At 71.4% G+C, this 54,841-nt stretch carries 61 protein-coding genes, 1 pseudogene and 1 riboswitch (1 of these 63 cut by a window edge); of the genes and pseudogenes, 35 read left to right on the top strand and 27 right to left on the bottom strand.

Going from position 1 to position 54,841, the window contains the following annotated elements; all coding sequences use genetic code 11:
- Positions 1-517, top strand: partial view of a CPBP family intramembrane glutamic endopeptidase gene (locus tag HW130_RS29945; RefSeq protein WP_177152895.1) — the 3' portion only. Its footprint begins 281 nt before the window's first position; only the last 517 of its 798 coding nucleotides appear in the window; its start codon lies off the left edge, out of view; the stop codon is at positions 515-517.
- Between the two features lie 39 nt (positions 518-556).
- Here HW130_RS29945 and HW130_RS29940 read toward each other — a convergent pair whose 3' ends face one another.
- Entirely contained in the window at positions 557-1,378 is an 822-nt protein-coding gene (locus tag HW130_RS29940) for a PhzF family phenazine biosynthesis protein (RefSeq protein ID WP_177152894.1), read from the bottom strand.
- Between the two features lie 138 nt (positions 1,379-1,516).
- Between HW130_RS29940 and HW130_RS29935 the strand changes: the two genes are divergently transcribed.
- Complete coding sequence (locus tag HW130_RS29935) at positions 1,517-2,131, top strand: PadR family transcriptional regulator (protein ID WP_177152893.1); 615 nt, start codon at positions 1,517-1,519, stop codon at positions 2,129-2,131.
- A 48-nt stretch (positions 2,132-2,179) separates the two neighbouring features.
- Here HW130_RS29935 and HW130_RS29930 read toward each other — a convergent pair whose 3' ends face one another.
- Positions 2,180-2,608 (bottom strand): SRPBCC family protein, encoded by a 429-nt coding sequence (locus HW130_RS29930; RefSeq protein ID WP_177152892.1) that lies wholly within the window; start codon positions 2,606-2,608, stop codon positions 2,180-2,182.
- A 249-nt stretch (positions 2,609-2,857) separates the two neighbouring features.
- Between HW130_RS29930 and HW130_RS29925 the strand changes: the two genes are divergently transcribed.
- From HW130_RS29925 to HW130_RS29915, 3 genes are all read left to right on the top strand, one after another.
- The gene (locus HW130_RS29925; RefSeq protein ID WP_177152891.1) at positions 2,858-3,397 is read left to right on the top strand and encodes a Clp protease N-terminal domain-containing protein; all 540 of its coding nucleotides are present in this window, start codon (positions 2,858-2,860) and stop codon (positions 3,395-3,397) included.
- Between the two features lie 31 nt (positions 3,398-3,428).
- Positions 3,429-4,427, top strand: a complete 999-nt coding sequence (locus HW130_RS29920) for a DMT family transporter (RefSeq protein ID WP_177152890.1) — start codon at positions 3,429-3,431, stop codon at positions 4,425-4,427.
- Between the two features lie 164 nt (positions 4,428-4,591).
- Positions 4,592-5,572, top strand: coding sequence for a DMT family transporter (locus tag HW130_RS29915; protein ID WP_177152889.1), 981 nt, complete (start codon positions 4,592-4,594; stop codon positions 5,570-5,572).
- Between the two features lie 53 nt (positions 5,573-5,625).
- Here the strand turns inward: HW130_RS29915 and HW130_RS29910 are convergent, their stop codons facing one another.
- Entirely contained in the window at positions 5,626-6,309 is a 684-nt protein-coding gene (locus tag HW130_RS29910; RefSeq protein ID WP_177152888.1) for a pyridoxamine 5'-phosphate oxidase family protein, read from the bottom strand.
- A gap of 36 nt (positions 6,310-6,345) precedes the next feature.
- Between HW130_RS29910 and HW130_RS29905 the strand changes: the two genes are divergently transcribed.
- Positions 6,346-7,677 carry an aminotransferase class I/II-fold pyridoxal phosphate-dependent enzyme gene (locus tag HW130_RS29905; RefSeq protein ID WP_177152887.1) on the top strand — a complete coding sequence of 444 codons (1,332 nt, stop codon included), beginning with the start codon at positions 6,346-6,348 and terminating at the stop codon, positions 7,675-7,677.
- Here the strand turns inward: HW130_RS29905 and HW130_RS29900 are convergent.
- Positions 7,668-8,738 carry a DMT family transporter gene (locus HW130_RS29900; protein ID WP_177152886.1) on the bottom strand — a complete coding sequence of 357 codons (1,071 nt, stop codon included), beginning with the start codon at positions 8,736-8,738 and terminating at the stop codon, positions 7,668-7,670. The genes HW130_RS29905 and HW130_RS29900 overlap by 10 nt on opposite strands.
- 74 nt (positions 8,739-8,812) lie before the next feature.
- Here HW130_RS29900 and HW130_RS29895 point away from each other — a divergent pair, with 74 nt between their 5' ends.
- Positions 8,813-9,715, top strand: a complete 903-nt coding sequence (locus HW130_RS29895; protein ID WP_177152885.1) for a LysR family transcriptional regulator — start codon at positions 8,813-8,815, stop codon at positions 9,713-9,715.
- Here the strand turns inward: HW130_RS29895 and HW130_RS29890 are convergent.
- Positions 9,704-10,171: a pyridoxamine 5'-phosphate oxidase family protein gene (locus tag HW130_RS29890; RefSeq protein ID WP_177152884.1), complete on the bottom strand. Its 468-nt coding sequence runs from the start codon at positions 10,169-10,171 to the stop codon at positions 9,704-9,706. The two genes, HW130_RS29895 and HW130_RS29890, sit on opposite strands and share 12 nt — an antisense overlap.
- Before the next feature lie 113 nt (positions 10,172-10,284).
- Between HW130_RS29890 and HW130_RS29885 the strand changes: the two genes are divergently transcribed.
- The gene (locus HW130_RS29885; RefSeq protein WP_177152883.1) at positions 10,285-10,935 is read left to right on the top strand and encodes a cysteine hydrolase family protein; all 651 of its coding nucleotides are present in this window, start codon (positions 10,285-10,287) and stop codon (positions 10,933-10,935) included.
- A gap of 95 nt (positions 10,936-11,030) precedes the next feature.
- Here the strand turns inward: HW130_RS29885 and HW130_RS29880 are convergent, their stop codons facing one another.
- Positions 11,031-11,498 (bottom strand): Rieske (2Fe-2S) protein, encoded by a 468-nt coding sequence (locus HW130_RS29880; RefSeq protein WP_177152882.1) that lies wholly within the window; start codon positions 11,496-11,498, stop codon positions 11,031-11,033.
- 92 nt (positions 11,499-11,590) lie between these two features.
- Between HW130_RS29880 and HW130_RS29875 the strand changes: the two genes are divergently transcribed.
- On the top strand, positions 11,591-11,785 hold the full coding sequence (locus HW130_RS29875) for a hypothetical protein (protein ID WP_177152881.1): 195 nt from the start codon (positions 11,591-11,593) through the stop codon (positions 11,783-11,785).
- Positions 11,786-11,879: 94 nt separating this feature from the next.
- On the opposite strand, the gene HW130_RS29870 is transcribed toward HW130_RS29875, so the two are convergent.
- The 5 genes from HW130_RS29870 to HW130_RS29850 all read right to left on the bottom strand — a co-directional run bounded on the left by HW130_RS29870 (position 11,880) and on the right by HW130_RS29850 (position 16,619).
- On the bottom strand, positions 11,880-13,064 hold the full coding sequence (locus HW130_RS29870) for a NosD domain-containing protein (protein ID WP_177152880.1): 1,185 nt from the start codon (positions 13,062-13,064) through the stop codon (positions 11,880-11,882).
- 50 nt (positions 13,065-13,114) lie between these two features.
- Positions 13,115-13,294, bottom strand: coding sequence for a hypothetical protein (locus tag HW130_RS29865; RefSeq protein ID WP_177152879.1), 180 nt, complete (start codon positions 13,292-13,294; stop codon positions 13,115-13,117).
- 124 nt (positions 13,295-13,418) lie between these two features.
- Complete coding sequence (locus HW130_RS29860) at positions 13,419-14,345, bottom strand: carbohydrate ABC transporter permease (RefSeq protein WP_309140625.1); 927 nt, start codon at positions 14,343-14,345, stop codon at positions 13,419-13,421.
- Positions 14,342-15,214 (bottom strand): carbohydrate ABC transporter permease, encoded by an 873-nt coding sequence (locus HW130_RS29855; RefSeq protein ID WP_177152878.1) that lies wholly within the window; start codon positions 15,212-15,214, stop codon positions 14,342-14,344. Before HW130_RS29855 ends, HW130_RS29860 begins: the two co-directional genes overlap by 4 nt.
- 82 nt (positions 15,215-15,296) lie before the next feature.
- Positions 15,297-16,619 carry an ABC transporter substrate-binding protein gene (locus HW130_RS29850; protein WP_177152877.1) on the bottom strand — a complete coding sequence of 441 codons (1,323 nt, stop codon included), beginning with the start codon at positions 16,617-16,619 and terminating at the stop codon, positions 15,297-15,299.
- 347 nt (positions 16,620-16,966) lie between these two features.
- On the opposite strand from HW130_RS29850, the gene HW130_RS29845 reads away from it, so the two are divergent.
- From HW130_RS29845 to HW130_RS29815, 7 genes and pseudogenes are all read left to right on the top strand, one after another.
- A complete protein-coding gene (locus HW130_RS29845; protein ID WP_177152876.1) occupies positions 16,967-17,968 on the top strand; it encodes a LacI family DNA-binding transcriptional regulator in 1,002 nt (333 codons plus the stop codon).
- Between the two features lie 263 nt (positions 17,969-18,231).
- Positions 18,232-19,566 (top strand): ABC transporter ATP-binding protein, encoded by a 1,335-nt coding sequence (locus HW130_RS29840; RefSeq protein WP_177152875.1) that lies wholly within the window; start codon positions 18,232-18,234, stop codon positions 19,564-19,566.
- A 632-nt stretch (positions 19,567-20,198) separates the two neighbouring features.
- Positions 20,199-21,209 carry a LacI family DNA-binding transcriptional regulator gene (locus HW130_RS29835; protein WP_177152874.1) on the top strand — a complete coding sequence of 337 codons (1,011 nt, stop codon included), beginning with the start codon at positions 20,199-20,201 and terminating at the stop codon, positions 21,207-21,209.
- Between the two features lie 84 nt (positions 21,210-21,293).
- Positions 21,294-22,670, top strand: coding sequence for a glycoside hydrolase family 172 protein (locus HW130_RS29830; RefSeq protein WP_177152873.1), 1,377 nt, complete (start codon positions 21,294-21,296; stop codon positions 22,668-22,670).
- Positions 22,663-24,198: a glycoside hydrolase family 32 protein gene (locus tag HW130_RS29825; RefSeq protein WP_309140624.1), complete on the top strand. Its 1,536-nt coding sequence runs from the start codon at positions 22,663-22,665 to the stop codon at positions 24,196-24,198. The genes HW130_RS29830 and HW130_RS29825 overlap by 8 nt, the downstream gene beginning before the upstream one ends.
- Positions 24,195-25,127, top strand: coding sequence for a PfkB family carbohydrate kinase (locus HW130_RS29820; protein WP_177152872.1), 933 nt, complete (start codon positions 24,195-24,197; stop codon positions 25,125-25,127). Before HW130_RS29825 ends, HW130_RS29820 begins: the two co-directional genes overlap by 4 nt.
- A 390-nt stretch (positions 25,128-25,517) precedes the next feature.
- Positions 25,518-26,051, top strand: a pseudogene (locus HW130_RS29815) (DUF2961 domain-containing protein); the annotation flags it as partial.
- On the opposite strand, the gene HW130_RS29810 reads toward HW130_RS29815, so the two are convergent.
- From HW130_RS29810 to HW130_RS29800, 3 genes are all read right to left on the bottom strand, one after another.
- Positions 25,967-26,260, bottom strand: coding sequence for a putative quinol monooxygenase (locus HW130_RS29810; RefSeq protein ID WP_177152871.1), 294 nt, complete (start codon positions 26,258-26,260; stop codon positions 25,967-25,969). The pseudogene HW130_RS29815 and the gene HW130_RS29810 sit on opposite strands and share 85 nt — an antisense overlap.
- A gap of 257 nt (positions 26,261-26,517) precedes the next feature.
- Positions 26,518-27,285, bottom strand: coding sequence for a CbtA family protein (locus HW130_RS29805; protein WP_177152870.1), 768 nt, complete (start codon positions 27,283-27,285; stop codon positions 26,518-26,520).
- Positions 27,286-27,313: 28 nt separating this feature from the next.
- The gene (locus tag HW130_RS29800; protein ID WP_177152869.1) at positions 27,314-27,538 is read right to left on the bottom strand and encodes a CbtB-domain containing protein; all 225 of its coding nucleotides are present in this window, start codon (positions 27,536-27,538) and stop codon (positions 27,314-27,316) included.
- A 59-nt stretch (positions 27,539-27,597) separates the two neighbouring features.
- Positions 27,598-27,678: riboswitch (cobalamin riboswitch) on the bottom strand.
- A gap of 91 nt (positions 27,679-27,769) precedes the next feature.
- On the opposite strand from HW130_RS29800, the gene HW130_RS29795 reads away from it, so the two are divergent.
- The 10 genes from HW130_RS29795 (at position 27,770) to HW130_RS29750 (ending at position 35,986) form a co-directional block, all read left to right on the top strand.
- The gene (locus HW130_RS29795) at positions 27,770-28,387 is read left to right on the top strand and encodes a histidine phosphatase family protein (RefSeq protein WP_177152868.1); all 618 of its coding nucleotides are present in this window, start codon (positions 27,770-27,772) and stop codon (positions 28,385-28,387) included.
- A gap of 211 nt (positions 28,388-28,598) precedes the next feature.
- Positions 28,599-29,027, top strand: coding sequence for a DUF6153 family protein (locus HW130_RS29790; RefSeq protein ID WP_177152867.1), 429 nt, complete (start codon positions 28,599-28,601; stop codon positions 29,025-29,027).
- A gap of 86 nt (positions 29,028-29,113) precedes the next feature.
- Positions 29,114-29,746: a DUF305 domain-containing protein gene (locus HW130_RS29785; protein ID WP_177152866.1), complete on the top strand. Its 633-nt coding sequence runs from the start codon at positions 29,114-29,116 to the stop codon at positions 29,744-29,746.
- Positions 29,747-29,933: 187 nt separating this feature from the next.
- On the top strand, positions 29,934-30,785 hold the full coding sequence (locus tag HW130_RS29780; RefSeq protein ID WP_177152865.1) for a HipA family kinase: 852 nt from the start codon (positions 29,934-29,936) through the stop codon (positions 30,783-30,785).
- On the top strand, positions 30,782-31,165 hold the full coding sequence (locus tag HW130_RS29775; protein WP_177152864.1) for a DUF3037 domain-containing protein: 384 nt from the start codon (positions 30,782-30,784) through the stop codon (positions 31,163-31,165). The genes HW130_RS29780 and HW130_RS29775 overlap by 4 nt, the downstream gene beginning before the upstream one ends.
- Positions 31,166-31,347: 182 nt before the next feature.
- A complete protein-coding gene (gene fabG, locus HW130_RS29770) occupies positions 31,348-32,109 on the top strand; it encodes a 3-oxoacyl-ACP reductase FabG (protein ID WP_177152863.1) in 762 nt (253 codons plus the stop codon).
- 17 nt (positions 32,110-32,126) lie between these two features.
- Positions 32,127-32,909, top strand: coding sequence for an SDR family oxidoreductase (locus tag HW130_RS29765; protein ID WP_177152862.1), 783 nt, complete (start codon positions 32,127-32,129; stop codon positions 32,907-32,909).
- A gap of 127 nt (positions 32,910-33,036) precedes the next feature.
- The gene (locus tag HW130_RS29760) at positions 33,037-34,617 is read left to right on the top strand and encodes an ABC transporter substrate-binding protein (RefSeq protein ID WP_177152861.1); all 1,581 of its coding nucleotides are present in this window, start codon (positions 33,037-33,039) and stop codon (positions 34,615-34,617) included.
- Between the two features lie 85 nt (positions 34,618-34,702).
- Entirely contained in the window at positions 34,703-35,386 is a 684-nt protein-coding gene (locus HW130_RS29755) for a uracil-DNA glycosylase (RefSeq protein WP_177152860.1), read from the top strand.
- A gap of 126 nt (positions 35,387-35,512) precedes the next feature.
- Positions 35,513-35,986, top strand: coding sequence for a hypothetical protein (locus tag HW130_RS29750; RefSeq protein ID WP_177152859.1), 474 nt, complete (start codon positions 35,513-35,515; stop codon positions 35,984-35,986).
- A gap of 3 nt (positions 35,987-35,989) precedes the next feature.
- Here HW130_RS29750 and HW130_RS29745 read toward each other — a convergent pair whose 3' ends face one another.
- From HW130_RS29745 to HW130_RS29735, 3 genes are all read right to left on the bottom strand, one after another.
- Positions 35,990-36,436, bottom strand: a complete 447-nt coding sequence (locus HW130_RS29745) for a hypothetical protein (protein ID WP_177152858.1) — start codon at positions 36,434-36,436, stop codon at positions 35,990-35,992.
- Positions 36,437-36,536: 100 nt separating this feature from the next.
- A complete protein-coding gene (locus tag HW130_RS29740; RefSeq protein WP_177152857.1) occupies positions 36,537-37,049 on the bottom strand; it encodes a DinB family protein in 513 nt (170 codons plus the stop codon).
- Positions 37,050-37,090: 41 nt separating this feature from the next.
- Positions 37,091-37,783, bottom strand: coding sequence for a TetR/AcrR family transcriptional regulator (locus HW130_RS29735; protein ID WP_177152856.1), 693 nt, complete (start codon positions 37,781-37,783; stop codon positions 37,091-37,093).
- Positions 37,784-37,866: 83 nt separating this feature from the next.
- Between HW130_RS29735 and HW130_RS29730 the strand changes: the two genes are divergently transcribed.
- Both HW130_RS29730 and HW130_RS29725 read left to right on the top strand, forming a co-directional pair.
- A complete protein-coding gene (locus HW130_RS29730) occupies positions 37,867-39,099 on the top strand; it encodes an NAD(P)/FAD-dependent oxidoreductase (protein WP_177152855.1) in 1,233 nt (410 codons plus the stop codon).
- Between the two features lie 28 nt (positions 39,100-39,127).
- A complete protein-coding gene (locus HW130_RS29725; protein WP_177152854.1) occupies positions 39,128-40,036 on the top strand; it encodes a Gfo/Idh/MocA family protein in 909 nt (302 codons plus the stop codon).
- On the opposite strand, the gene lnt is transcribed toward HW130_RS29725, so the two are convergent.
- The 7 genes from lnt to HW130_RS29690 form a co-directional block, all read right to left on the bottom strand.
- Positions 39,957-41,576: an apolipoprotein N-acyltransferase gene (gene lnt, locus HW130_RS29720; protein WP_177152853.1), complete on the bottom strand. Its 1,620-nt coding sequence runs from the start codon at positions 41,574-41,576 to the stop codon at positions 39,957-39,959. The genes HW130_RS29725 and lnt overlap by 80 nt on opposite strands.
- Before the next feature lie 472 nt (positions 41,577-42,048).
- Positions 42,049-42,507, bottom strand: a complete 459-nt coding sequence (locus HW130_RS29715) for a nuclear transport factor 2 family protein (RefSeq protein ID WP_177152852.1) — start codon at positions 42,505-42,507, stop codon at positions 42,049-42,051.
- Positions 42,508-42,613: 106 nt separating this feature from the next.
- Positions 42,614-43,774, bottom strand: a complete 1,161-nt coding sequence (locus HW130_RS29710; protein ID WP_177152851.1) for a methyltransferase — start codon at positions 43,772-43,774, stop codon at positions 42,614-42,616.
- A 40-nt stretch (positions 43,775-43,814) separates the two neighbouring features.
- On the bottom strand, positions 43,815-44,030 hold the full coding sequence (locus HW130_RS29705; protein WP_177152850.1) for a hypothetical protein: 216 nt from the start codon (positions 44,028-44,030) through the stop codon (positions 43,815-43,817).
- A 42-nt stretch (positions 44,031-44,072) separates the two neighbouring features.
- Positions 44,073-44,246 carry a hypothetical protein gene (locus HW130_RS29700; RefSeq protein WP_177152849.1) on the bottom strand — a complete coding sequence of 58 codons (174 nt, stop codon included), beginning with the start codon at positions 44,244-44,246 and terminating at the stop codon, positions 44,073-44,075.
- Between the two features lie 53 nt (positions 44,247-44,299).
- A complete protein-coding gene (locus HW130_RS29695; protein ID WP_177152848.1) occupies positions 44,300-45,172 on the bottom strand; it encodes an undecaprenyl-diphosphate phosphatase in 873 nt (290 codons plus the stop codon).
- 328 nt (positions 45,173-45,500) lie between these two features.
- Positions 45,501-46,205: a TVP38/TMEM64 family protein gene (locus HW130_RS29690; RefSeq protein ID WP_177152847.1), complete on the bottom strand. Its 705-nt coding sequence runs from the start codon at positions 46,203-46,205 to the stop codon at positions 45,501-45,503.
- Positions 46,206-46,635: 430 nt separating this feature from the next.
- On the opposite strand from HW130_RS29690, the gene tuf reads away from it, so the two are divergent.
- Positions 46,636-47,826 (top strand): elongation factor Tu, encoded by a 1,191-nt coding sequence (tuf, locus tag HW130_RS29685; protein WP_177152846.1) that lies wholly within the window; start codon positions 46,636-46,638, stop codon positions 47,824-47,826.
- A 61-nt stretch (positions 47,827-47,887) separates the two neighbouring features.
- Positions 47,888-48,733, top strand: coding sequence for a spermidine synthase (locus tag HW130_RS29680; protein ID WP_177152845.1), 846 nt, complete (start codon positions 47,888-47,890; stop codon positions 48,731-48,733).
- A 69-nt stretch (positions 48,734-48,802) separates the two neighbouring features.
- Here the strand turns inward: HW130_RS29680 and HW130_RS29675 are convergent, their stop codons facing one another.
- The gene (locus HW130_RS29675; RefSeq protein ID WP_177152844.1) at positions 48,803-49,819 is read right to left on the bottom strand and encodes a hypothetical protein; all 1,017 of its coding nucleotides are present in this window, start codon (positions 49,817-49,819) and stop codon (positions 48,803-48,805) included.
- 106 nt (positions 49,820-49,925) lie between these two features.
- Between HW130_RS29675 and HW130_RS29670 the strand changes: the two genes are divergently transcribed.
- Both HW130_RS29670 and HW130_RS29665 read left to right on the top strand, forming a co-directional pair.
- The gene (locus HW130_RS29670; RefSeq protein ID WP_177152843.1) at positions 49,926-50,378 is read left to right on the top strand and encodes a DUF4442 domain-containing protein; all 453 of its coding nucleotides are present in this window, start codon (positions 49,926-49,928) and stop codon (positions 50,376-50,378) included.
- Between the two features lie 86 nt (positions 50,379-50,464).
- Positions 50,465-51,118: a DedA family protein gene (locus HW130_RS29665; RefSeq protein ID WP_177152842.1), complete on the top strand. Its 654-nt coding sequence runs from the start codon at positions 50,465-50,467 to the stop codon at positions 51,116-51,118.
- A 118-nt stretch (positions 51,119-51,236) separates the two neighbouring features.
- On the opposite strand, the gene HW130_RS29660 is transcribed toward HW130_RS29665, so the two are convergent.
- Positions 51,237-51,767: a gamma carbonic anhydrase family protein gene (locus HW130_RS29660; protein ID WP_177152841.1), complete on the bottom strand. Its 531-nt coding sequence runs from the start codon at positions 51,765-51,767 to the stop codon at positions 51,237-51,239.
- A 151-nt stretch (positions 51,768-51,918) separates the two neighbouring features.
- On the opposite strand from HW130_RS29660, the gene HW130_RS29655 reads away from it, so the two are divergent.
- Positions 51,919-52,656, top strand: a complete 738-nt coding sequence (locus HW130_RS29655; RefSeq protein ID WP_177152840.1) for an acyltransferase — start codon at positions 51,919-51,921, stop codon at positions 52,654-52,656.
- Positions 52,657-52,691: 35 nt separating this feature from the next.
- Here HW130_RS29655 and HW130_RS29650 read toward each other — a convergent pair whose 3' ends face one another.
- Positions 52,692-53,558: a DMT family transporter gene (locus HW130_RS29650; RefSeq protein WP_177152839.1), complete on the bottom strand. Its 867-nt coding sequence runs from the start codon at positions 53,556-53,558 to the stop codon at positions 52,692-52,694.
- A 92-nt stretch (positions 53,559-53,650) separates the two neighbouring features.
- Between HW130_RS29650 and HW130_RS29645 the strand changes: the two genes are divergently transcribed.
- Both HW130_RS29645 and HW130_RS29640 read left to right on the top strand, forming a co-directional pair.
- Positions 53,651-54,223, top strand: coding sequence for a helix-turn-helix domain-containing protein (locus HW130_RS29645; protein WP_177152838.1), 573 nt, complete (start codon positions 53,651-53,653; stop codon positions 54,221-54,223).
- 44 nt (positions 54,224-54,267) lie between these two features.
- Entirely contained in the window at positions 54,268-54,822 is a 555-nt protein-coding gene (locus HW130_RS29640) for a YbaK/EbsC family protein (protein ID WP_177152837.1), read from the top strand.
- Positions 54,823-54,841: the final 19 nt, after the last annotated feature.

The following is a 54,841-nucleotide window of genomic DNA, read 5'->3' as shown; positions in this document are numbered from 1 at the left end:
CGGGCTCGGGGCGATCGGCTTCGACCGGAGCCGCCCGTGGTCGGACCTGGGCAGGGGCGCACTCGTGGCGGCGGGCATCGGAAGCGCCGGGCTGGCCTTCTACCTCATCGCGCGCGCCGCCGGCTTCAATCTCACCGTCGTGCCGGAAGCCCTGCCGGACGTGTGGTGGAAGTACCCGGTGCTGATCCTCTCGGCGATCCAGAACTCCGTGCTGGAGGAAGTGATCGTCGTCGGCTATCTGCTGCGCAGGCTGGGGCAGTTGGGGTGGTCGCCCACGGCCGCGCTGGCCGCGAGTTCGCTGCTGCGCGGCTCCTACCACCTCTACCAGGGGGTCGGCGGATTCGTCGGCAACATGGTGATGGGCGTGGTCTTCGTGCTCCTCTACCGCCGCTGGGGCCGAGTCGGTCCCTTGGTGGCGGCCCACGCGCTCCTCGACATCGTGGCCTTCGTCGGCTACGGGCTGCTGGCCGGTCATGTGTGCTGGCTGCCCACGCCGACGGGGCGCGAGAGCTGCTGACCCGGGGCGTACGGCACCGGCCGTACGCCCCGCGCCGTGTCAGGGCGCCGTCAGCAGCTCCCCGTCGATGACGGTCACGGCGCGGCCGGTGAGCAGTGTGCGCCGGCCGCGCAGCGCGGTGCGGACCAGGCCGGAGCGGGCGGACGCCTGGAGTCCGGTCAGCTCGTCGCGGCCCTGGCGTGCGGACCAGAACGGTGCGAGCGCGGTGTGCGCGCTGCCCGTGACCGGGTCCTCGTCGATGCCGAGGCGGGGGAAGAAGCCGCGTGACACGAAGTCGTACCCCGCCGACGGGTCGGCGGCCGCCGCGGTCGCGATGACGCCCCGCCCGGAGTGCGCCACCAGGGCCGCGAAGTCCGGGGTCAGGGAGCGGACCGTCGCCTCGTCGGTCAGCTCCACCAGCAGGTCGCCGACGTGCTCGCCGGTGTCGTGGGCGGAGAGGACCTCGGCGCCGAGTGCCTTGGCGATGCCGTCGGGAACGGGGACGGGGGTGAGCGGCGCGGTGGGGAAGTCGAGCGTGACGGCCGCGTCGTCGTGGGCGGTCGCGGTCAGGACGCCGCAGCGTGCGCTGAAGCGCACGGTGCCGCTCGCGGCGCCGGTGCTGTGCAGGACGTGGGCGGTGGCGAGGGTGGCGTGCCCGCACATGTCGACCTCGGCGACCGGCGTGAACCAGCGCAGCGCCCAGTCCGCCTCGCCCCCGCCGGGCAGCGGGTGGGCGAAGGCGGTCTCGGAGAGATTCACCTCCTTGGCCACGTTCTGGAGCCATGCGTCGTCGGGGAACGCGCCGGAGTCGAGCAGCAGGACTCCGGCGGGGTTGCCGGCGAAGGGGCGGTCGGTGAAGGCGTCGACGATTCGAATCCGCATGCCGTGACCGTAGGGCCCGCGTAAAGCCGCAGGCCAAGGCCAATCCGGGAGAGCTGGACCTGCCGGGCATTGTCATGCGACAGATTCCGATATATCGTTGACGCATCGCGACAGATCAACGATGGAAGGAGCGTAGCGATGCGTTCACATGGAAACGGTCAGGAAGGCGAACACGACCGAGGTCGTGGGCACTGCGGGCCCGGCCATCAGGGTCGGGGTGAACGGGAGGGCCGGCGCGCGGCGTTCGGGCCCTGGGGGCCTCCGTTCGGCGGGCCCTTCGGCGGCGGACGCGGGCGCGGCGGGGGCCGGGGGAGGGCGCGGCGCGGTGATGTGCGCGCCTCGATCCTGGCCCTGCTCAAGGACAGGCCGATGCACGGCTACGAGATGATCCAGGAGATCGGCGAGCGCAGCGGCGGGGCCTGGAAGCCCAGCCCCGGCTCGGTCTACCCGACGCTCCAGCTGCTCGAGGACGAGGGGCTGATCGTCTCCGAGAGCGAGGGCGGCAAGAAGCTGTTCACGCTCACGGACTCCGGTCGCGCCGAGGCCGAGACGGGGCCCGAGGCTCCGTGGGAGGAGGCCGGGCGCGGCGTCGACTGGGACACGGTCAACGAGATCCGCCAGGCCGGCTTCGGACTGATGGAGGCATTCGGCCAGGTCTGGAAGACGGGCAGCACCGAGCAGCGGCAGAAGGCCGTGGCCGTGATCAACGAGGCCCGCAAGAAGCTCTACCTGATCCTCGCCGACGAGCACTGAACCGCCCGCCGACGCCGTGGGGCCCCGCGCGAGGCCCCACGCGCGTGGTCAGGTGACCAGTCCGCCCAGCTTGCGCAGCGACTCGTTGAGCGCCGCCGTGGCCGAGTCCTTGAGCTTGCCGGCCATGAGGGAGACCGCCGCGCCCGTGAACTCGCCGTCGATGCGCACCGTCGTCGCCGAGCCGTCCGGGACGAGTTCGTAGCGCGTGCCGACGTCGACGGACATCGGCCCCTTGCCCCTGATGGCGAGCACCCGTTCCGTCTCCAACTCCTCGACGGTCCAGGTCACCTCGGCGGGGAAGCCCATCAGCTTCATGTTCTCCGCGAACGTGGCCCCCCTCTCCAGCGGCTCGGGGCCGCCCCTGGGGAAACTGGTGTGCGTGGCGTTCCAGCGGCCGTACGAGGCGAAGTCCGTCAGCTGGGCCCAGACCTTCGCCGCCGGCGCCTCGATGCGTGCCTCCGCGCTGACCTCGGCCATGCGGCCACCCCTTCCAGTCGGGTTACGGTGCCGCGGAACGTAGCTCCGGCTGCGCGAACATTCAATACTGACGACTCGTCAGATACGGCTGCCGGACCGGGACAAAGCGGCGCGCCGCCCGGAGGGGGAGTTGTCGCGATCTCATCCGTGAGGAGGAGAAACCGGCCAGGTGTGCCCAACCTCCGTGGGATGCGCAAATGCTCCCCGGCGGGGACGCTGCGGCCGTCGGCGCCTGATGAGGTGGGACCCGTGCAGAACCCCATGCCGCGGATTCCCCGGCAGCCCGCCCCCGTCCGTGCCGGGATCGAGGACTCGCTCACCGTCGAGCTGGCCTCGGTGGTCGCAGGTGCGCGCCGCAGGGCGCTGCGTGACGGTGACCGGCAGATCGACACGGCCCATCTGCTGCACTCGCTCCTGGAGTCGGACGCGCAGGTGCGGGCGGTGGTCGGCGACGCGGCACAGGTCGCCCGCGTCCTGGGCTACCTCGTGCAGCGCAGCATCGGATACGGACTGCGCTGGCAGAAATCGGTCGAGGGCTCCGGGGTGCTCCCGCTGGTGCGGGCGGCCGCCGTGCCCGGCTGGTCTCCGCCGGCCGCCGCCGCGATGACGGGCGCTCTGGACCGGGCGCAGATGCGCGGCGATCTGCGGGCGCGGGGCATCGACGTGCTCGCCTGCATCGTCATCGATCCCGAGTGCCGTGCCGCCGACGTCCTGCGCCGTGCGGGTGTCGACACGGCGCTGGTCGCCCAGCGGACCGCGGCAGCGTCTCGACATGTGTCACAGGGATGACGGTGCTGACGCACGCTGACATGATGGCCCGATGCGCACGTCTTCGGGAAGAAGCGCCGGCCTGGGAATCGCCCTCGGGTCGGCCTTCGCTTTCGGTGGGTCAGGAGTCGCGGCCAAGCCGCTGATCGAGGCGGGGCTCGACCCGCTCCATGTGGTGTGGCTGCGGGTGGCGGGCTCCGCCCTCGTCATGCTGCCGCTGGCCTGGCGTCATCGCGCCCTCGTACTGCGCAGGCCCGCGCTGCTCGCCGGCTTCGGCCTGCTGGCCGTCGCGGGCGTGCAGGCCTGTTACTTCGCGGCGATCTCCCGCATCCCCGTCGGTGTCGCGCTCCTCATCGAGTACCTGGCGCCGGCCCTCGTGCTCGGCTGGGTCCGCTTCGTGCAGCGGCGTCCGGTGACCCGCGCCGCGGTCGTGGGCGTCGTCCTCGCGGCCGCGGGACTCGCCTGTGTCGTCGAGGTGTGGGCCGGGCTGAGCTTCGACGTCCTCGGCCTGCTCCTCGCGCTCGGCGCCGCGTGCTGCCAGGTCGGCTACTTCGTGCTGTCCGACCAGGGGGGCGACAGCGACGACGCGCCCGACCCGCTCGGCGTCATCGCGTACGGCCTCCTCATCGGCGCGGCCGTGCTCACCCTCGTGGCCAGGCCCTGGGGCATGGACTGGTCACTGCTGGCGGACAGCGCCGGTATGAGCGGCACCCAGGTGCCCGCGGCACTGCTGCTCGGCTGGATCGTGCTGATCGCGACCGTGCTCGCGTACGTCACCGGCGTCGTCTCGGTGCGCATGCTCTCCCCGCAGGTGGCCGGTGTCGTGGCCTGCCTCGAGGCGGTCATCGCGACCGTGCTCGCCTGGGTGCTGCTCGGCCAGCACCTGTCCGCCCCGCAGATCGCCGGCGGCGCCGTGGTGCTGATCGGCGCGTTCATCGCCCAGTCGCAGGCGCCCAAGGCGCCGTCGGGACCGGTCGCCGAGGGGGGACGGGAAGCCGCCCGCGGCGCGGGGAGAGCCGGGGAGTTGTCCGCCGGACAGCCCGCGCCGTAGTGTGGCGATCATGCATTCGACCGTACTTCCGCCGCCTGCCGCCTAGCGCGGGCGGCCGTTTCCCGACGAGGACCGGGCTCGGGGTGTTCCCGAGCGGTTCGCCGCTGCCCGCGTGACGGAGCCGAGCGACCTTTCATCCCCTGTCCTCCACACGGAGAAGTCACGTGTCGAATTCCTCTGCAGCTCCTGTCGGCGTCCCCGTCGGACGGAGCCTCGTCTATCTCGTCTTCGCCGGCGTCGCCTGGGGCACCGCCGGTGCGGCGGCCTCCCTCGTCTTCGCGGTGAGCGACCTCGGTCCCCTCTCGCTGTCCTTCTGGCGCTGTGCGGGCGGACTCCTCCTGCTGCTCGGCGTCCTGGCCGTACGCGCCCGCAGGCGTGCGGCGGCTCCCGCCCCCTGCGCCGTCGCCGAGTCCCGCGGGCGCACATATCTGCGCATCGTCGGCACCGGCGTCGGGCTGACCCTCTTCCAGAGCGCGTACTTCGCGGCCGTCGAGGCGACCGGTCTCGCTGTGGGCACGGTCGTCACGCTCGGCGCGGGACCCGTTCTCATCGCCGTCGGCGCCCGGCTCACCATGGGCGAGCGCCTCGGGCGCGGCGGCACGCTCGCGGTGGCCGGAGCGCTCACCGGGCTCGGCGTCCTGGTGCTCGGCGGCGAGGGAGGCACCGTACGGCCCGTGGGCGTCCTGCTCGCCGTGCTGTCCGCCGCCGGGTACGCGGCGATCACCCTGCTGACGCGATGGCTGGGCCGGGAGGGCGGAGGCGGCGACTCGCTGTCGACGACGGCGTGGGCGTTCGCGGTCGGCGCCGTCGGCCTGCTGCCCATGGCGTTCGCCGAGGGGCTGTTGCCGCACACCGCGGACCCCGTCCGGGTGGTGTGGCTGCTCGTCTACGTCGCGGCCGTGCCCACGGCGCTCGCGTACGCGCTGTACTTCGCGGGCGCGGCCGTGGTCCGCGCCGCCACCGTCTCCGTGATCATGCTGCTGGAGCCGGTCAGCGCGGCCGTCATCGCGGTGACGCTGCTCGGCGAGCACCTGACGGTGGCGACGGTCGTCGGCACCCTGCTCCTGCTGACCGCCGTGGCCGGGCTCGCGGTGGCCGAGGCACGCGTCGCCGCCGTCCGCAGGCGGGCGATGGCCACGGTGTGAGCGACGGGGGCGGGGCGGCGCGGCCCCGCCTCCGGTCGCCGCACCCATACGTGTCAGCCGAGGGCGGCCAGGTAGTCCGGCAGGGCCACCGACTCCGCGAGGTCCGCCGACGGGACGGGGACGCCGTACACCGGAGCCACCGGGACGACACCGGCCCAGTGCGGGAGCGCCATGTCCTCGGGCTCGTCGTTCGGGCCGCCCGCGCGGGACTTGGCGGAGACCTCGGCGAGGTCGATACGGATCACGGCCGTCGCCGCCAGTTCCTTGGCGTTCGCCGGCCGTGAGTCCGCGGAGCGGCCCGTGACCGCGTGGTCGACCAGGGCGTCGAGGGCCATGCGCTTCTCGTCCTCGTCGGTGACCTGGTACGCCTTTCCGTGGATGACCGCCGAGCGGTAGTTGACGGAGTGGTGGAAGGCCGAGCGCGCCAGCACCAGGCCGTCGACGTGGGTGACCGTCAGGCACACGTCCAGGCCCGGGTCCTCCTGGCCCGCCATCCGCAGTGGCCGCGAACCGGTCGAACCGTGGACGTACAGGGTCTCGCCGACGCGCGCGTACAGGGTCGGGAGCACGACCGGCGCACCGTCCCGGACGAAGCCGAGGTGGCAGACGTAGGCGCTGTCGAGTATCGAGTGGACGAGCTCGCGGTCGTACGAGGCCCGGTCCCTGCCCCGGGTCGGAACCGTGCGGCCGGTCGGCTCGTACGCGGGGGCGGTGTCCGGCTGGGCGGTGTGCGGCATTGCGGGACTCCATTGCACTAGTGCATAATCGATTTTGTGCTAGAAGAGTATCGGATCACTGGACGGCGTGCATCGGAGATTGCCGCGAGCGTCGAGCGCGCGGTGGGCTCGGGCGACCTCGAACCGGGTCAACTGCTGCCTCCCATGCGGGAGTTGGCGACCGACCTCGGGGTCAATCCCAATACCGTGGCCGCCGCCTACCGCACCCTGCGCGAGCGCGGCGTCATCGAGACCGCTGGCCGGCGGGGGAGCCGAGTGCGCCCGCGCCCCGCGAGCACGCCCCGCAACGCCATCCGGGTCGAGGCGCCGCCCGGCGTGCGCGACCTCGGCGCGGGCAATCCCGACACCGCCCTCCTGCCGCCGCTCGACGAGGCGTTGGCCGTCGCCGCCCGTCACCACGCGGAGCACCCGACGCTCTACGGCCAGGGGCCGCTCGACGCCGAGTTCGCGCGCCTGGCCAGGGCCTCCCTCGACGCCGACGGCGTTCCCCACGGGCCGCTCGCCGCCACCTTCGGCGCGCTGGACGCCATCGAGCGCGTGCTGGCCGCCCACCTGAGGGCCGGAGACGCGGTGGCGGTCGAGGATCCGGGGTGGGGGAGTCTGCTCGACCTGGTCTCCGCCCTCGGACTCAAGGCACTGCCGGTCGGCCTGGACGACGACGGGCCGCTCCCCGCCGACGTCGAACGGGCCCTCGCGGCCGGGGCCCGCGCCGTCGTCGTCACCGACAGGGCGCAGAATCCCACCGGCGCGGTCCTGACGGCCGCACGAGCGGCGGAACTGCGGTCCGTGCTCGGCCGGTTCCCGCAGGTCCTCGTCGTCGAGGACGACCACGGGCACGCCATCGTCGACCAGCCGCTCCACCCCCTCGCCGGCGCCACCGCGCACTGGGCCTTCGTGCGCTCGGCGGCCAAGGCGTACGGGCCGGATCTGCGCGTCGCGGTCCTCACTGGTGACACCATCACCGTCGACCGGGTGCTGGGGCGCCTGGGGCTCGGCCCGGGCTGGGTCAGCACGCTGCTGCAGCGCGCGGTCGCCCACCTGTGGGCGTCGGGGGCGGTCGACGCCCGGGCCGTGGCCCGCGCGTACGGCGAACGGCGGGATGCGCTCATCGGGGCGCTGGCGCGCCGTGGTGTCCCGGCGAACGGGCGCAGCGGGATGAACGTGTGGGTGCCCGTGCCCGACGAGACCGGCACGGTGGCGCGGCTGCTGCACGCCGGGTGGGCCGTGGCCCCCGGGGCCCGGTTCCGGATGTCCGCGTCGCCGGGCGTGCGCATCACGGTCTCCTCGCTCACGCAGGCGGACATCGAGCCGATCGCGGCGGCGGTGGCCGCGGCGATCGGCCCGGTGCCGACGCGCAGTTACGGCTGAGCGGCGCAAGCCGGGGTGACGGCGGGCGAGGCCGCTTCCGGTGCGACGCCGGCCGGGGCCGGTGGGGCCGCTTCCGGGCTCGGTGCCGGCTCCGCGGCCGTGGCCGTACGCGCGCTCCTGGCGCGGCTCTGCGTGAGTGCTGCCCCCGCCAGCACGATCAGCGCGCCGACGGGCGTGTTCCAGGCGAGTTGTTCGCCCAGCAGTGTCACACCGGCCGCGGTGGCGATGACCGGGATGAAGTACGTGACCATCTGCGCCGTCGTCGGACCGACCTCGGCGACCAGCCCGTACTGCATCAGCAGCGCCAGTCCCGTCCCCAGCGCGCCGAGCGCGACGACGGCGAGCAGCGGCACGAGGGGGAACGAGGTCGGCACGCTGGTGAACAGCGGGGTGACGACACCCAGTTGGACGGTGGCGAGCCCGAGCTGAGCGCCGGTGAGCGACAGATGGGAGTGGCTCGACCCCGCGAGCGTACGGCGCACGTAGATCCAGCCGACCGGGTAGCTGAGGGAGGCGAGCAGCGCCATCGCCGTGCCGCGGACGTCGAGACCCGAGAAGCCCTGCCAGACGCCGAGGACCGTCAGCACACCGAGGAACCCGATCCCCAGTCCCGCCACCCGCCGCCGGGTCGGCCGGTCCTCGGACAGCGCGACCAGGGACAGCGCCATGCCCCACAGCGGCGACGTGGCGTTGCAGATGCCCGCGAGCGTCGAGGGGATCGTCAGCTCGGAGTAGGCGAAGAGGGAGAAGGGCAGCGCGTTGAGCAGGAATGCCGCGACGGCGAGATGGCCCCAGGTGCGCAGCCCGCGCGGCAGCCGCTCCCGCCGGAACGCCATGGCCGCGGCCAGGACGGCGGCGCCGAAGAAGAGCCGGCCGAAGGTGACCTGGAACGGCGCGTAGGCCCCCGTGCCGACCTTGATCAGAAGGAAGCTGAAGCCCCAGACCGTCGAGAGCACCGCGAACCGGATGCGCCAGTCGACGGCGTGGCGGCGGGAGGCAGGGGAGGGAAGGGACGGGCGGGCGCGGCCGGACGAGGCAGGCGCCGGGGCGGCGGTGGTCATGTACTCAACGATCCCGGCTTCGATCACTTAGGACAAGCGAGAAAACTTGGACCTATTCGCTTAGTATCGCTTACATGTTGAACCTGGAGCGCCTGCGCACCCTCGACGCCCTCGCCCGGCACGGTTCCGTGAGCGGCGCCGCCGACGGACTGCACGTGACGACCTCGGCCGTCTCCCAGCAGATGGCGAAGCTGGAGCGGGAGGTCGGTCAGCAACTGCTCGCCAAGAACGGGCGCGGGGTGCGCCTGACCGACGCCGGCAGGCTCCTCGCCGACCACGCCGCGCGCATCCTGTCCCAGGTGGAGCTGGCGCAGTCCGACATCGAGGCGCAGCGCGGACAGGTCGTGGGGGAGGTGCGGCTCGGCGCCTTCCCCACCGCTGCCCGCGGCCTGTTCCCCGCCGCCGTCGCCGCGCTGCGCGGCGACCACCCCGACCTGCGGGTGCAGACCCGCGAGCTGGAGCCCGAACTGGGCATCCGGGCGGTCATCCGCGGCGACCTCGATCTCGCGGTGGTCCTCGACTGGAGCAACAAGCGCCTGCCCGTGCCCGGCGGTCTCAGCCAGGCCCGGCTTCTCGACGACGTGCCCGATGTCGCCATGCCGGCCGGCCATCCCCTCGCGGACCGCGACGAGGTGGACCTGGAGGAGTTCGCGGACGACGAGTGGGTCTCCTGGCCCGAGGGGGAGTTCTGCCACGACTGGCTGGTGTTCACCCTGCGCGCCAAGGGGTTCGAGCCCCGGATCGCGCACCTCGCGGGCGAACACCACACCCAGCTGGCGCTCATCGCGGCCGGTCTCGGTGTGTGCGTCGCCCCCCGGCTCGGCCGGGGACCCGTGCCCGAGGGCGTCGCGCTCGTCCCCGTACGGCAGCGGATGCGCCGCCATGTGTACGCGGTGTGGCGCACCGACGCCGACCGCAGGCCGTCCATCAGGGCGGCCGTCGACGCGCTGCGCACGGCCGCGGGGTCAGAGGGCTGACAGTTTCCTGAAGTCCCAGGAGGCGATCGCATCGGGCGTCAGCCGCAGCCAGGCGTGCCGGCCGTCGTGCGGCATCGCCTCCAGGCCGAAGTTCTTGCGGGCGAACAAGGCCTCGGGCGCCGCCAGTTCGGGGCAGTCCGCGCCCGTTCGCGGGGCCTCGCCGACGAACACGGCGGTGCCCGCGAGTTCGACGCCCCTGAGCTCCCCGTACTCCTCGCCGTCGTCGACCACCACGGCGATGCGCGCGTCGCGGCGCAGATCGGCCCAGCGGCGGCTGCGGATCAGCGAGTACAACCACAGCGACGTGCCGTCCCAGGCGAACCACAGCGCGCTCACGTGCGGGCGGCCGTCCGCCGAGACGGTGGCCACCCGGCAGGTGCGCCGCTCGGCGAGGAAGGCGTCCAGCTCCTCGGGGGTCATCATGATGCGCCGGCCGCGGCGCTGGGTGACGGTCATCGGCATACCCCTCCCATGTTCTGACGGTGTGTCAGAAATCATGGCGCCGCTTCCTGCCTCGCGCAATGGCGGCTATTCTCGCGCGCCCCGGCACAGCGAGGAAGGGACACGCCATGGCGTCCAGGGACGAGCTCGCCGAACAGCTGGATCCCGCCACCACCGTGCTGCTCACCGTCGAGTGCCAGGAGGGCGTCGTCGGAGCCGGGAGCGCACTGCCCGAACTCGCGGCCCAGGCCCGTTCCTCCGGCGTGCTCCGCAACATCGCCCGTTTGGTGGGCGCGGCGCACGAGGCGGACGTTCAGGTGATGCACGCCGTCGCGGAGCGGCGGCCCGACGGGCGCGGAGCGAACGGCAACGCCCGGCTGTTCCGGTCCGCGGCCCGGCTCCCGGTGCAGCAGCACTGCGGCTCGGCCGCGGTCCGCGTCGCGTCGCCGATCACCGTGGCGGACGAGGACATCGTGGTCCGCAGGCTGCACGGCCTGTCTCCGGTGGCGGGCACCGGGGTCGATCCGGTGCTGCGCAACCTCGGCTGCCGCACCCTGGTCGTCACCGGCGTCTCGGCGAACATCGCCGTCCCGGCCGCCGTCTTCGACGCCGTCAACCTCGGCTACACCGTCGTCGTGGTGGCGGACGCCATCGCGGGGGTGCCCGCCGAGTACACCCCCGCGATGATCCGCAACACGCTGTCCCTGGTGGCGACGATCGCGACCACCGACACCGTGCTGTGTTGCTGGAAGCGGCCGCGCCGGGCCCTGCGCGCCTGACCTCGCGCACACCCCTGACCCGGCGGCGGCCGCCTCCCACGCGTGACCCCCGAGGCGGTTCCGGCGCCTGACCCCGTGCGCCGGAACCGGCCGAGTCACGCGAGCTTGATGGAGTCGCCTTCCACGGTGATCTCCGCCGGGGGCAGCGGCGCGGTCGCGGGACCCGCCTTGACGCTGCCGTCCGACGCGTCGAACGCGCTGTTGTGGCAGGGGCATGTGATGACCCCGTCCGCCACGTCCTTGACCGCGCAGCCCTGATGCGTGCACTTGGACGAGAACGCCTTGAACTCGCCCGCCCGGGGCTGCGTGATCACCACGTCCCCGACGACCTTGCCGCCGCCCTCCGGGATCTCGGTGGTCCGTGCGACGACCGAGCCGCCGCCCGTCCCGCCTGTGCCGCCCGTCGCCCCGGCGCTCTGGTCGGCGGGCTTGTCGGACACCGACCCGGCCGAGTCGTCCGAACCGCCGCAGGCGGTCAGGGCGACGGCGAGACCGGCGCCGCCCGCCGCGGCGACGACGGTACGACGCGCCACGGTCCGTGCGGTCCCCTGCGATCCGGTCATGTTGGCTCCCTCTCCACGGCCGGCCCTCTGTCGGCCGGTTCGTGATGGTGTACGGGCCATCCGCCGTCGATGTTCACCCCTTCCCCGGATTGTTGCGGGCCCATGCTCTGCGCGGTCAGCCTGCGGCGGTACGTCACGCTCCGGCGCGGGCGGTCCGGCCCGGGACGCGCCCTCGTCCGCCCAGCGCCATCGACGCCACGGACTCCACGTACACCTCGGGCCGCCTCGGCATCAACACCTTCAACGGCACCAGCGAATTCCAGGACGTCGACGTCTTCATCGAGTGACGAGCCGCGAGGCGCCCAGGAGTGCTCCTGAAGGCCTCTCCGGACGCGTTGCAGCTGCCCGGCCGTCATGCGACGGCCGGCAGCTGCGGTTCCGCTAGCTCGGAGTTGCCACCATGAAGTGGTTGGTCGTGAAGGCATCGAGCTGCGCGGTGGTGGCGCTGTGGAGCACCCTCGTAGCCGTGGTGCTCGCGTCGAGGACGACCTTGGCCGCCACGTTGCTGGTGATGTGGTTCGACGCCAGGTAGTTGTTGTCGCCGCTCTTGACCAGCACGATGGTCGGGGCCTGGCCCGCGGGCGTGATGTTCTGCGACGGGACGTCGAAGGAGAACTGATTGCCCGTCACAGTGTTCTTGTTCCCGGCGATGTGCACCATGCCGAACTTGTCGTCGAAGCGGGTGCTGGTGCCGTCTCCGTAGACCCGTCGGAAATGGTTGGCGGAGATCAGGTTCTCGGAGCTGTTGCCGAGCAGTGCGATCTGGCTGGGGAAGTTGCTGAGCAGTTTGTTGCCGGTGATGGAGGCGCGGTTCCCGCTGGACAGTGTGATGTTGCAGGCCCACAGGATGGTGTTGCCGGAAATGTGAAGCCCCTCGGCGTTCTCCGCGAAGACGGAGTAGCCGGCCCAGGCGCTGATCAGGAAGTTGTTGGTGATCTTGGCGACCTGTGACGCTCCCGTCAGTTCGATGCAGGAGCCGCACTCCGCGATGAAGTTGTTGGTGATGTTGGGGGCGTCCGCCCCCTTGATGACGAGGGCGTGTGCGAGGTACACGAAGCCCATGCCCTCGATGCGGACCGCGTCGTTGTCGGACTGGAACGAGATGCCGGTCTTGCCGTTGCCCGGAAGATAGGGCTTGGCGGCGTTCACCCCGTCGAGACAGAAGTCCTGGAAGACGATGCTGTTCAGCCGCCCGACCGTGGCGGGGGCCCCGGTTCGGCTGACCAGGAACGCTTCGTTGTGACCGTCGTTGTTCCTGACCCGGATGTGACTGGCGCCCGGAAGCGTCTCGACCCAGGACCCGGTCTGCGACTCGTCACGGATGGCCTCGGACAGGAACCCGTGGCCGGCCCCCTTGATCTGCAGGAAGCTGACATCGACGACCACCCGCGTCAGGAGGTCGTAGTGGCCGGGCGGGATGTAGATGACCGCGCCGGGTCTGGTGGTCTGCGTCGTCTGCTTCGACTTGATGTCGGCGATGATCTGGTTGATCACGGCGCCGATGTCCACGTACGGGGAGACCGTCGCTCCGGCCCATGTCGTGACGTCGTAGACAGTGTCTGCCATGTTCGTCCTTTCTTCAGCGGTCTGGTGCGGGTGTTGTGTGTGCGGGGTGCTCAGAGAAGGCCGACGATGGAGTGGTACGACGGGTGCGGGGGAGGCGGTGCGGACGGCTCGGCCGTTGCGGCCCGAGCGGTGCTGCGCTGTGCGGTGTTGAGGGACACCGCCGCTGTCAGAGCTCCCGTGAGCCCTGCGAGCACACTGCGACGTGAGATCCGCGGCTTTTCCTGATGCATGGCGGCTCCTGGACGAGGGATCGGGGTGTCCGTGTGTCCCGGTGCGGGCACCGACGCCCGCACCGGACGGAGCACACGGTCGTGCGGATCGGCTCCTTTCGACGGCTCAGCGGATCCCGCCGGCTCAGCGGATCGCGCCGGCGGTCATGCCCGAGATGACCTGACGCTGGAAGACCGCGTAGATGATCAGCTGAGGGACGAGCACGAGGGTCGCGGACGCCATCATCGCGCCGTAGTTGACGCTGTAGACGCCCTGGAACTGGGAGATCCCGAGCGAGACCGTCGTCAGCTCCGGCTTGTTGATCAACGTCACCGCGAAGGGGAACTCGTTCCACACGTAGATGACGTTGAGGATGGCGAGGGTGGCGACGACCGGGCGCATCAGCGGGAACACGACCTTCCACGCCATCGACCACAGCCCCACCCCGTCGATGACCGCCGCCTGCTCGATCTCCTCGGGGAACTCGCGAAGGAACCCGGTGAGGAGAAGGATGTTGAAGGGGATCGAGACGGCGATGTACGGCAGGATCAGCGCGGCATGCGTACCGAACAGACCCAGTGCGATGTCGAGCCGGTACACCGGGAAGAGCAGAATGTATACGGGTACGGCCAGGCCGGCCAGGAGGTAGTACCTCGTCGCGTTCTGGACGCCGCGTCGTCCGCTGCGGAAGACCATCCGCGTCAGAGCGAAGGCGGCCATGTAGGAGATGACCAGGCCGATGGTCACGGAGAACACCGCCAGGATCAGCGTGTTCTTGTACATGACCATCAGGTCGAGCGTTTCGAGGGCCTGTCGGTAGTTGGCGAGGCTGAGATCCGACAGGGAGAACGGGTGCGCCAGGATGTTCTCGTTGGTCTGGAACGACAGGAGCATGATCCAGAGCAGCGGCAGAAGGATCACGAAGGTGATCAGATAGGCGAGGGCCGACGCGATGATGCGGCCGCGGCGCGGGCGCCGGCCCGGCAGGGTCTTGGCGGGCAGGGTATTGGCGTGCGATGCGGTGCGTCGGGTGCTCGTCGTTGCGGTGCGCGGGGTGCTCGTCGTCTTCACGCCGCAGCCCTCCTCTTGAGGCCGAACAGGGTGGCGACGGCGGCGACGACGCCGATGACGAACACCACGACTGCCAGCGCCATGCCGTAGCTGTACTGCAGTGTGGTGAAGGTGACGTGGTACATGTAGCTCACCATGACCTCGGACAGATGGACCGGGCCGCCGCCGGTCAGGGCGTAGACCAGCTCGAAGATCTTGAAGACGCCGGTCACGACGAGGGCCGTGCAGATTCCGAACGACTCGCGCAGCATCGGCACCGTGATGTACCGGAGTTGCTGGAAGCGCGTCGCCCCGTCGAGGGTGCTGGCCTCCATCACGTCACGCGGCAGCATGCGGATGGCGGCGTAGAGGATGGTGACGATGAAGCCGATCTGCTGCCACAGATAGACGAACGCGACGGAGTAGGGGCTGAGGGTGCTCCCTCCGATCCACTGCGGCTGGACGGCTGCGCCGACCGCCTGCAGCACCGCGTTGACCAGGCCGATCTCGGGGTCGAGGATGAAGATCCAGATCAGCCCGACGAGAATCGGCGCCACGATCGCCGGCGCGAAGACGAGTGGTCTGAGGATCGCGCTTCCCTTGACGTTGCCGCTGAGCAGGACCGCCAGGAGGAACGCCAGGGGGACCAGGAGCGTCACCGCGACGCCGAGGATGATCCCGGTGTTCTGGACCGAGGTCCGGAACACGGTGTCCTGCGCCATCTCGCGGTAGTTGTCGAGTCCGGTGAACGTCGCCGGTGAGACGCCGTCGTAGCTGGTGAAGCTGTAATAGACCGAGTACAGGATCGGGTACACCATGTACACGGTGTAGAGGAGCAACGCCGGCGCGATCATGAGGGTGAAAGTCCGGCGTGTGGTGAGCCAGTTCATGCTGTCCTTGCCATTCGGACCAGGGTGGGCGGCCCTGGTCGTCTCCGGACGGCGTTCGCCGTCGGCTGCCTTGTGCCGTCGGCTACTTGAGGGTTCGCTGAACGAGCTGCACGGCGTCCTTCGGACTCATCGCACCGGACATCACGCCGTAGAGGCTGTCGTACATGGCGTTGGCGGTCTCGGCCGAGACGACCAGGTCCGGCTGTGCCTTGGGGCTCGACAGATCCTGCCGGGCGGCCTCCTCGAGCACGGCCCAGAACACGGAGGACTTGGCCTTGTCCACGATCGGCACGTAAGTGGTGACAGGCGGCTGCGCATTCTCGACCAGGATCTGCTGACCCTCGTCGCTGTAGTAGAACTGGAGGAACTTCTTGACGGCCGCGTACTTCTTCGGGTCCTTCTTGACCTTGGCGCTGGCGACGAGCGGCGCCGACGGGGCGTTCATCACCAGGTTCTGGTTGCCGACGCCGTCGGAGAAGGTGGGACCTGCCCAGAACCCGACGTTCTTGCCGACCGGGCTCTCCTGGATCTTCGCGGCGTCCCACACCCCGGAGTCGAGGAAGGCGGCCTGTCCGGAGGTGAACGAGGCGACCGCCTGGGTGTAGGTCTGCGTCGTCATGTTCGGCGGAAAGGCGCCGGCCTCGGCCAGGTCTTCGATGTGCTCGTAGAGGCGCAGGAAGTCGGGGTTGTCGTAGCTCTGCTTCTTGTCGAGGATCGCTTGGTACTTGTCCTCGTAGCCGAAGCGGTCGAGCATCGTGAGGAAGGCCCACACACTGAACGAGGAGTTGTTCGCGCCCTGGGCGATCGGCACGACGCCCTTGGCCTTCAGCTTCTTCACGGCGGCGAGCAGGTCGTCGTAGGTCCTGGGGACGGCGATGCCGTGCTCGTCCAGGATGGCCTTGTTGTAGTAGAAGCCGGTGACGAGCGCCTGGTAGGGGACGCCGTACTGGACGTTCCCCTGCTTGAAGCCCGAGAGCATATGGGGGGCGAACTTGGCGTCCAGCTCCTTCTCGGCGAGGACCGGCTGCAGATCGAGCAGGTCGCCGTTCTTCGCCATGTTCTTCGCCAGCGCGTTGTAGACCCAGAAGACCTCGGGCAGGGTGTCGCTCTGCGCCGCGATCGTCATCTGCTGCTGGTGCTGCTCCATCGGCCGGCCGACGAGCTTGACCTTCATCGTCGGGTTCTTCGCGTTGAACGCCTGGACGAGTTCGTATGTCGCGGGGTCCTGCTGCTGGATGTTCGGGTTGTGCATCGCCAGGGTGATCGCCCCGTCGGCGGAGGCGCCGGAGTCCGAGCCGCATGCCGTCACCATCGCGGCGGCCAGCGCCGTCGCCGTGACACCGCTTGCGAGCCGACGTATCCGCGGGGAGCGAGATCTGTCGGTCTCGCATGTCATCGTTGACATAGTGCTGCACCTTTCACTGACATCTTCTGAGGCGGGGTCTGCTGACTGCACCGAGACGGGCAGCCCGGATCGGCTGCTGGAGATGGCTTGGTGACGGCCGGCGCGGGGCTCCTGTGAGCGAGGCTCGCCGGGCGGGGCAAACGTTTCGATGAAAGATACTCAGCCGGATTCGCGTGTCAAGACTGTGTACCAACGGGATTTCCCGCACTGCGGGGAATACGGCTCACCGCCGCCGCGCGGGATCCCGTCGGGCGCTGACCAACGGGATCCCGCGCCCGTTGACGGCGCTGTCGCGGCGTGCCATCTTTTGCGTAAACGTTTCGATTACGTAAGGCGGAGATGGGCGAGTGGCAACGATCGTCGACGTCGCGCAGCTGGCGGGCGTCTCCACGTCCACCGTGTCTCACGTCCTCAACGCGACGCGCCCCGTCCGGGAGGACACCCGAGCACGCGTCGAGGCGGCGATCCGGGCCACGGGATACCGGCGCGACAGCGTGGCCCGGGCCATGCGCCGGTCACGGACCGACTCGATCGGCCTCGTCGTGTCGGACGTGACCCAACCCGCCTTCGCCGAAATGGTCCGGGGCGTCGAACACGAGGCGACTGCCGCCGGCCTCACGCTGCTGCTCGCGAACTCGGGCGAGGACCCCGCGCGCGAGCGGCGTGCGCTGGAAGTGCTGACCGAGCGCCGGGTGGACGGCCTGATCATCGCCCCGGTCGGCCGTTCACACCGCAAGGAGATGGCGGACATCCAGCAGCGGGGCACCCCTTTGGTCCTCATGGACCGGCTGGGGGGCCTCCGCGCCGATCAGGTGGGGGTCGAGAACACCGCCCCCATGCGCGACGTGGTCCTGCACCTCGTCGAGCACGGTCACCGGCGTATCGCGCTGGCGGCCGGCGACGCCTCGGTCCCGACCATCGCCGAACGGCGGCAGGGCTACCTGGACGCCCTCGACGAGGCGGGCATCGAGGCCGACGACTCGCTGATCCTCATGGGCAGCGGTCTCGCGCCCGACACCCGGCACAGCATGACCGGGCTCTTCCAGGCACCGGACCGTCCGACGGCCGTGGTGGCGGTGAGCACCGAATCCGCCGTCGGCGTGCTCGAGGCGGCACGGGCGCTGGATCTGCACGCCCCGCGCGACTTCGCGTTCGCCGCCTTCGACGGCTTTCCGAACGCGGACCTCTTCCGGCCTCGGATCAGCACCATCACGCAGCCCGCGTACGAAATCGGCAGCACAGCCATGCAGCTCCTGCTCGGCCGCCTGGAGGACGACACCAACAGCTACCGCTCCGTCCGGCTGGCGCCCGAGATCACGTACCGGGAGTCGTGCGGCTGCCCGGACTGACCCGGCGCCACCGGTCGGACGCCGCATGTCCGGTGCGCGAGACGTACCGGTGGCGGTGCGGAGCGTCAGGCGGCGGGGGAGGCCAGTCCCCCGCCGCCTGCAATCAGCGACTGACATATCACTGAAAGGCAGATGGTAATGCCCTCCCCTCCGGTCACCCCTGCGCCTCTTGCCGATCCGGCGCATCTCGCAGGTCCGACGCACCTCGGCGATCCGGCGCACCGGACCTCGCCCTGCGGGTGCTTGCCACCAGGCGGCACCAGATGACACGGGCCGTGTCCCTGCGCGGCGTCAGCAAGACGTACGCTCGCGCCGCCACTGCCGTCGACCGGTTCTCGCTCGACATCGCACCGGGAGAGTTCCTGGTCCTGCTCGGCCCCTCGGGCTGCGGCAAGTCCACCGTCCTGCGCATGATCGCGGGCCTGGAGGACATCACCGAGGGCGAGCTGCTGCTGGACGGCGCGTACGCCAACGACGTGCCACCGCGTGAACGCGGCATGGCCATGGTGTTCCAGAACTTCGCGCTCTACCCGAACATGACGAACCGGCACAACATCGGTTTCCCCCTCAAGCTGCAGCATCCGCACGAGGACCACAGCGCGCGCATCGAGGCAACCGCCCGGATGCTCGGGATCGACGACACCCTGGACTCCTACCCGAGTCAGTTGTCCGGCGGCGAGCGCCAGCGCGTCGCGATGGGCCGGGCCATCTCCCGGCGGCCGTCCGTCTTCCTGATGGACGAGCCGCTGTCCAACCTGGATGCCAAGCTCCGCAACCACCTGCGCGCCGAAATAGCCAAGCTGACCGCTGATCTGGGGGTCACCACGGTCTATGTGACGCATGATCAGGCCGAGGCGATGTCGCTCGGCGACCGGGTCGCGGTGATGCGCGCCGGTGTGCTCCAGCAGGTGAGCACTCCGCGCGAGACCTATGCGCTGCCCGCGAACGTGTTCGTCGCCGCCTTCATCGGCACCCCTCGCATCAATCTGCTCCAGGCCGTCGTTCACGCGCCGCTGGGGGAACGGATGTGTGTCGAACTCGGCCGGCAGAGACTGCCGCTGGCCGAACCGCTCAATAGCGACCACCAGTTGCTGCGCATCCAGCAAGGGCGGCCGGTCGTCGTCGGACTGCGTCCCGAGGCCGCCCGCATCGCCCCGCCCAGCCATGCCCGGCCCGGCGAGGTCCCGCTGACCGGCGTCGTCGAGCACACGGAGTACCAGGGCCACGAGGCCCTGGTGCATCTGAACACGGGCTCGCGCCGTGCGGTGGTGCCCGATCTGGAGTCGGCGCGGCCCGGTCCCGGCCGTCGGGGCCGTACGCCAGGCCGTCTCGGACGGATCAAGGAGCGAGCCAGGTCGCACGGAAAGCCCCAGGCGTCCGCTCCGGACGGGCCGAAGGGCCAGGCGCCGGGCGCGCACGCCCCGGATCGGGACATGATCACGGCCGGCGACCTGGTGCTGCGTACGGGACCGGACGTACGGCTGCGGGCGGGCGCCCAGGTGCCGCTGCTCGTGGACCTCGGGCAGCTGTACGTCTTCGACCGCCGCGGCCGGCGCATCTGCCCCGCTCCGACCGAGACTCCGGGGCTGTACGAGTAGGACGCGACGCGGTGCGTTCCGGGCGCCCTCCTGTGCCCGGAGGGGTGCGGCACCCCGTTGCCGGGGAACACGGGGACGGTCCCCGCGCCGGGTGCTGGGTGCGCGGGAACACCTCCCACGCAGGAAGCCGCGGGGAGTGCCGAGGCACGCGTTGCTTCCGGCGCTCGAGGCACAGGGGCCCGGGGCCTGCGACGGCAGACCACGGCCCCGTGGAAGGGCTCACCCGGAGTGAAGCGACCACCGGCAGCAACCACCAACGGCTCCTGCCCTGGTGAGCCACGGCCCCGTGGAAGGGCTCACCCGGAGTGAAGCGACCACCGGCAGCAACCACCAACGGCTCCTGCCCTGGTGAGCCACGGCCCCGTGGAAGGGCTCACCCGGAGTGAAGCGACCACCGGCAGCAACCACCAACGGCTCCTGCCCTGGTGAGCCACGGCCCCGTGGAAGGGCTCACCCGGAGTGAAGCGACCACCGGCAGCAACCACCAACGGCCCCTGCCCTGGTGAGCCACGACCCCGTAAGGGTCCACGACGGACAAGGGAGTTGAGGCATCCGACGCCTTGACACCCGTCGCGGCACGCGACAACAATCGGCGCAAACGTTTCGCGCAAACGTTTCGATAAGGAGGTGACGTGGCGACCATCGTCGATGTGGCGCAGTTCGCCGGGGTGTCCATCTCGACCGTCTCGCACGTCGTGAACGGCACCCGGCCGGTGGCGGAACGGACCCGCAGGCGGGTGCTGAAGGCCATCGAGCAGACCGGGTACCGCCAGGACACGCTCGCCCGTTCCCTGCGCCGCGCACGCAGCGACTCCATCGGACTCGTCGTCTCCGACGCCGGCCAGCCCACGTTCGCCGACATGGTCCGGGGCGTCGAGCACGAGGCGGCCCAGGCGGGATACACACTGCTCCTCGCGCACTCGGGGGAGGATCCCGCCCAGGAGGCCCGATCGGTCCAGGCGCTGGCGGCCCGGCGGGTGGACGGCCTCATCGTCGCCCCGGCAGCACAGTCGACGGGCGAGGAGACCGAGGCCGTGCGCCGCGGCGGGACGCCGGTGGTGATCCTCGACCGGATCGGCGAGTCCGGGACCGGCGACCAGGTCGGCGTGGACAACACCACGCCGATGCGCGAACTCGTGGAGCACCTGCTCGGGCACGGCCACCGCGGCATCGCCCTGGCCGCCGGAGACCTCGCGGTCTCCACCATGGCGGAGCGCCACCGCGGCTATACGCAGGCGCTTCGGGCAGCAGGCATCGAGCCGGACCCCGAGTTGGTGATCACCGGGTCGGGGCTGGCAGGGGAAACCCGCCTTTCGGCCCTCCGCATGCTCGGCGGCGAAGGGAGGCCGGACGCAGTGGCCTGTGCCAGTACCGAAACAGCGGTCGGAGTCATGGAGGCCGCCGCGGAGATCGGCCTGCGCATCCCGCGCGACCTCAAGCTCGCGGTGTTCGACGGCTTCCCGCAGTCCGACCTCTTCGAACCCCGTATCACCACCGTTGTGCAGCCGGCCTTCGACGTGGGAGTCACCGCGATGACCCTGCTGCTGCGACGGGTGAACGGCGACACCAGCGACGCGGGCGAGACGATCCGCCTCACGCCGCGTGTCATCTACCGCACCTCGTGCGGCTGCACCACGGGATAGCCCCTCAGCGGGCGGTGGCGGAGGCCAGTCCCCACCGTCCGAACGATCCGACATCAGCGACTGACATCACGAAAGGCATTCCCCATGTCTACTTCCCTTGGCGATCTGACCCGCCGGAAGGCGGCGCGCAGCGCCCGTACGTCGAGCTGGGACCAGCGCGGCCGCAACCAGGACTACTGGACGACCCCCGCGCACTCCAGCCGGGTCCTCGCCGACCTGGAAGGCCCGGGCCAGATCACGCACATCTGGATGACGCAGTTCTGCCGGAAGACGCTCGGACCCGGTCTGATCGACCCACTGGAGGCGGACACCGTCGCGCCGGTCATGGAGATCCACAACGCGCTCGGCGTCAACTGGGAGGAGCCGGACCCCGACTACTACCGCAAGGTCCTGATCCGCATCACCTGGGACGACGAGGAGGAGCCGGCCGTCCTCGTGCCGCTCGGCGACTTCTTCGGCGTGGGCCACTGCATGCCCAACAGCTACCAGTCAGCGCTCTTCACCGTCTCGGCCAAGCCCGAGGAGTCCCTGATCTTCGGCGGCAGCGCGGCGCTGAACTGCTGGGCGCCGATGCCGTTCAACAAGCGGGCCCGCATCGAGCTGGTCAACGAGAACGACCTGCCGATCCAGCAGTACTTCTACATCGACTACGAGCTGTTCCCCGAGGAACTGCCCGAGGACACCCTCTATTTCCACGCCCGCTGGAACCGCAGCAACCCGTGCAACGGCTGGGCCCCGGACATCCAGACCAACAGCCCCGAGGTGAACATCGTCGATGTGACCGGCGAGGACAACTACGTCATCCTCGACACCGAGGGCAGCGGCCACTACGTCGGCTGCAACCTCTCCGTCCACCACCGGCAGGGCAGTTGGTGGGGCGAGGGCAACGACATGATCTGGATCGACGACGACTTCCTGCCCGACGGATCCACCGTCTGGCCGCCTTCCCTGCACGGCACCGGCACCGAGGACTACTTCAACCACGCCTGGGGCATGCAGAAGAACGCCTACCTCTACCACGGCGCGATCCTCCACGAGGCCGACGTCCCGGGCTACTCCGTCAACTACCGTTTCCATGTGACCGATCCGGTCCGCTTCGAGGAACGCATCAAGGTCTCCATCGAGCACGGCCACGGCAACCATCTGAGCGACGACTGGGCCTCGACCGCCTACTGGTACCAGACGCTCCCCTCGCCGAAGGCCTCCATACTGCCGCTCGAGCAGCGTCTGCCGGTACGCCCCGCCGGCCTGCCCATGCCCACCCCGGCCCCCCGCGCCGGCGCCGTCGCCGAGGAGATCGCCCAGATGCGGGAACGCTACCGGGCCCGTTTCGAACGGCACATGGAGCACCTCGCCGAGCGCACCCGCCTGCGCGGGGAGCGTTCGCTGCAGGAGTCCGAGGCCAACACCAAGCAGGCCGCGGACGTGCGGCACCGCTACGACGAGCGCACCCGTGGCTGACCCCGTGGACGCCGTCGAACGGCCCCCTGCCGTGTCCGGTCCGCCGGGGGACCCGCACTTTCCGGCGCTGCACCTGCGCCCGCCGCACAACTGGCTGAACGACCCCAACGGGCTGGTCTTCCACGACGGCCACTACCACGTCTTCTTCCAGTACAACCCGGGAAGCGCCCGGCACGCCGACATGCACTGGGGGCACTTCCGCAGTGCCGACCTCCTCACCTGGGAGCTGCTGCCCATCGCCCTGGCCCCCACCCCCGGCGGGGAGGATGCGGGGGGAGTGTGGTCGGGCAATGCCGTCGAGGCGGACGGCGAGCTCGTCGCCTTCTACTCGGCCCGGCACGCCGACCGCTGGTACCAGCCGGTCGCCCGGGCGGTGTCCCGGGACGGCGGTCTGACCTTCGCCAAGCACGAGCGGCTGCTCGTCGCCGAGCCGCCCGCCGGGACCACCATGTTCCGCGACCCCTTCGTGTGGCGGGACGGCGAGCGCTGGCGCATGCTCGTCGGCGCCGCCCTGGAGGACGGTCGCGGCGCGGCCGTGCAGTACTCCTCCACCGACCTGGTCGAGTGGGAGGACCAGGGCGTCTTCCTGACCCGGGAGCCCGAGCCGCTGCCCGGCGGTGGCAACACCGAGGAGGGCTGGGAGTGCGCCCAGTACGCGTACTTCCCCGACGGCCGCGGGGCGGTGCTGGTCAGTGCCTGGGACCCGGCCGAAGGGGCGCTGTGCACGGCGGCCTGGCCGGGGCACGAGGAGAACGGGGCGTTCGTCGCCGGCTCCCCCCGCCGTCTCGACCACGGACCGGACTTCTACGCGCCGGCGCTGCTGCCCGCCCCCGACGGCCGCCGGCTGATGTGGGCCTGGATCTGGGAGGCACGGGACGAGGAACGGGTCGGCGCCCCCAGCACGTGGACGGACGAGGTGGGCTGGGCCGGAATGCTGTCCCTGCCGCGTGAGGTGACGCTCGGCGACGACGGGGAAATCCTGCAGCGCCCCGCCCGGGAGGTCGACCGGCTGCGCCGGGACCGCCGCGTCGACGCGACGGGTGAGGCGCGCGCCGATCGGCCTGCCGACCTGGGTGGGATCGGTCCCGCCTGCGACATCGTCGCCCGCCTCTCAGCCGCAGGAGGCCTGCGGCTGATCACCGACGCGGCCGGCGGCGAGTACCTGGACATCGTCCGCGACCCCGACACCGGTGAGGTGGTCGTCGACCGGTCCCATGCCTCGCTCGAACCGCGTGCCAAAGGCGGCAGTTGGCGGCTGCCCGCGCAGCCGGGGCCGGTGGACCTCCGTGTCGTCCTCGACCACTCCGTCGTCGAGGTGTTCACGGCCGACGGACAGGCGCTCAGCCTCCGCTTCTACCCCGTCGGCGGCGCCCCCTGGCGCCTGCAGGCGACGGCGACGGGCTCGGGTCCGGCCCACTACGCCGTCGAGGCATGGGATCTCGCCGGCGTGCAGATCCACGACAAGCGGCCGGAGTACGACAAGCGGCCGGAAGGCGACAGGCGGCTGGAATCGGAGCGGGCGTCATGACCGCCGTCGTCATCGGCGAATCGCTGGTCGATCTCGTGTGGCGCAGCGGGGGCACAACGATCGTCCCCATCCCCGGCGGCAGTCCCGCCAATGTCGCGGTCGGCCTGCACCGCCTGGAGCGTCCCGTCCGCCTCACCTCCTGCTGGGGCGACGATCCGCCCGGCGTGCTGGTGCGTGACCACCTGTACGCCACCGGTGTGCCCATCGACCGTGCGGAATCCGCCTCGGGCCGCACCACGCTGGCCCTGGCCTACGTCGACGACGCCACCGGTGCCGCCACGTACGACTTCCTGGCCACCTGGGATCCGCTGCTGCCGGAGTTGCCATCCGATGCCACGCTCCTCCACACCGGTTCCCTGGCCATCGTGGTGGAGCCGGGTGCCGACCGCGTCGTGCAGGCCTGTCGCGCGATCCGGTCCCGGCCCGGCGGAGCAGTCGCCGTGGATCTGAACGTACGTCCCCGTGTCCAGCCGGACCGGGCCGCCTACCGGCGTGCGGTCGAGCGGATCGTGGCGACCGCCGATGTGGTCAAGGCGAGCGACGAGGATCTGGCCTGGCTGTATCCGGACCGGCAGCCGGTCGACGCCGCCCGCGAGCTGATCGGCATGGGCCCCCGCCTGGTGGTGACCACGATCGGCGCCGAGGGCGCCCGTGGTCTCCTCGCCGGCGCGGAGGTCACGGTGGCGGCGCCGCCGGTGAAGGTCGTCGACACCATCGGTGCGGGCGACGCCTTCCAGGCGGCGCTGCTCGCGGGGCTGCTCCTCCCCCGCGAGGACGGCACCCACCGGGTGCACCTGCCCGAGGACCGGGACGCCCTGGAGCATCTGCTGCGCCAGGCCGTGTCCGCCGGCGCGCTCGCCTGCGAACGGGCCGGCGCCCAGCCGCCCACCCGGGCACAGCTGGACGCCGCCCTCGGCGTCGCTCCGTAGCGCCGGCAGCGTGCGGCCCTTCCGTGCGGCGGGCCGTCCTCGGCGGACGGCCCGCCGCACGGGGGTGAACCGTCCCTCGGAGGTGTTCGGCGGACCGGGGTCACGACGCCTGGCCCCGGTCCGCGGAACACCCCTCGCCTTCCCACCACTTCACCGGGAGACGCATGCCCATGTCCGTTCCCTCCTTCTCCCTCGGAGACGACCTGCTCGGCCGGGCCGCCAAGCACCGCCGGGCCCGCTCGGCGCGCGTGGCCAGCTGGGACCACACCGGCCTGAACGAGGACGCGTTCGTCGTCATGCCGGGCGAGACCGCGGTCCTGGCCGACCTCGAAGGTCCCGGGGCCATCACCCACCTCTGGTTCGTCCAGGGCTGCCGGCTCGTTCTCGGCCCCGGCCCGTTCGACGCCCGGCAGGCCGGCACCGCGATGGTCGAGTTCAACAACGCCCTCGGCTATCAGCTCCCGCTGGCACTTGGCCGACCCCCTCCGCTTCGAGGAGCGCATCAAGGTCACCATGGAGCACGGCCACGCCAACCATCTGTCGGACGACTGGGCCTCGACCGCGTACTGGTACCAGACCCTCCCCGGACCCCGCTTCGACGTCCCACCGGTCGGTCTGCGTCTCCCGCGCCGCCCGGACACCCCGTCGATGAAGGACCTCCCGGCCCCCGACCGTGGCCGTCTCGACGCGCTGCGCAAGGCGATGTACGAGCAACGCGACGCCCGGATGGCCGACTTCGCGGCGCAGCGTCAGGAATGGCTTGGAGCGCCGCGCGGAGGAGTCGCGGCAACGGTCGGCGAGCAACGCGCAGTACGCACGCGAGGTACGGCGCCGGTTCCTCAGCCGAGCGGGGTCAGGAACGTGAGCACGGACTCCTTCTCGTTGATCAACGGCTGGAGCTCCTTGTTGAACGGCGGGCCGTAGGGTGCTGCCAGATGGGCCCGGAAGGCGGCCTCGTCCTCGTACACCTCGAAGATCCAGTACGCCAGGGGATCGGATTCCTTGGTGTACACCTCGAACGCCAGGTTCCCTGGCTCCTCACGGACGCGGACGGCGTAGTCCTTGACCAGCTCGGCGACGCGTTCCTCGTTTCCGGGGCGCACGGTGAACTCGGCCAGCAGAGTCTTCTTCATGCCCTGTTTCCTGTCTCTCGCCGGCGCACCGGCATGGCGGAACGGTGCGGGGCGGGCGCCGGTTCCGGCACTCCGCCCCGCACCGTCAACGTACCTGCCGGGGCGTTCGGCCGGAGTACGACTGCACCTGCCAGGCCGTGACGCTGTCCAGGCGGGCGGAGCGCCCGGAACGGGCAGCCGGCACAACGCAGACGCCCGAACCGCGCCGTGTTGATCCTCGGGCGGTTCGGGCGGTCGGCTTCCGTGGCCGCATCGACTCAGTGCGCCGCTGCGGCTCTGTGGGTCTCGGCCCCGGCGTTTGCCTCACCGGGGCGCTGCGGAACGAGCAGCCGTTCCACGAGGTGACCGAAGACCAGTCCGAATCCGGCCCAGAGGGAGAGCTGGACGGCGAGGGACGCGAGGCGGAACTGCCAGAGGACAGCAGCCGGGAAGCCCTCCGGCGCCTCGTTGAACGACGGCAGGAAGGCGTAGGCGAGACCAATGGCGACGACGAATCCGGCCACGGCAGCGACGGTCGCGTTCCAGTTGCCCAGCCGGGGTGCCAGCCGCTTGCCGAAAATGACCGCGGCGACGGCGAGCAGCACGCTGAGCGCGATCAACAGGAAGTACAGGGCCGTGCGCCGGCCGATCGTGCCGGGATCACCGACGGCCGGCGGATTGGCCGGGTACTTCAGGAAGGGGACGACGCAGACGGTCAGCGCCGCGCCCAACGAGATCAAGCCCGCGGTCGCGCGTGGGCCGATGCGGCCGAAGCGGCCGAGCGCGACGCAGAACGCCAGGGCGGCGATACCCCCCAGGGCGACGCCGGTCAGCAGGATGCCGGTGGCGAGTCCGGCCGTGGACTGTACGGCACGGCTGACCAGTTCCTCCTCGCCATGGCTGTGGCTGCCCTGTTCCTCGAAGGCGATGGCCGCGTCCACAGGAGGCTCGCCGAGCAGATAGGCGACGGCGAAGGCGAGCACGCCGGCGAGGAGACCGGCGAGCATGCCGCGTACGAGCAGGGCTCTGACGGGTACGGAGTTCATGAGTGGCTACCTCTGACTTCAGCGGTTGTCAGTGGCAGGGGAAGCCGAGCAGATGACGGCCGTCGTGGACCCACTCGTGGACGTTCTCGCCGGAGAGGAGTGCGACGGCGCCCTGTTCCGCGCCGACGAAGTACAGGACGACGAGCATGAGGACGCCGACGAACAGCGCCCAAGGGGCGATCGCCTTCAGCGAGATGGGGGTGATGGCCGGTGCGGCGGGGGTGGCCGGCGCGGGGGCAGCGGAGAGTGCCATGGCAGAACCTCCTGGGGAACACGCGTCCCGATCGTTGGTGCCTTGGACGACGGTTGCGGGTCTGACTCGCCTGTCCCGATCTCGTACGTGAGGGCAGGCTTCACAGTGGCGCGACCGTGCCGGATTCTCACCGGACTTCCGTCACACCGTCGTCATGTCCACGTGAAAGTACCGCGTCGCGACCTGCAGCGCTACGGCGCACGGGCCCGTACTCGTGTGCCCTTAGTCTCTATGCGACACGGAAGGGGAGAGGGAGAGATGCCGGTACGCGTGATGCTGGTGGCACCCGCCGTCAATGAGGGTTTGCGCCAAGCGCGTTTCGGTGGGGACAGTCCCCTGGACGAGGTCGGGAAGCAGCAGGCGCGCGCGGCCGCAGCCGGGCTTCCCCAGTCGACCATGCAGACGTCTTCCCCCTCGCTCCGCTGCCGTCAGACGGCCACCGTGCTCGGTCTGAACGCCCAGCCCCTGACGGAGTTGGACGATCTGGACATGGGGCGCTGGCACGGGAGGTCGCTGGAAGAAGTGACCGAGTCGGAGCCGCAGGCAGTTGCCGCCTGGCTCTCGGACCCCGATGCGGCGCCTCACGGGGGTGAGTCGTTGACCAGGCTCGTCGGTCGCGTCGGTGCCTGGCTGAACGACCGTGCCGAGGGCACGGAAAGAGTGCTGGCCGTGGTGGAACCGGCGGTGATCCGCGCGGCCCTCGTCCACGCGCTGGGCCTTCCGCCGCAGGTGTTCTGGCGGCTCGATGTACGGCCGCTGTCACTGACCGAGATCACCGGCCGGGCCGGGCGCTGGAACCTGCACTGCGGAAGGCCGTTGGCTCCGGTCGCAGCGACCACCGGGCCGTGAGGATGTCCCTGCGGACGCGCTCACGTCGCACCCGACGAGCTGCTGCCTCCATGCCCTGACCGCAGACGGCTCCCTGCCCTCCGAAGCTGCGGTCCGCCGACTCGTCACGGTCACTCCGGCCGGGCTCCGCCCCGCGCGTTGAACCCTCGGTCCGTGATGCCCGGGACGGTGCTGTCGGCGACGGTGAAGGAGCCCGATTACGATGCGGGGCATGACTCAGCAGGCGTGGCGCGTGAACCGGCCCAGTGGGGTCCGGGCGTACGTGCTGCTCGTGCTGGCTGTGCTGGCCGGTGTGGTGGCCATGCACGGACTGGGGCCCACCGTCCCGTCGGCGCCCTCCCGTGCCGCCCACAGCGCGCATCCGACGGCCACGGCCGGGGTCCTGGAGCACACCGACGCTTCACGCTGTGACGAGTGCCTTCACGTCGATCACGGCAACGGCGATGCGGGCGGACACACCGAGCATGCCGACGCCACCTGTGCGGCCGGCGGCACGGCCGGAGCACCCGCGCTTCCTGCCCTGGCCCTGGCCGGATCCGTCGCCTGCCCGACCTCGGACACACCCACAGCCGTTTCCGCGGCGACGCTCGGCGGTCGCGCTCCGCCGTCGTTGAGCGAACTGCAACTCCTGCGCATATAGGCCGTCTTGGCGTGCCCGGTCACTGTGACCGGCGCCGTCTCCGACAGCCATGCCTGACCCCGTGAAGACACAGGAGTCGCACCACCATGACCGCACACCGTTCCATGATCCGCCGAGCCGCCGCCGTGGCGGCCGCAGGCGCAGCCGCCGTCGTACTCGCCGCCTGCGGCGGGGGAGACGACAACTCGTCCGGCCACAGCGGCCACGACAAGTCCCCGCCGCCGACCGCGTCGGCCTCCGCCCGCCAGGGCGACCACAACGCGGCGGACGTCTCCTTCGCGAAGGGCATGATCCCTCACCACCGGCAAGCGATCGAGATGGCCGACCTGGCGGAGTCCCGCGCAGGGTCCGCGGAGGTCAAGACGCTGGCCGCAGAGATCAGGAAGGCGCAGGACCCGGAGATCAAGACGCTGTCCGGGTGGCTCACCTCCTGGGGTGAGGAAGTCCCCGAGGAGGGCGAGGGCGGCGAGCACGCCGGGCACTCCATGTCCGGGATGATGACCGCCGAGGAGATGGCCGAGCTGGAGAAGGCGTCCGGCGAGGCCTTCGACACCGCATTCCTCGAGATGATGGTCGAGCACCACGAAGGTGCCGTCGAGATGGCCAGGACGGAACAGTCCGACGGCTCGTACCAGCCCGCCAAGGACATGGCCGGCGACATCATCGCGTCCCAGAGCGCCGAGATCACGCGCATGAACGAGCTGCTCCGCAAGAACTGACCGCCGAAGCGTCGCGCAGCGGGGACGGCCCACCCGTCCCCGCTGCCTCGCGCCCCGGCGACCACCGACTTCCACGGTCGGCGAAGACCCCTCACGTGGTTCCGCCATGGATCACACCGCCCTGGACGGTCGTGCGGGCTCACCGGTCCGTGGATTTCCAGGCGGCCGGGCCCGATAGCCTGGGGCAATGCTCTCCGAAGTCACAGCGACCCGCTACGTCACGCCTTTGCGTGAGGGCGGTTCGCTCCCCGGGATCGTCGAGGCCGACGATCTCGGCACCTACGTCATGAAGTTCACGGGCGCGGGGCAAGGCCGCAAGACGCTGGTCGCCGAGGTCGTCTGCGGGCAGCTCGGGCGGCGGCTGGGGCTGCGCGTGCCCGATCTCGTCGCCATCCAGCTCGACCCCGTCATCGGACTCTCCGAGCCCGACCAGGAGGTGCAGGAGCTGCTCAAGGCCAGCGGCGGCCTCAACCTCGGCATGGACTACCTGCCCGGATCGCTCGGCTTCGACCCGCTCGCCTACGAGGTCGACGCGCGGGAGGCGGGCAGGATCGTCTGGTTCGACGCCCTGATCAACAACGTCGACCGCTCCTGGCGCAACCCCAACATGCTCGTGTGGCACGGGGATCTGTGGCTCATCGACCACGGCGCCACCATGATCTGGCACCACAACTGGCCGGGCGCCGCCGCCTCCGCCGACAAGCCGTACGACGCCTCCGACCACGCGCTGGCCCGCTTCGGTCCCGACATCGCCGCGGCCGCCGCCGAGCTCGCTCCCCGCGTCACCGAGGAGCTGCTGACCGAGGTCGCGGCCGACGTGCCCGACGAGTGGCTGGTCGACGAGCCCGGCTTCGACTCCACGGACGCCCTGCGCCGCGCCTACGTCGAGGCGCTGCTGCCGCGTGCGGCGAGCATCCACGAGCGCATCACCCTGGACGCCCCCGCGAAGCCCAGGCAGCCGCAGCCGCCCGGCTGGCTGACCGAGCACCTGACGGAGTGGCCGCACCCGGCCAAGAAGAGCAAGGACACCGACCGGTGAGCGAGAGGGACGTCTTCGAGTACGCGCTGCTGCGTGTGGTGCCCCGGGTCGAGCGCGGGGAGTGCTTCAACGCGGGTGTCGTCGTGTACTGCCGGGCGAGGACCTTCGTGGCCGCCCGTACCCATCTGGACGTGGCCAAGCTGAAGGCACTCGACCCCGAGGCGGACGTCACCGGCGTGCGCGCCGCGCTGCACGCCGTCGAGGGTGTCTGCCGCGGCGGGGAGGACGCGGGTCAGGCGGGGCGCGACGACGCCGGGCGGCGCTTCCGCTGGCTGATCGCCCCCCGGTCCACCGTCGTCCAGCCGGGCCCCGTGCACACCGGTCTGACGCTCGACCCCGAGGCGGAGGTGGAGCGGCTGCTGGACCTGCTGGTGCGCTGAGAACCCGTCCGAGCCGGTGTGATGTCCGACGCCGCGCCCTGGTGCCGTTGACACCGGGTGCCAGGGCTTCTAGCGTCCTTTCTGCCGAGGTACTAAGCGGTCGCTCAGCGCATGAGCCGGGAGCGGCCGCCCCGGGGACCCGGCTCAGGCATTGACGGGCTTCAAGGGCGAGGAGAACCAGAATGTCCACCACCGAGCAGCGCGTGGCTGTCGTGACCGGAGCCGCGCGCGGCATTGGCGCCGCCACCGCCGTCAGGCTGGCGGCCGAGGGCCGCGCCGTGGCCGTACTCGACCTCGACGAGGCCGCGTGCAAGGACACGGTCGAGAAGATCACCGCGGCCGGCGGCAAGGCCGTCGCCATCGGCTGCGACGTCTCCGACGCCGCACAGGTGGGGGCCGCCGTCGCCCGCGTCGCCGAGGAGCTCGGCGCGCCCACGATCCTGGTCAACAACGCCGGCGTGCTCCGCGACAACCTGCTGTTCAAGATGAGCGAGTCCGACTGGGACACGGTGATGAACGTGCACCTCAAGGGCGCGTTCCTGATGGCCAAGGCGTGCCAGAAGCACATGGTGGACGCCGGCTTCGGCCGTATCGTCTCGCTTTCGTCGTCCTCCGCCCTGGGCAACCGGGGCCAGGCCAACTACTCCGCTGTCAAGGCGGGTCTGCAGGGCTTCACCAAGACCCTGGCCAAGGAACTCGGCAAGTTCGGCATCACGGCCAACGCCGTTGCGCCGGGCTTCATCGTCACCGAGATGACCGCCCAGACCGCGGCCCGGATGGGCATGGGCTTCGAGGAGTTCCAGGCCGCGGCGGCGAGCCAGATCCCCGTCGCGCGGGTCGGCCGCCCCGAGGACATCGCGAATGCGATCGCCTTCTTCACAGGCGACGACGCCGGCTTCGTCTCCGGCCAGGTCATGTACGTGGCCGGCGGCCCGCTCAACTGATGCGGGGGACGACGGACATGGCAGAGGTACACGGAGCAGGGGAGCGGCACGTGCCGGACAGCGGAAAGGTCGCACTGGTCACGGGTGCGAGCCGGGGCATCGGATACGGCATCGCCGAGGCGTTCGTCGCCCGCGGCGACCGGGTGTGCATCACCGGGCGCGGTGAGGAGGCGCTCAAGGAGGCCGTCGAGCGGCTCGGCGCCGACCGGGTCATCGCGGTGGCGGGCAAGGCCCACGACGAGGCGCACCAGGCGGCCGCGGTCGAGCGCACCATGGAGGCGTTCGGCCGGGTGGACTTCCTGGTGAACAACGCGGGTACGAATCCGGTCTACGGTCCCATCGCCGAGCTCGACCTGAACGTGGCGCGCAAGGTCTACGAGACCAACGTGATCTCGGCGCTCGGCTTCGCCCAGCAGACCTGGAAGGCCTGGCAGAAGGAGAACGGCGGTGCGATCGTGAACATCGCCTCCATCGCCGGCGTCTCCGCTTCCCCGTTCATCGGCGCCTACGGCATGAGCAAGGCGGCCATGGTCAACCTGACCCTCCAACTGGCGCACGAGTTCGCGCCGGCCGTACGGGTCAACGCGATCGCCCCCGCGGTGATCAAGACCAAGTTCGCCGAGGCTCTGTACGAAGGCCGCGAGGCCGAGGCGGCCGCCGCGTACCCCATGGGCAGGCTCGGGGCGCCCGAGGACATCGGCGGCGCGGCCGCGTTCCTCACCTCCGACCAGGCGGGGTGGATCACGGGACAGACACTCGTCGTGGACGGCGGTATGTTCCTCAACGCGGGTGTGCACTGACGCCCACCGGCCCAGCCTGAGCGGTTTTGTGCCGCAATGATCCAAGTGCCCCGCCGGACCACCAGCTTGCTCCGGCGGGGCGCTGCGGTATGGTCTGCCGACCCATGGCTGAACGAGGAGCGTGCACGTGTTCTACCGGACCTGTCTGCAGGCCGCTGCAGCCCTAGCGTCCATATCTCTGCTGGCGGGATGCGGCCTTTTCTCCGACGAGGACTCCGGCGGTGAGCGGAAGGTGGCGGTCGGCACGACGAGTGAGCCCAGCACACTCGACCCGGCCGCGGCCTGGGACGGCTCGTGGGAGCTGTACCGGAACGTCTTCCAGACGCTGGTCAGCTTCCCGACGGGCTCCACGACCCCGCAGCCGGACGCGGCGGAGGGCTGCCGCTTCTCCGACGCCGCCAACAAGGTCCTCGAGTGCAAGCTCCGCTCCGGTCTGACCTTCACCAACGGTGAGAAGCTGGACGCGGCGGCGGTCAAGCACTCCATCGACCGGATCAGGACGATCGACGCACAGGGCGGTCCCGTCGGACTGCTCGGCTCCCTCGACAGGATCGAGGCGACCGACGACCGCACGGTGACCTTCCGGCTCAAGACGTCGGACGCCACGTTCCCGTTCATCCTCGCCACCCCGGCCATGTCGATCGTCCCGCCGTCGGAGTACCCCGCCGACAAGCTCCGCGAGGACGGGAAGCTGACCGGTTCCGGCCCGTACGCCCTGGACTCCTACGCCAAGGGCGAGCATGCCGAGCTGAGCCGGTTCAGCAAGTACAAGGGCTTCGCCAAGATCCAGAACGACGCCGTCACGATCCGGTACTACCAGGACTCGGACGTGATGATGCAGGCCCTCAAGGACCGGAAGATCGACGCGATCAACCGTGGTCTGACCGCCGAGGAGGTCGTCGAGCTCCAGGAGAAGAAGCCGGAGAACGACCACCTCCAGCTCGTCGAGACCGTCGGCGCCGACATCCGCTACCTGGTCTTCAACCCGAAGGACCCCTACGCGGGCAAGCTCGCCGTACGCCAGGCGATCGCCCAGGTCATCGACCGCGGGGCGCTGGTCGAGAAGGTCTACCACGGCACGGCCGAGCCGCTGTACTCGATGGTCCCCAAGGGCATCGCCGGCCACACCACCGGGTTCTTCGACCGCTTCGGCGAGCCCAATGTGACCAAGGCCAGGGAGATCCTCGAGGACGCCGGGATCACTGAGCCGGTGCCGCTGTCCTTCTGGTACACCACGGACCGCTACGGCTCCTCCACGGCGCCCGAGTTCGCCGAGCTCAAGCGGCAGCTCGACGAGACGGGCCTGTTCAAGATCACGGTCCAGGGCAAGCCCTGGTCGGAGTTCCAGGCGGGCTACCAGGCAGGCGAGTACCCGGTCTTCGGCCGAGGCTGGTTCCCCGACTTCCCGGACCCCGACAACTTCATCGCTCCCTTCGTCGGCCCCAAGAACGTGCTCGGCACCCCGTACAACAGCCCCGAGATCACCGACCAGCTGCTGCCCCAGTCCCGGCGCGAGAGCGACCGCGGAGCGGTCACCACCCAGTTCGAGCGGGCCCAGGAGATCCTGGTCCAGGACGTGCGGCTGCTGCCCCTGTGGCAGGGCAAGCTGTACGTGGCGGCGAACGAGGAGATCGGCGGCGGCGAGCGTGCCCTCGACCCGCAGACCGTCATGCAGATGTGGGAGCTGTACCGCAAGAAGAGCTGGTAAGCGGATTGTCAGTGGCGGCAGGTAGGTTCTGGGATCTCGGCTCCGAGATCTCGGAACCGCCTGCTGTCTACCGGAGGTTGTTGACGTGACCGACACCGACATGCTGCCCGAGTCCTGGCGCGGCGTCCTCGGCGAAGAGCTCCAGAAGCCGTACTTCAGGGAGCTCACCGAATTCGTCGAGAAGGAGCGGGCGAACGGTCCGGTGTACCCGCCGCGCGACGAGGTGTTCGCCGCACTGGAGGCCACGCCGTACGACCGGGTCAAGGTGCTCGTCCTCGGGCAGGACCCGTACCACGGCGAGGGCCAGGGCCACGGGCTGTGCTTCTCGGTCCGCCCGGGTGTGAAGACCCCGCCCTCCCTGCGGAACATCTACAAGGAGATGCAGGCCGAGCTAGGCCACCCCGTCCCGGACAACGGCTACCTGATGCCCTGGGCCGAGCAGGGCGTCCTCCTGCTCAACGCGGTGCTGACCGTCCGCGCCGGCGAGCCGAACTCCCACAAGGGCAAGGGCTGGGAGAAGGTCACCGACGCCGTGATCAGCGCCGTCGCCTCGCGGCCGGACCCGGCGGTCTTCGTCCTGTGGGGCGCCTACGCCCAGAAGAAGCTGCCGCTGATCGACGAGACGCGCCACGTGGTCGTCAAGGGCGCGCACCCCTCGCCCCTGTCGGCGAAGAAGTTCTTCGGCTCCCGGCCCTTCACGCAGATCAACGAGGCGATCGCGGCACAGGGCCACGACCCGATCGACTGGCGGATCCCCGACCTCGGCTGACCGTTCACACTCCGGGCTGACGGGCTCGGGCGATGCGCCCGAGCCTGTGCCGGATTGCCCGGGACGGCGGCTAGCGTCGGTACGTCGTAAGCGAGCCAGCGAGCCGTTCGGACGTGGGAGAGCACCGTGGTGGACGAGCAGGAGACGTCAGGGGACGCCGTCATGACCCGGATCGGGCAGGCGGTCATGCTGCTCCACGGCGGCGACCGCGAGGAGGCGCGGCTGCGGTTCGCCTCGATCTGGGCGGAGATCTCGGACGCCGGCGACGCCCTGCACCAGTGCACCCTGGCCCACTACATGGCCGACGCCCAGGACGACCCGGCCGACGAACTGGCCTGGGACCTGCGCGCCCTGGCCGCGGCGGAGGGACCGAGCGAGGAGCGGACGGCCCGGCACGAGCAGTCGCTCGCCGTGCGGGCCTTCTACCCCTCGCTGTACCTGAATCTCGCCGCCGACTACATCAAACTGCGCCACCCGGAGGCCGCACGGGTCCACCTGGACCGGGCGCGCGCGGCGACGGATGCCCTGGCGGACGACGGGTACGGGAACGGGGTACGGGCCGCGATCGACCGCCTGGAGCGCGCACTGGGCGCGGACTGAGGGTCAATTGCCGTATGCCTGACGGCAGATGCGGGCCTCGGGGCTGTCGGCGCGCCACCCGCCGTAGTTCTGACCGAGGTCGCAGACGTCGCCCCGGTCCACGGGGATCTCGGGCAGCGGCGGCAGCTTCGGCCGGGGCACGGCAGGAGCCTGCGGCGCGCGGCTGTGCGGACGGGGCGGCGGGGCCTGCGGGGGCCGTGCGGGCATGGCGGCCTTCTCGCGAAGACGGGCCGGGGGTGATGTCGCTGCCTCGGTCCGCTTCGGCAGGGCGGCCTCCAGGGCGTCGCGGGCGGGTCCCTGGACGATCTGGGGTTCCACCACCTTGTCCGGCTGTCCGGCTGGGGAACCGGTCGGTCCGGGAGCGCGCTGCGCCTCCACGGAGACGCAGCCGGTCGCGGCGCACGCCGCCACCCCGACCAGGACCATTGCTGTGATCGATGTTCGCTGCACCCGCGCAACTCTGCTGTGCGGAAGGGCGTTTGCCGGGGAGTACAGGCCGTAAATGGCCCGCACGGGTGAAGCGGCTTTCAGCCGGACTGCCGGGAGTGGCTCATTCGCCGGTGGCGCCGTCGATGCGCTCGCGCAGCAGGTCGGCATGGCCGTTGTGCCGGGCGTACTCCTCGATCATGTGCGTGATGATCCAGCGCAGGTTGTAGCTGCGTTCCCCGGACGTCCTGCCCGCGCTGAGGTCGTCGAGCCCCAGCCCTGCGGCCGCCTGGCGGGCGGCGGCCACCTCGCAACGCCAGTCGGCGAGCGTCCGGTCCCAGGTGACCTCCTCGGTGACACGGAAGTCCCCGTCCGGGTCCTCCTCGCTGTAGTAGAGGGCGCCGATGTCCTCGCCGGCCATGACCTGGCGGAACCACCAGCGCTCGACGTCCGCGAGGTGGCGTACGAGGCCCATCAGGGTCAGGGACGACGGCTCGGCCGATGCCGTCCTCAGCTGTTCGTCGCTCAGGCCGGCGCACTTGGAGATCAGGGTTTCGCGGTGGTAGTCCAACCAGCCCTCCAGCATGTCGCGTTCGGCTGCGGTGGTGGACGGTTCGGTGCGCTCGACTGTGGTCATGGCGGCCATCCTCGTGCAGGAGGGGCCTTCCCGGCCAAGGGTTATCCCCGTTCGCGGTCTCGGTTCGCCTCGGAGGCGGCCGGGCCGAGCATGCCGCGCAGCAGCTCGTCGAAACCGGTGCGCAGTTCCTCCTCGCCGGGCACCGCCCGGTGGTAGGAACCGGCCGCGCAGGAGAACATCAGGCCCTCGCACCAGGCGACCAGGGACAGCGCGTGCCGCTCCGGCTCGGGGGAGCCCGCGGCGGCCATCATCGCGTTCAGCGGTTCCCGGAAGCGGGCGCCGGCGTTGTCGTAGAACGCCCGGAGCTCCGGGCGGCGGACCGCCTCCAGGGCCAGCTCGTACCGGGCGACCAACAGCTCCCGGTGCCGGGTCAGATAGCGGTGGAGTGCGCGTGCGAGGCCGTCGAGCAGCGCCTCGCGGCCGTCGCCGGGGGCGGGCATCTCCTCCGGGGCGAGGACGGCCGCCTCACGTTCGGCCAGCCGGCGCACCGCCGTCTCCAGCAGGGCCTGCCGGGTGCGGGCGAGATTGGACGTGGAGCCCTGGGGGAGTCCCGCCGCCTCGTCGACCGCGCGGTGGGTCAGACCGCGCATCCCGCGCTCGAAGAGAAGGGCCAGCGCCGTGTCACCGATGATCCCGGCGCGCGAGCCGGCGGCCGATGGGGGCGCTCCGGGAGAGCCGGTGAGGGCGCCGGTGCCCGAGGTCCGGGACGTGTGCGGGGTGCTGCGTGCGGCCATGGCACCAAACCTACCGCGTCGACTACAGCTGTAGTACCGTGTGCCTGTCACTACAGGTGTAGTCATCGTGTCGAGGAGCAGTCATGCCCGAAGCCCGTGCAACCGCCCGTGCCGTCGTCGTCGGCAGCGGCATCGGCGGACTCACCGCGGCCGTCGCCCTCGGTCGGCGGGGCTGGCACGTCACCGTCCTGGAACGGGCCGCGTCCCTGGAGCCGGTCGGCGCCGGCATCGGACTCGCCCCCAACTCCCAGCGCGCCCTGGACGTCATCGGCCTCGGCGACGAGATCCGCGACCTCGCCGCCTGGCAGGGCGCCGGCGGCATGCGCAACCCCGCGGGCCGCTGGCTCGCCCGTACGGACGCGGCCGCCGCGGCCGAGCGGTTCGGCGGCCCCCTCGTCCTCGTCCACCGCGCCACGCTCGTCGACCGCCTCGCACGCCGCCTGCCCGAGGGGGCCGTACGCACCGGATGCCCCGGCGAACTGGCCGACCCCGGAGTCGCCGGCGGCCGCCGCGCGCGCGTCACCACGCCCGACGGCGAGATCGAGGCCGACCTCGTGATCGGGGCCGACGGCATCCACTCCGCACTGCGCCGCAGCCTGTTCCCCCGGCACCCCGGCCCCGCGTACTCCGGGTTCACCACCTGGCGTCTGGTCGTCCCCGCGCCCGACGCCCCCTTCGCGCCCCACGAGACCTGGGGGCCCGGCTCTCTGTGGGGCACCCAGCCCCTCAAGGACGGCCGGATCTACGCGTACGCCGCCGCCACCGCACCCGCCGGGGCCGCCACGGGCGACCAGAAGGCCGAACTGCTGCGCCGCTTCGGCCAGTGGCACGACCCGATCCCGGCCGTCATCGCCGCCGCCGACCCCGCCGAGGTGCTGCGCAACGACGTGCACCACATCCTCGAACCGCTGCCGGCCTTCCACCGCGGGCGCACCGCCCTCGTCGGCGACGCCGCCCACGCCATGGCCCCCACCCTCGGACAGGGCGGCAACCAGGCCATCGAGGACGCGATCGTCCTCGCCCACCACGCCCCGCCCACCGGCGACCTCGGCACCGGCCTCGCCTCCTACAGCGCCGAGCGGCTGCCGCGCACCATGGCCGTCGTCCGCAAGTCCGCCCGCGTCGCCCGGCTCATGGCGCTGTCCGGCACGCCCGCCGTCGCCGTCCGCGAGACCCTGATGTCCGCGGTCTCCCGCCTCGGCCCCGGCCTCGTACTGCGCACCTTCGACGGCATCGCCGACTGGCGACCGCCGCAGCGCACGTATGCTGCCGGAGCACAGGACGTGCACGAAGAACAGCCGGCGGCGCGCCGCTGACGCCGGTACGGCATCGAGGGAGACCCCTGTGAAGGTCGGCTGCATCGGGCTCGGTGACATCGCGCAGAAGGCGTATCTGCCGGTCCTCACCACTCTGCCCGGCGTCGAGCTGCACCTGCAGACCCGCACGCCCGCCACGCTGACCCGCGTCGCCGACGCCCACCATGTCCCCGCCCGGCGCCGCCACACCGAGCTCGACACGCTCCTCGCCGAGGGCATCGACGCCGCCTTCGTCCACGCGCCGACCTCGGCGCACGCCGAGATCGTCACACGGCTGCTCGAAGCGGGCGTGGCCACCTACGTCGACAAGCCGCTCTCCTACGAACTCGCCGAGTCCGAGCGGCTCGTCGCCCTCGCCGAGGAGCGCGGCACGAGCCTCGCCGTCGGCTTCAACCGCAGGTTCGCGCCCGGCTACGCGCAGTGCCTGGAGCACCCGCGCGAACTGATCCTCATGCAGAAGAACCGCGTCGGGCTCCCCGAGGACCCGCGCACCCTCGTGCTCGACGACTTCATCCATGTCGTGGACACCCTGCGGTTCCTGGCACCCGGGCCCGTCCAGCACACCGATGTGAGGGCCCGGATCGTCGACGGACTCATGCACCACGTCGTCCTCCAGCTGTCCGGCGACGGCTTCACCGCCATCGGCGTCATGAACCGGATGAGCGGCTCCACGGAGGAGATCCTGGAGGTCTCCGGCCAGGACTCCAAGCGCGAGGTCCGCAACCTGGCCGAGATCGTGGACCACAAGGGGCAGCCGAGCGTCAGGCGTCGCGGCGACTGGGTGCCGGTCGCCCGCCAGCGCGGGATCGAACAGGCCGTGCACGCCTTTCTCGACGCCGTCCGTGCCGGGAAGCACCTCAGCGCACAGGACGCGCTGCGGACCCATGAGCTGTGCGAACGGGTCGTACTGAGGGCCCTGGAACAGGCCGTCGGATAGCCCGCGAGCCCTCGGCCGCCGCCAGCGCGGCCAGCACGGCGAGCGCTCCGTACACCGCCCAGTCGCCGAACCGGACGTACAGCGTCGTGCCCGTCGCCCGTGGCATCTCGTACACCGCAGCGCCGCTGGTCTCCGTGGAGAGCGGGCCGCCGACCGGCTGCCCGTGCGCACCGAACACGGCGCTCACGCCGGTGAGCGTCGCGTGCACCATCGGGCGGCCGGTCTCGGCCGCCCGCAGCGCTGCCAGCGACGCGTGCTGCTCGGGTGCCCAGCTCTCCTGGAACGTCGACGTGGCGGACTGGGCCACCAGAAGCTGGGCGCCGTCCCGCACCAGGTGCCTGCTCATGTCGGGGAACGCCGACTCGAAGCAGACCAGTGGGCCCACGCGCAGGCCCGCGCCCTGGCCGGCGGGCAGGGTCATCACGACCGGCGCGGTGCCGCGGATCCTGTCCTCGCCCGCCGCCTTGCCCACCGAGGTCGCCCAGCCGAGCACCGACCGGGCCGGGACGTACTCGCCGAACGGCACCAGGCGCATCTTGTCGTAGCGGTCGCCGGTCGGACCGGTGGGTCCGACGAGCACGGAGCTCTTGTAGATGCCGGCGGGGCCCGACGCCGTCTCGCTGCGCGCGTCCACGTTCACGAGCACGGGCGCGCCGACGTCCTTGGACAGGGCGGCGAGGCGGTCCGCGAGATCGGGCTGCATGCGCAGGTCGGCGCCCACGCTGCTCTCGCCCCACACCACCAGGTCCAGCGCCTTCTCCCGGCGCGCCAGGTCACGCGTCAGCTCCTCGCCCCGGTCGAACCGGCGCTGCACGCTGTCCGCGCCCGTCACGACGCCCGGCTGGACCACCGCGATCCGCATCGGCGCCGACTCGCGGGGCTCCGGTGCCCACGCCCAGGCGGACCCCGCCGCCGTCGCGCACGCCACGACGCCCGCGACGGCGGGCGCACGGGCCCGCTCGACGGCGACGAGCAGGGCGACGGCGGTGTTCACCGCGAGGACCAGGAGGCTCACCAGCCATACGCCGCCGACCGAGGCGAGCCGCAGGGCGGGCGGCACGTCCCACTGGCTGGCACCGAGCAGGCCCCACGGTCCGCCGAGGCCTTCCCAGGACCGGACCAGCTCGATCATGAGCCAGCCCGACGGGATCACCGCGAAGGAGGCCGCGGCCCGTGCCGCGGAGGGGCTGCCGCCGGTCATGAACCGCACGAGCAGGCCCCACGGCGCCCACAGAAGCCCCAGCAGCGCGGCGAGCACCAGCAGGAAGACATGCAGGCTGGGCAGCAGCCAGTGGTGCACCGCGATCACGAACCCGATGCCGCCGAGCCAGCCCTCCACGAGCGCGCGACGGCCGGTCGGCGCGCTGCGCAGGAGCAGCAGCCACGGCACCAGGGCGACGTAGGCGAACCACCACAGCGAGGGCTCGGGCAGGGCGAGCGCGGGCAGCGCCCCGGCGACGACGGCAGCGGCCGCGCGCGACACGCGCCCTCCACGCCGGCTGTCCCGCTGCTGCCCTGCCCGGCCGCCCGGAATCCGCATACCGCGCCTCCTCACGACCAGTGTGGGCCACGGAGACGGGGGACGACAGGGCGCGGTGCAGGCCCGGGGCGGGCTGATCCCCCACCCCGCCCCTTCCCGGAACCGGGGGCGCTGCCCCCGGCCCCGCCTGTCCGTCCCCGGGGCTTCGCCCCGGATCCTCCCCCTGCGGCCTGGCGGCCGTGGGAGGTACGCCCCATCCGCGCAACCGGGACTCCGCCCCGCCGCCCTCCCCGTACGCCTCTGCGGGCGTGGGCGACCGCAGGGCCTCAGTCACCGGCGGGCTGCTTGTGGGCGACGCACCCGTTGGGGCTTCGCCCCAAGGCGCCCGCGCCGCGAACGCCGGTGAGGCTGCAAGGCAGCCCGTCCGGGGCACCCTGGATTCGCCCCGGGCCGCGACGGTCCGCTCGGGTACAGGCTCCTCCGGGGGCTGGCCCCGGTCAGCCGAAGGGGCCGTCTGGGGGAAGCGCCCGCCTCAGCCCCCCGCCGGCACACCGCCCGCGCGGCGCCACCTCTCCTCCGTCACCACCGTGCGCAGCCGCCACCCCGCGTCCCCGCGCGCCAGGGCGAAGCGGTAGCGGCCGCCCGAGACGAAGTCCTCGCCGGACGCCGGGAGCATCGGGTTGATGTAGTCGGCCCGGACCTCGGCGCTGTCACCCGGGTATCCGCCGAGGTCCTTCAGGCCGACGCGGCGGTTGACGATCAGGTGCTGGCGGACCGGGAACAGCCGCATCGTCTCCGCCAGCCAGCCGGCGACCTCGTCCGCCGTTCCCTCGATGCCGCCGGACCCCCGGTAGTCGGCGCGCCCGTCGTGGGTGAACAGGGCCCGGTAGGCGTTCCAGTCGCCGTCGTCCACGGCGACGGCGTAGCCGGTGATCAGTTCGTCGATGGCAAGGCGGTCCATCACGGTCGCGAGATCCACGCGCTGCGTCATCGGCTCAGTGTCGGGCAGTGCCGGGCAGGACGCCAGAGCCGTGCGGCGCGCGTCGTCCCTGGAGACGCCGGGCGCGACACCCCACGGCGCGTCCGCCGTCGACGAACTAGCGGCGCTTTACCGCGCGCAGGACGACGAACTTCGGGTCGCTCGCGACGACGTCGCAGTTCCCGAACAGACGCCTCAGCCGCACGTGGTAGCCCAGGTGACGGTTGCCGACGACCCACAGTTCACCGCCGGGCCGCAGCACGCGCCGCGCGTCCGCGAACATCCGGCGCGCGGCGGTGTCCGTCGTCGCCCGGTGGGAGTGGAACGGCGGGTTGTTCAGCACGAGGTCCGCCGAGCCGTCGCCCAGCGCCGAGAGACCGTCGCCGACGACGAACTCCGCCTTCCCTGCGGGCACGTTGGCGTGGAACGTCGCCTCCGCCGAGGCGACCGCCGAGAACGACTCGTCCGTGAACGTCACCAGCGCCTGTGGGGCGGCGAGCGCCGCCGCCGTACCGACGACGCCGTTGCCGCAGCCCAGGTCCACGACGTGTTCGGCACCGTGTCCGGTCGGCAGATGGCGCAGGAAGAACCGGGTGCCGATGTCGAGGCGCTCCGCGCAGAAGATGCCGGCGTGGTTGGTGACGGTGCGGCCCGCGAGCGCGCCCGTGTCGGCCGGCAGGTCGTACCGCAGGGGCCACGGGCTCGGCACCCGCGGCAGGTCCGGGTCGGGTGTGCAGAAGATCAGCCGGGCCTTCTTGGCCGCGAGGGAGGTCCGCGTCGGGCCGATGATCCGCTCGAAGAGCTTCAGCGTGGAGGTGTGGATCTCGCTCACCATGCCGGTGCCGACGACGACCGTGTCCGCGTGGACGGCGGGCGCCAGCCGGTGCAGCTGGTCCTCCAGGAGCGCGAGGCTCTTGGGTACGCGCACCAGCAGCACGTCGACGCGTTCCGGCGGGGTGTCCCTGGCCGACAGCAGCCGTACCGCGCCCGAGTCGGTCCCGGCCCGCGCGAGGTTCGCCCGGGTCGCCTGCTGCCCGAGGTAGGAGTCGGTGATCTGCACCACCGGGTGGTGGCCCGCGAGCGAGGTGACCAGCGCGCCCCAGCGGTCGCCGACGACGGCCACGGTGCCGGTCAGCGGTACGGGGGCGGCGTCGTCGATGCCGTGCAGATGCCGCAGCAGGTACTCGTCGGCGGCGTCCCAGGCACGGAGCGTGTCGCGGGGGTCCTCGGGAAAGCGGGCGAGTTCGAACGCGCCCCATGACGTGGTCAAACGGTTCATCGTGCCCTCAGGCTAGCCGAGCGCGGGGCGCCCGCCGGTCTCAGGCCGCGTAGCCCTCGTGGGCCGCGCCACCGCGCCACTCCACCAGATGCGGGTCGTCGAGGATCATGTCCGCGTCGTCGAGCCCCGCCCTGCGCAGGAACTCCACGAGGTCCTTGTCGCTGCGGGCCAGCCCCACGATCTCGCCGCGCACGGTGACACGCCGCCCGCCGCCGGGCGAGGGCGGGTGCACGACGATGGGTGCCTGCCAGGCCATGACTCCAGGGTGCGCCGGGCGGGCCGGGCGCGCAGCCCGGCGTCAGGCCGCCGGGCGCACGTCCTCGCGTGCCGCGGCGGCCCACTCCACGACGAGCGCCTCGTACTCCGGCCGCCGGTCGTCGGGAAGCTCCCCGTCGGCCCACAGGTCACGGATGCGGGCGTTCAGCTCGGTGGCGGACAGGGCGGCTTCGCGGTCGGTGCGAATGGGGGACATGGCATCAGATTACGGCCTCGCAACGGTCACCGTCCCCCACCGCAGAGTGACCGTCAGCCCGCCGACTCACCCGCTTGCGGGCTCAGCACATCCGTTCCGACCAGGATGAACAGCAGGATCCCGAGCAGGATCCGGTAGATCACGAAGGGCATGAAGCTCTTCGTAGTGATGAATTTCATGAACCACGCGATCACCGCGTAGCCCACACCGAACGCGATGAACGTGGCGAAGATCGTCGGGCCCCATGAGACATGTCCCTCACCGGCGTCCTTCAGTTCGAACAGGCCGGACGCCAGCACCGCGGGGATCGCGAGCAGGAACGAGTACCGGGCCGCCGCCTCGCGGGTGTAGCCCATCAGCAGACCGCCGCTGATGGTCGCGCCGGAGCGCGAGACGCCCGGGATCAGCGCCATCGCCTGGCACAGGCCGTAGATCAGACCGTCACGGACGCTCAGCTGCTCCAGCGTCTTGCGTTCCCGGATCACCCGGTGGCGGCCGCCGATCTCGTCGCGGGCGGCCAGCCGGTCGGCGACGCCGAGGACGATGCCCATGACGATCAGCGTCGTCGCGATCAGTCGCAGATCACGGAACGGGCCCTCGATCTGGTCCTTGAGGGTGACGCCGAGCACTCCGATCGGGATCGAGCCGACGATGACGAGCCAGCCCATCTGGGCGTCGTGGTGCCGGCGCATCGCCTTGTCGGTGAGCGAACGGAACCAGGCCGTCACGATCCGCGCGATGTCCTTGCGGAAGTAGATCAGCACTGCCGTCTCCGTGCCGATCTGGGTGATCGCGGTGAACGCCGCGCCCGGGTCGTGCCAGCCGGCGAACGCGGCCGTGAGCCGCAGATGCGCGCTGGAGGAGATCGGCAGGAACTCCGTCAGTCCCTGGACGAGTCCCAGGATGAATGATTCGAACCAAGACATTGAAAGCTACGCCACCCAAGAAATGATCACGGTCCGACCGGCACACGCACGGGCCGGCGCTGAGATATCGGTTGCCGGCCGGGACACCGGCCGGCTCATGGGCAGGCGTGTTCAATCGTCGTCATGCGGACCCTTTGCTGACTTGACTGACGGACTGTCAGGCGCCCATGGGACTGACGGCCCGTGAGACGCGCGGGTGCGCGTACGTCTCGGGCCGGCGCCGATCGTGAGGCAGCGTAGCGCCCCGAAACGACGGCACTTCGCCCAGGCCCCGTCCCGCTCCCGGTCGCGCCCGGTTCCGGGGCTCGCCCGGTCACGGAGAATTCGGTCACCGGGGCCGCAGCCGGTGCCGCTTGGTCCAGGCGACCACCGCCGCCGCCACGCCCGTCACCACGATGAACCCGGCCGCGATCAGGAACGCGGGCGAGGTCGGCGACCCCGCCCGGCTGCCCGCGATCACGTACGCCGCCGTGTTGGGGATGGACCCGAGGCCCGTGGCGAGGAGGAACGGCAGGTAGCCCATCCGCGATACCGCCGCACAGTAGTTGGCCGCGGCGAACGGCACGCCGGGGAACAGCCGGATCGCCAGCATCGACCGGAAGCCGTGCCGGCTGAGCTGCCCGTCCGCCGCCTTCAGCCAGCGTCCGCGCACCAGCGGCCGCAGCGCGTCCTGGCCCAGCAACCGGCCGAGCGTGAACGCGATGCCCGCGCCCAGCACCGTGCCGCCGATCGCCGCGACGAGCCCGGCCTGCGAACCGAAGAGGGCTCCCGCCGCCAGATTGAGGATCGGCCGTGGCACGAAAGCCGCCGTGCACACCCCGTACCCCACGCCGAACAGCACCACCGCCGCGGCCCCGCTCAGCTGGGGCGGCCAGCCCGCCGAGAGCAGCCGCTGCGGCTCGTAGAGCAGCACCGCCGACGCGGCGGACGCGAGCAGGACGAGGAGCAGCGACAGCCGCGACCACGGCGAGAACAGGGCCTTGGTGCAGCGGACGGCGAGACCGGATGCCGGCCGGGGGACGGGGTCGAGCATCCGGGGAGACTAACCGACGAACATGTCCGAACGCCGTAGCGCGGCACACATCGTCCCGCCGGGCGCCACCGCGCCGGCCGGCCGTCCCGGGGGCGGCCGGGCCGTGCGGTCCCGTCCAACTGCGGCCCCGGGAAAACCATTCGACGCGGCGGGTGCCCTGCACGATCATCGACGACATGGTCCGGTACGCCTTCCCCGCAGCGCCGTCCGCAGTCGCGGACGCGCCGAAGGCTGCCGCTTTCCCGGCTGCCGCGGTCGTGGCAGCAGCCGCATCCCACGCCGCCGCAGTCGCGGCCGACGTCGCCGTGGCTCCCGGCGGCGCCCGAAGCTGACCCTTCCCGGATCGTCCGGCGGACCCCGCAGGGGGAGGGTCGGCGAGGTCCAGGGGTCCTGATCACGCTTCGAGTTCCGGGAAGGAACGAACCCAGTCATGCCCAAGACGGCATACGTGCGCACCAAGCCGCACCTCAACATCGGGACCATGGGCCATGTCGACCACGGCAAGACCACCCTGACCGCCGCCATCACCAAGGTGCTCAGCGAGCGCTCCGGCGGCGGCACGTCGTACGTCTCCTTCGACCGCATCGACCGGGCGCCGGAGGAGGCCGCGCGGGGCATCACGATCAACATCGCGCACGTCGAGTACGAGACGGACACCCGGCACTACGCCCACGTCGACATGCCGGGCCACGCCGACTACGTCAAGAACATGGTCACCGGGGCGGCCCAGCTCGACGGCGCCATCCTCGTCGTCTCGGCCCTCGACGGCGTCATGCCGCAGACCGCCGAGCATGTGCTCCTCGCCCGCCAGGTGGGCGTCGACCACATCGTCGTCGCGCTCAACAAGGCGGACGCCGGTGACGACGAGCTCACCGACCTCGTGGAGCTGGAGGTCCGCGACCTCCTCACCGTCCACGGTTACGGCGGCGACGCGGCGCCCGTCGTCCGCGTGTCCGGACTCGGGGCGCTGCAGGGCGACCCTCGCTGGACGGCCGCCGTCGAGGCGCTGCTCGACGCCGTCGACACCTATGTGCCGATGCCGGTCAGGTACACGGACGCGCCGTTCCTGCTGCCGGTGGAGAACGTCCTCACCATCACCGGACGCGGCACGGTCGTCACGGGAGCCGTCGAGCGCGGCACCGTACGCATGGGGGACCGGGTGCAGATCCTCGGGGCGACTGCGTCATGGCAAGAGGGCGGCACCGTCGTCACGGGGCTGGAGACCTTCGGCAAGCCGATGGAGTCGGCCGAGGCCGGCGACAACGTCGCGCTGCTGCTGCGCGGGGTGCCGCGCGACGCGGTGCGCCGCGGCCATGTGGTCGCGGCGCCGGGCAGTGTCGTGCCCAGCCGCCGCTTCACCGCGCAGGTCTACGTCCTGTCGGCGCGCGAGGGCGGCCGCAGCACGCCGGTGGCCACCGGGTACCGGCCGCAGTTCTACATCCGTACCGCGGACGTCGTCGGGGACGTCGACCTCGGCGCGGGCGGGGTCGCCCGTCCCGGTGAGACGGTCACCATGACCGTCGAACTGGGCCGGGAGGTGCCCCTGGAGTCCGGCCTCGGCTTCGCGATCCGCGAGGGCGGCCGCACGGTCGGGGCCGGGACCGTGACCGCGGTCGGGTGACCGCGGGCCGGGGTGGTCCTCCGCAAGGGGGCCGCCCCGGTCCGCCCGGCACAATGGAGCGGTGAACGAGCAGATCCCCGTCCTGCGCGACGTCGACGGCGGCACCGCCAAGCTCATGCCCGACGTCGACCGGGACCGGGCCTGGCTGCTGACCGTCGACGACGCGCCCCAGTCGTACGTCGACCTCGACGAGCCGACGCACCTCGAGTTCGAGTACGCGCGCCGGCTCGCCCATGTCGTCGACCGTGCGACGGACGGTGCCGCGGCACCGTCCGTCGTGCACCTCGGCGGCGGCGCGCTCGCCCTGCCGCGCCGGATGGCGGCGGTCCGGCCGGACGCCCGCCAGCACGTGGTGGAGGCCGACCGGGGCCTCGTCGCGCTCGTCGCCGAACACCTGCCCCTGCCGCCCGGCAGCGGGATCACGGTCCACGCCGCGGACGCGCGGACCTGGCTGGAGGAGGCGCCGGCAGGCAGCGCCGACGTGGTGATCGGCGACGTGTTCGGCGGCTCGCGCGTCCCCGCGCATCTGACGTCCCTGGAGTACGCCCGGGCCGTGGAGCGGGTGCTGCGCGCGGACGGCACGTACGCGGCGAACCTGGCTGACGGTGCGCCCTTCGCCTTCCTGCGCTCCCAACTCGCCACATACGCGGAGGTGTTCACGGAGCTGGCACTGATCGCGGAACCAGCTGTGCTGCGGGGCCGCCGCTTCGGCAACGCGGTGCTCGTCGCCTCCCACGAGCCGATCGACGTCGCCCGCCTCACCCGCCTGGTCGCGGCCGACGCGTTCCCGGCCCGCGTCGAGTACGGCGAGGCCCTGGCGCGTTTCACCGGGGACGCACGCCCGGTCCACGACACGGACGCGGTCGCCTCGCCTCCGCCGCCCGACGGCGCGTTCAGCGTGGGCTGAACCCGCCTGCTGCCGGAGCCCGCGGCGGCCCGGCCGTGACGGGCGCTGCCGTCACGGCCGGGGAAGGAGTCAGGAGTCCGACTCCGTCGGCTCGACCAGACGCACGGTGCTGAGGATCTTCTGGATGGTCGCGTTGTCGACCTCGTCCTTGACGCCGGTGTTGGCGTAGAGCACCCAGCTCTTGAAGTCACCCTTGGTGTTCTTGAAGGAGAAGGCGATCGACTTGCCGTCGGTCTCGCACTTGTTCTCCTTCTTCACTCCCAGCGCCGTGGCCGTGGCCACGCTGCCCTTCAGACCGGACGTGGTCGTGTAGTCCTTGGCCTTGGTGATCTTGACCGTGCCCTTGGGCTCGGTCTGCGCGTAGCCGGCCCACACCCAGTTGCCGGCCTCGTTGTAGGCGGCCTCGGCAGCGGTCTTGGCGCCCTTGCCGCCCTTGGTGCCGACGGTGCTCAGGCCCCACGTCTCGAGGCTGCCGTCCTTGTCGGTGTCGAACTCGCACCACTTGCTCTTGTAGTGAGCAGGAGCGCCCATCACCACCGCGGGCGAACCGTCGCCCTTCTTCTCGTCCTCGAAGAAGGTGCTCACGCCCGAGCCCGCCACCTCCCACTCGGGCGGGACGTCGAACTGGGTGCCGTGCTTGGGGTTGGTGACGACCTTCCAGCCCGCGATGGTGGGCTTGGCGTCACTGCCGTCGCGCGGGTTGTCCACCGACGGCGACGGCGTCGGCTCCGACGAGGTGTCGCCGCCGGGCGTCTTGGAGGCCGTGGTGCCGCCGCCCTTGTCGGACGTGCCCTGGTCGTCGTCCTTCAGCACGACGAAGCCGGTGACCGCGGCGGCCACGACCACGGCGGTCGCGGCGACGACGGCGACGATCGTCGTCTTCTTCTTGTCGTCCTGCGGCGGCATGGGCGCACCCGGCATCTGGCCGGGCACGGCGTACTGCGGCGCGGTCGGCTGCTGGTACGGGTTCGGCTGCTGGTACCCCGGCTGCTGATAGGGGTTCGGCTGCTGGTACCCCGGCTGCTGGTACGGGTTCTGGTCCTGCGGGTTCTGCTCGCCCCCGGGCGGCTGCTGTCCTGGCCACATGGCGAGTAACCATAGAGGGGCCGCGACGGCGGATCCACGTCCGCCCCCGGGCCGGCGCCCCGCAGGGGATGGCCAAGCGCCCCTACTCGTGGGTAACATCCGGCCCATGAGCGCAGACCAGACATCCATCGGCGAGATGCTCGCCGCCACCGTTCCCATGGTCCGGACCCTCAACCTCGAGTTCCTGGAGACGACCGCGGAGCGGGCGGTCCTGCGGATGCCGGACCAGGCCGACTTCCACAACCACGTCGGCGGTCCGCACGCCGGTGCCATGTTCACGCTTGCCGAGTCCGCGAGCGGCGCGATCGTCCTCAGCGCCTTCGGCGACCAGCTGAGCCGTGCCGTGCCCCTCGCGGTCAAGGCGGAGATCGGGTACAAGAAGCTCGCCATGGGCGTCGTCACGGCCACCGCCACACTCGCCCGCCCGGTGGCGGACGTCGTCAAGGAGCTCGACGCCGGAGAGCGCCCCGAGTTCCCGGTGCACATCAGCATCCAGCGCGAGGACGGCGCCGTCACCGGCGAAATGACCATCGTCTGGACCCTGCGCCCCAGCAGCTGACGCCGTCGCACCGGGTAGGCTGCCCCGGCGTGCGCCGACGGGGGTGCACGCCGGGCAGCGGCCCGGTGGTACGGAAGGAACCGGCGTTGCACGTCCAGGAGTGGCTCGAGACCATCCCTCCGCTCAGCATCTACCTCCTGGTGGGTGTGGTCATCGGACTCGAAAGCCTCGGCATCCCGTTGCCGGGGGAGATCGTCCTCGTCAGCTCGGCGCTGCTCGCGTCCCAGCACGGCGAGATCAACCCCTACGTCCTCGGCGCCTGCGCCACCGCCGGCGCCATCATCGGGGACTCCATCGGATACGCCATCGGCCGCAAGGGCGGCCGGCCGCTGCTGGCCTGGCTCGGTGGAAAGTTCCCCAAGCACTGCGGCGAAGCCCAGATCGCGATGGCGGAGCGCTCGTTCGAGAAGTGGGGCATGTGGGCCGTCTTCTTCGGCCGCTTCGTCGCCCTGCTGCGCATCTTCGCCGGACCGCTGGCCGGCGTGCTGCGCATGCCGTACTGGAAGTTCCTGATCGCCAACGTCTTCGGCGGCATCCTCTGGGCGGGCGGCACGACGGCCGTCGTCTACTCGGTCGGCGTGGTCGCCGAGGCGTGGCTGAAGCGGTTCTCCTGGCTGGGCCTGGTTCTCGCGGTGCTGATCGGCGTCACGTCGATGCTCGTTCTGAAGAACCGCGCCAAGAAGGCCGCGGCCGAGGCGCCCGCGGTCCGCGAGCCGGAGCCCGTTCCCGCCGCCGACTGACGACGCGACGAGTACACTGCCGTGAGCCCCGGCCCCGCTCCCCGTCGAGGGGCGGGGCCGCGCGGTTCAACCGCCCCCACGCGCGGCCACCTTCCGTGCGCCGTACCGGGCCCGGCGGTCACCCGCCGTGTGCCGCGCGGTGCTCCTTCGCCAGGTCCACGTACACCGCCGCGTTCACCTTGATGCCCTCGCGCTCCTCGTCCGTCAGCTCCCGGCGGACCTTCGCAGGGACGCCCGCGACCAGCGAACCCGGCGGCACCCGCATGCCCTGCGGAACCAGAGCCTGGGCCGCGATCAGCGAACCCGCCCCGATGTGCGCGCCGTTCAGGACCGTCGCACCCATGCCGACCAGGACGTCGTCCTCCACCGTGCAGCCGTGCAGCACCGCGTTGTGGCCGACCGACACCCGCTCGCCCACGGTCACCGGGAAACCGGGGTCGACGTGGACGGTGCAGTTGTCCTGGATGTTGCTCTGCGCGCCGATCACGATCGGACCGCCGTCCCCGCGCAGCACGCTCTGGTACCAGACGCTCGCACCGGCGGCCAGCGTCACCTCGCCCATGACCACCGACGTGGGCGCGGTGAAGGCGTCCGGGTCGACGTTCGGTTCCTTGCCACCCACACCCGCGATCAGTGCCCGCTCCGCCATGCCGTCTCTCCTCGGTGATCCGTGCCGCGCCTGCTTGCACCGTAAGCGACCTCGCTGCGGGCCGAACGGCCAGGGTGCACCGACCCGGTTGGGGCGAACGTCACAGCACGGTGCGCGGATCGGGCCACAGGCGGCCGACTACCGTGTGCGGGTGCCGAAGAACAGAAACACGTTCTCATCGCTGACCGCCTGGCGGCGGCGTGTTCTCGCGCGTGCCGTCCACCGCGGCTGGCGCTGGGTGCAGGAGGCGGGTTCCGTCACCGCCGAACACCCCGGCCGGCTGCGCTTCAGGCGGCTGGGCCACGGCACCCGGCTGGCCTTCCCGCAGGGGACCGTCTTCGGTGAGGGCTGGATCGAACTGGGCGACCACTGCATCATCGCCGAGCAGGTCACGCTCACGGCCGGCATGATGCCGGACCTGGACCTCGGCCCCGACCCGGTCCTGACCCTCGGCGACGGCGTCGTCCTCGGACGCGGCAGCCACGTCATCGCCGACACGCGCGTCACCATCGGCTCGGACACCTACTGCGGGCCGTACGTCTACATCACGTCGACCAACCACAGTTACGACGACCCCGGACAGCCGGTCGGCAAGCAGTGGCCGCGCACGGAGCCGGTCGAGATCGGACGGGGCTGCTGGCTGGGCACGGGCGCCGTGATCCTGCCCGGCGCCCGGCTCGGCCGCAACGTCGTGGTCGCCGCGGGCGCGGTCGTACGGGGGGAGGTGCCCGACCACGCGGTGGTGGCGGGGGCGCCCGCACGCGTCGTGCGCCGCTGGGACCCGGTGGACGGCTGGCAGCCGCCGCTGCGGACGCCCGCCCCCGTGCCGATCCCGGAAGGCGTCACGCCCGAGCAACTGCTCGCGCTCGCCGAGTTGGAGGAAGGCTGACAGGCACGTCCCCCGGCCATGCACACCGGGGGTGATCAGCCCGTCGCCAGAAGCACCGTGCCGACGAGGGCGAGTCCCGCGCCCGCCGCCTGCACCGCGCGCAGCCGTTCCTTGAGTACGGCCAGCGCGGCGAGCACGGTCACCACCGGATAGAGGTTGGCCAGGACGGCCGCGACCGTGACGGGCCCCGTCTGCGCCGCGACGGAGTACGTGCCGTTCGCCGCCACGTCGGCCAGCCCCACGAACGCGAGCGCCGGGAGCGACGCCAGGACGACGCGCATGCCGCCGTCCTCGGGAAGCGCCCGCCCGCCGCGCCTGACCGAGACGTACAGCGCGGCGCCGCCCACCGCCACGTTGGTCACCCGCTGCACGAACAGGGCGAGGAAGAGGCCGGTGACCGTGGTGGACGCCTCGGCGATCAGCGCCATGACGGCGCCGAAGCCGAACGCCGCCGTCAGGGTCAGCAGGACCGCCTGCCGCTGCACCGGTGCGCCGCGAAGTTCAGGTCCGCCCGCGAGGACGATGCCGACGACGGCCACGCCGATGCCCGCGAACTGCAGCAGGCCCGGCCGCTCGCCCAGCACGAGGCCGACGCCCACGGGCACGGCCACACCCAGGGAGCCCAGCGGCGACACGACGCCCATCGGTCCGAGGGCCAGCGCCTTGTAGAACGAGAGCATCGCGACCGGCCCGACCACGCCCGCCGCGGCCGCGTACCACAGCCGCGGTCCGGCCTCGGCGAAGCCGCCGGTGGCCACCACGATCGCGCCGAGCACCACGACTGCGACCGACTGCGAGGCGACCACGACGGTCAGAGCCGGCATCCGTCGGGTGAGCACTCCGCCGCCGAAGTCGGCCAGCCCCCACAGGAGGCTGGTGGCCAGGGCGAACAGTGCGGTCATGACAGCCTCGCAGTACAGTGCGGTGAACGATGGGGTGCACCACACGGTAGTTCATTCCATTGAACTCCACTATTGAAAATATTGGACGGAACGTGTCGGATCTCGACCAGCTCACGCAGTCGCTCGCCCGCAACCTCAAGCACTGGCGCGGTGAGCGGGGATTCACCCTGGACGCCCTCGCCGCCCGCTCCGGCGTGAGCCGGGGCATGATCATCCAGATCGAGCAGGCGCGCACCAACCCCAGCATCGGCACCACGGTGAAGCTCGCCGACGCCCTCGGCGTCAGCATCACCACGCTCCTCGACTACGGGCAGGGCCCCCAGGTGCGGATCGTCCCGCCCGAGCAGGCCGTACGCATGTGGTCCACCCCGGCGGGCAGTTCCACCACCCTGCTGGTCGGCAACGAACGCGGCGGCCCGCTCGAACTGTGGGCCTGGCGGCTGGTGCCCGGCGACGAAAGCGTCTCCGACCCCCACCCCGAGGGCACCACCGAACTGCTGCACGTCACCGCCGGCGAGCTCACCCTCGTCGTCGACGGACGGCCCCACGCCGTGCCGGCGGGCACCTCCGCCAGTTTCGACGCGAACGTCCCGCACGCCTACCGCAACGACGGCGACGAGACCGTCGAACTGACCATGGCCGTCTCCGTGCCGCCTGTGCGCTGAGACACCCGGACACGTCCCCGCGGTGCGCTGTTAGCGTGCGGTACATGCGCGCACCCATCGGAAACTTCGACAACGCCAGGCCCGCCCCCGACTGCCTCGACGAGCTCACCGCACCGGTCGCCCAGGCCGTGCGCGCCTGGCACGGGGACGTCCCCGCCGACCAGCTGATCTACGTCGACACCGACCCCGAGATCGCCGACACCGCCGTGTTCGCGAAGCACTACGGCCAGGAGCTGCTGGACGAGTCGGCCAACTGCGTCATCGTCGCGGGCAAGCGCTCGGGCGAGACCACCCTCGCCGGCTGTGTCGTCCTCTCCGCCACCCGCGTCGACGTCAACGGCGCCGTGCGCAAGCAACTGGGCGCCCGCAAGGCCTCGTTCGCGTCCATGGACACGGCGACCGGCGAGAGCGGCATGGAGTACGGCGGGATCACCCCCATCGGCCTGCCCGGCGACTGGCCGCTGCTGGTGGACTCCCGGGTCGTCGACACCGAATGGGTCCTCATCGGCAGCGGCCGCCGCCGCGGCAAGCTGATCGTTCCGGGCAAGGCACTGGCCGCACTGCCGGGCGCGGTGGTCATCGAAGGGCTCGGGATCTAGGTGTATTGAGCACGAGCGT

The organism is Streptomyces sp. PKU-EA00015 (assembly GCF_013387495.1).
In the GTDB taxonomy this organism is placed as follows: domain Bacteria; phylum Actinomycetota; class Actinomycetes; order Streptomycetales; family Streptomycetaceae; genus Streptomyces.
Note: the sequence above shows the minus strand (reverse complement) of the source record. Positions and strands in the feature narration are given on the sequence as shown.

Bases quoted from the DNA above. Each gene is read 5' to 3' on its own strand.
- HW130_RS29940 (WP_177152894.1), bottom strand. From the start codon at position 1,378: ATGCGGATTCGAATCGTCGACGCCTTCACCGACCGCCCCTTCGCCGGC.
- HW130_RS29935 (WP_177152893.1), top strand. From the start codon at position 1,517: ATGCGTTCACATGGAAACGGTCAGGAAGGCGAACACGACCGAGGTCGT.
- HW130_RS29930 (WP_177152892.1), bottom strand. From the start codon at position 2,608: ATGGCCGAGGTCAGCGCGGAGGCACGCATCGAGGCGCCGGCGGCGAAG.
- HW130_RS29920 (WP_177152890.1), top strand. From the start codon at position 3,429: ATGCGCACGTCTTCGGGAAGAAGCGCCGGCCTGGGAATCGCCCTCGGG.
- HW130_RS29910 (WP_177152888.1), bottom strand. From the start codon at position 6,309: ATGCCGCACACCGCCCAGCCGGACACCGCCCCCGCGTACGAGCCGACC.
- HW130_RS29900 (WP_177152886.1), bottom strand. From the start codon at position 8,738: ATGACCACCGCCGCCCCGGCGCCTGCCTCGTCCGGCCGCGCCCGCCCG.
- HW130_RS29895 (WP_177152885.1), top strand. From the start codon at position 8,813: ATGTTGAACCTGGAGCGCCTGCGCACCCTCGACGCCCTCGCCCGGCAC.
- HW130_RS29890 (WP_177152884.1), bottom strand. From the start codon at position 10,171: ATGACCGTCACCCAGCGCCGCGGCCGGCGCATCATGATGACCCCCGAG.
- HW130_RS29885 (WP_177152883.1), top strand. From the start codon at position 10,285: ATGGCGTCCAGGGACGAGCTCGCCGAACAGCTGGATCCCGCCACCACC.
- HW130_RS29880 (WP_177152882.1), bottom strand. From the start codon at position 11,498: ATGACCGGATCGCAGGGGACCGCACGGACCGTGGCGCGTCGTACCGTC.
- HW130_RS29870 (WP_177152880.1), bottom strand. From the start codon at position 13,064: ATGGCAGACACTGTCTACGACGTCACGACATGGGCCGGAGCGACGGTC.
- HW130_RS29865 (WP_177152879.1), bottom strand. From the start codon at position 13,294: ATGCATCAGGAAAAGCCGCGGATCTCACGTCGCAGTGTGCTCGCAGGG.
- HW130_RS29855 (WP_177152878.1), bottom strand. From the start codon at position 15,214: ATGAACTGGCTCACCACACGCCGGACTTTCACCCTCATGATCGCGCCG.
- HW130_RS29850 (WP_177152877.1), bottom strand. From the start codon at position 16,619: ATGTCAACGATGACATGCGAGACCGACAGATCTCGCTCCCCGCGGATA.
- HW130_RS29840 (WP_177152875.1), top strand. From the start codon at position 18,232: ATGACACGGGCCGTGTCCCTGCGCGGCGTCAGCAAGACGTACGCTCGC.
- HW130_RS29830 (WP_177152873.1), top strand. From the start codon at position 21,294: ATGTCTACTTCCCTTGGCGATCTGACCCGCCGGAAGGCGGCGCGCAGC.
- HW130_RS29820 (WP_177152872.1), top strand. From the start codon at position 24,195: ATGACCGCCGTCGTCATCGGCGAATCGCTGGTCGATCTCGTGTGGCGC.
- HW130_RS29810 (WP_177152871.1), bottom strand. From the start codon at position 26,260: ATGAAGAAGACTCTGCTGGCCGAGTTCACCGTGCGCCCCGGAAACGAG.
- HW130_RS29805 (WP_177152870.1), bottom strand. From the start codon at position 27,285: ATGAACTCCGTACCCGTCAGAGCCCTGCTCGTACGCGGCATGCTCGCC.
- HW130_RS29800 (WP_177152869.1), bottom strand. From the start codon at position 27,538: ATGGCACTCTCCGCTGCCCCCGCGCCGGCCACCCCCGCCGCACCGGCC.
- HW130_RS29795 (WP_177152868.1), top strand. From the start codon at position 27,770: ATGCGACACGGAAGGGGAGAGGGAGAGATGCCGGTACGCGTGATGCTG.
- HW130_RS29790 (WP_177152867.1), top strand. From the start codon at position 28,599: ATGACTCAGCAGGCGTGGCGCGTGAACCGGCCCAGTGGGGTCCGGGCG.
- HW130_RS29785 (WP_177152866.1), top strand. From the start codon at position 29,114: ATGACCGCACACCGTTCCATGATCCGCCGAGCCGCCGCCGTGGCGGCC.
- HW130_RS29780 (WP_177152865.1), top strand. From the start codon at position 29,934: ATGCTCTCCGAAGTCACAGCGACCCGCTACGTCACGCCTTTGCGTGAG.
- fabG (WP_177152863.1), top strand. From the start codon at position 31,348: ATGTCCACCACCGAGCAGCGCGTGGCTGTCGTGACCGGAGCCGCGCGC.
- HW130_RS29765 (WP_177152862.1), top strand. From the start codon at position 32,127: ATGGCAGAGGTACACGGAGCAGGGGAGCGGCACGTGCCGGACAGCGGA.
- HW130_RS29740 (WP_177152857.1), bottom strand. From the start codon at position 37,049: ATGACCACAGTCGAGCGCACCGAACCGTCCACCACCGCAGCCGAACGC.
- HW130_RS29735 (WP_177152856.1), bottom strand. From the start codon at position 37,783: ATGGCCGCACGCAGCACCCCGCACACGTCCCGGACCTCGGGCACCGGC.
- HW130_RS29730 (WP_177152855.1), top strand. From the start codon at position 37,867: ATGCCCGAAGCCCGTGCAACCGCCCGTGCCGTCGTCGTCGGCAGCGGC.
- lnt (WP_177152853.1), bottom strand. From the start codon at position 41,576: ATGCGGATTCCGGGCGGCCGGGCAGGGCAGCAGCGGGACAGCCGGCGT.
- HW130_RS29715 (WP_177152852.1), bottom strand. From the start codon at position 42,507: ATGACGCAGCGCGTGGATCTCGCGACCGTGATGGACCGCCTTGCCATC.
- HW130_RS29710 (WP_177152851.1), bottom strand. From the start codon at position 43,774: ATGAACCGTTTGACCACGTCATGGGGCGCGTTCGAACTCGCCCGCTTT.
- HW130_RS29705 (WP_177152850.1), bottom strand. From the start codon at position 44,030: ATGGCCTGGCAGGCACCCATCGTCGTGCACCCGCCCTCGCCCGGCGGC.
- HW130_RS29700 (WP_177152849.1), bottom strand. From the start codon at position 44,246: ATGTCCCCCATTCGCACCGACCGCGAAGCCGCCCTGTCCGCCACCGAG.
- HW130_RS29695 (WP_177152848.1), bottom strand. From the start codon at position 45,172: ATGTCTTGGTTCGAATCATTCATCCTGGGACTCGTCCAGGGACTGACG.
- HW130_RS29690 (WP_177152847.1), bottom strand. From the start codon at position 46,205: ATGCTCGACCCCGTCCCCCGGCCGGCATCCGGTCTCGCCGTCCGCTGC.
- tuf (WP_177152846.1), top strand. From the start codon at position 46,636: ATGCCCAAGACGGCATACGTGCGCACCAAGCCGCACCTCAACATCGGG.
- HW130_RS29675 (WP_177152844.1), bottom strand. From the start codon at position 49,819: ATGTGGCCAGGACAGCAGCCGCCCGGGGGCGAGCAGAACCCGCAGGAC.
- HW130_RS29670 (WP_177152843.1), top strand. From the start codon at position 49,926: ATGAGCGCAGACCAGACATCCATCGGCGAGATGCTCGCCGCCACCGTT.
- HW130_RS29660 (WP_177152841.1), bottom strand. From the start codon at position 51,767: ATGGCGGAGCGGGCACTGATCGCGGGTGTGGGTGGCAAGGAACCGAAC.
- HW130_RS29650 (WP_177152839.1), bottom strand. From the start codon at position 53,558: ATGACCGCACTGTTCGCCCTGGCCACCAGCCTCCTGTGGGGGCTGGCC.
- HW130_RS29640 (WP_177152837.1), top strand. From the start codon at position 54,268: ATGCGCGCACCCATCGGAAACTTCGACAACGCCAGGCCCGCCCCCGAC.